The organism is Acinetobacter sp. 809848, from assembly GCF_000581275.1.
Lineage (GTDB): Bacteria > Pseudomonadota > Gammaproteobacteria > Pseudomonadales > Moraxellaceae > Acinetobacter > Acinetobacter pittii.
The window spans coordinates 1-50708 of sequence record NZ_JEXG01000029.1; the positions used below are offsets into that span (position 1 = coordinate 1).

Consider the following 50708-nt stretch of genomic DNA (forward strand, 5'->3'; position numbering starts at 1 on the left):
TCATCTACGCTATTGGCACTTAACAGCTGAACCATTGCTCCATCAATTGCAAATAGAAACATGTGGGCATCTTTTATTGAAGCGGTAGTTTTGACAGTAAGAAGCAGCTTATAAAGCTCATTTATAAACCAGTTTCTATAATCAACAACCACTCGATAAGCCGTTGCATAACACTTTTCAATTTCAAAAATTGCTTTAAATGGTAAACGGTAAAATCCTTCTAAATTGGCATGTAAAAAGTAAATTTGCTTGAGTTTATCGAACACCATAAATTCGCTGTATGAATTGATAATTGAAAGGACTTTTACTTTGAGCGCATCCGTTTGAAAGGTTAAACACATCTCGATCAGTCGTGCTTTTGAATGAAAGATGTTATAGAAAGTCGCTTTGGGGATTTTGGCTTCAGCAATAATTCGGTCAACCCCGACCTTGTTAAATCCATCTTGATTAAATAAATCTTTTGCTGTGTGCAGCACTCGTAGTGCTCTAAATGAAGATTCTAAATTGTTCATATATACCGCTTAAAATAATTTTTTGTTGTATATAAAAGAGATAGAAATGCCGTTACTCTTAAATTGAGTGCTAAAAACAGGCATGTAAAAGCCGCACAATAATGGTGTGCTCGCCTACCTCGGTTTTATTGTTGCTATGTTTTAGTCGTAACGATGTTTAGGCATAAAAACCTAGGGTCGGTTAAACCGATTTATAGACTGCTTAAGCGGTATGGCTAGAGAGAGTTTGGCAAAGGCCAAAAATTGAGAAGAATTAGTACGCATAGCGGACTCCTAGATGAAATAGAAGTTCTACCAGATCACTGCTAAATGATTATGGTGGCAGAACGAAGAAGGGTTAGCAGACCAGTCATCTAGGAACTGGCACGCCCGAAGGCGTCCCTCCTCCGTCCTACCGCTACGAAGGGGGACGAACGAGTTCACCACCAAAAAATTACTTTTTTGATGTTCTAGATGAAAACGGTCTGCTAAAACCGACTGGCAATGTAGGCCAGCCCGCAAAGGATAGTATCCGCTTTTGTTGTCGTCAAGCGTGGGAAATGACATTTGTTTTAAAATAGATCCTTAAAAAGAAAGAAATTAGCCATCGGAAATGGGCTTATATATTCATAGAAAAATAAGGATATACCTTTCTTGCTTTATTAATTTAGTAACTACATAGCAAAACTATAGATTAGCTCTAGAGATGACTTATATATTTAATTTTAAGCATTAATCTTTGCAACATAATTAGAATAATAAATAAAATGGGATATGCTAAAAAAACTAGCCCTTGTTAGAGCTTCAATAAAATTATTTTTTTGTTCGCATCTCCCAGAATTTATCGCCCTCAAAATTAACATAGTCAGTTATAAAATATTCAAAGTTGACTGAACAATACCAATCTGAGCGATTATCAAAAGGTAAAGCGATAAGTACAACGCCATAATCCTTACTTTCAGGATCACACCTTAACAATAACAAATCTGAATCACCATAAAACTCACCAATTATCAAATCCCCCTTAGTGAAGTCTTTAGGCCTTAACTCTCTATAATATTTATTAGATGACTGTAACTCATCAATACTAAATATTCTCGCTCCCCATTGCCCATATTCCTCATCCTTGAATAAATCAGCCCCATTACTAACTAAGAGGAACTCCTTAAACTCTGTGGGTAATTGCAAATCGATATCATCAAATCTATCTGGTGAAATACCATTATTCAAAATACAACGAAACTGAAAAAAAGTTTTTTCTCCTCTATGAACAGCGTGCTTTAGTTCTTTACTCCAAAGAATCTCTATTTTTCTTAATGCTTCATTCACATTTTTCTCCAAAAAGAATTAAATTCTTGTTAAGGGTGTCCCTAAATTCTTCACAAGAATTTTTTGATCGCTTTTTAAGGCATCAACATTTTTAGCTGCCTTTAAATCCACACGTATTGATAATTCAATTAAAGCAGATGTTCTGTCATCCATAGTGGATGACAGAACATTCAACAGCTATATTCGCTGCTATATATTTCTTGTACAGAATAAAAATAAGGGGCTTCATCCCCTTATTTTTATCAATAAAAGTCTTTTTATATAAATATTACTTAGCTTTAAACAAGTTAAAAATTGGGTTAGAAATTTCTTGAGATTCACTCAAGTCATTACACCAATAATCCATGAAAGTGACTTTAACAAAAAACCGCTCAAATACAATTACTTTAATTGCTATACGAAACAAATTAAACTCTTGTGGATCGATTTGGTCTAAATAAACTTCTGAATGCCCCTCAAAATGATCAACTTTACTTTCTACATTTGACCATTCTGATTGCGCTAATGGGTAATTACTAGCTAATACTTGAAGTATGGATTCAGCATACTTCTGACGGCTCATTGTTTCTTGCTCTGGTCGATCCCACGCTCCAATAAATAGTTCCTTTTCTATAGGAGAGTCATATCCATCGGGTTTATAAAAAAACTCTATTTCACTTACCTCACCATGACTATAAACATCCTCAACACCATAACCAAGCGCTATAGGATCAAACATGCGTAATAACCATGCTTGAGACAATTGAACAATCCATTGATCGGTACCAAATTCCTTTATTCCCTTCAAATATGTATAAATATTTTCCGGCGGCACTTCTGCTTGCATATAAGCATCTGATATTAAATTAAAATGAGGCACACGGAAGACATCAGTATAATTAGTCTGCAAAGGAATATTAATTACATTATGTTCAGATAAGCCTTTTAAAACTCTATAATCCGTGTTTATTACATAAGCCTTTTCTGGTGACCAAAAGGCATCAGTACCCAAATGATGTTTAACTATTTCACGCTGTTCATCCACATGTTCTGTTTTTTCAAATATATCTTGTACTTGCTCAGTTAATTGAATGTAAACAGCATCATCTGATAACTTTTCTACTTTATACGCGGGGGTAGACAATAAACACTCTAAGCCAAATAAATCGACATAAGGTTTACCAAATACCGTTCCCCAATACATATCTGGTAACCAATGTTTTAGTTCATAGGAAAAAGGTGTTACCCCACGCCATCCTTCTTTAATTCCTAACTGTGGTTCCGAATGCCGATTTGCATCAATAATTGCTAAGTCCGCATTAAATTGTAAGGTAGTAGTTTTCAGATAATTTATCAATTTATGCTGATCAATTTGAGTAAACTCTGAGGTAAGATATTCCTCACTATGCGTCTCTCCATGCAGTGAAGGCCAAAAACTTCCTTGATAACGGGGCTTTTTTAAACGTTGGCACAATAATCGATCAGCAGCTCCCCCTCTGTCATTAGGAATCAGTTTTTCTATTATATCAGGTGAAAATGGGATTTTTAATGGTTCCCAAAAACCATACTTTTCTGGAAGCATTTCTGGAAAGGAATTACAGTAGTGGTGTATCCGTTTAAAAAATTCTTGGGGATCTCTCAACATATTTGGAGTAAAAATTTTGCTATAAATAGGACGCTTAAACTTCATTTGATAATTTCCTAATATGAGTGGAGAGTATTTTTGATAGGATCAAATCTTTGAATTGTCCCCTTATTAGATAAAATACTATTCTTCACTGTTTCAGATATCTTTGTATTCATATTTACTACTAAAGTAACTGGTTTTCCTGTTGCCCCATACCCCCTGAGTTGCTGGGTATCTGTAAGATATTGGACATTCTTGAACTCAACTAATGTCCCACCATTACCGAATGCATCTGGAATAATATTAATCTGTCCATCTCTCTCAGTTTTTATGGTAATCATTTGTCGATCGGTATTTCGCTTTACCCCCAATTTACTTGCAGCACTCATTTCAAATTCTTTACCGTTTAATCGGTTTCTGGTAACTACGTCTTTTTTTACTTGTAAAACTTTTAAAGTATAAGCTTGATCTACTTTTAATTTATCCAATTCAGCTTGAGCAAGCTTTAATGATTCAGCCTTCCCCGGTTTTAAATCTGTTCCAATAATAAGGTCAAAAGCTGCTAAAGCTCTATCAAAAGGAGTACTGGCAGGACCAAAAACAGTTACCAAATCATCAGCTATTCCAACAAGCTCACTTACGCCTTGATCTTTAAGTTTTTGTACAAAAACCTTTGAATCGACTATACCCTTATTTGCTTTCTTAATATCACCATAAATTTCAGCTGCTTTTACTAATAGCTTACCTGTGGTAGTTGCTAATCTAACTAAGGAGTTATTCTGAATCGCAGTATCAGCACTGTTCGCAGCAGTGTTTACATCATAACCAGTATATGCTGCAACCGTTCCAGAAACTAATTTACCTATATTCCGGATTTTTAGTTTTTCTGCATCAGTATATTCAATACCATTGGCTGGTTCTGGCATTAACCCTGCAACTATTTCACCTACACCGGCACCAATCGCACCTGCCTCACAACTAGACTTCGTTGCAGCAGCAGCAGCACATCCAACAGCGGCATGAGCAATTTTATGAATTGTATATTCAAATATATTCGGATCGACTTTATCTAAACTCGTTCCAATCTGACTAGCCAACTCTCCTTGTAAGGCCCCTGCTAGACCTGCTAGTAATGCAACTTGTAAATTATCGCCAAGATTCCCACCATTAATGGCAGTTTGTACTAAGGTGGATCCTACAGAAGTGGTAAAATTATTTACTAAACGATCTGATAGGAGAGTACTGTCAGGCTTTAAATTTAGGGCAGTACCAACTTGACTCAATAAACCAGCTGTTACCACAGATGCAGCCAAATTTTTAATGGAATCTTTACTTCCCATCTCTTTTAGGGTTTTACCAATATCCCCACCATTATTAATCAGGCCAACACTTGCCTGAGCAGCCAGACTCGTGACTGCTGCATTTGCCATTACCCCTAATGTTGACGGAACAATTGCGCCTGCCGCTGTTGTAGTCACACCAGCCGTACCCAGCATGCTCGCGCCAAGCCCCACTGTTGTACCACTTGCAGCTGTTCCACCCGCAGCTCCAGCCGCCGCTGCTGTACCAGTACCCATTGTCGCAATAGTGACTATGATGACAATTAAGGCCGCTCCGGCTCCAGTTAAACCTTGTGATTTATAATCCCAATCCTTTTGGGTAAGGAGAACCTGCTGCCAATCTACATCATTACGATTGACTAAATCTTTAAGATAAGTATTTCCAGGCTGATTCGCCAACTTTAATATTTCATCCCGAAGCACTTTTTTATTGGCATCTTTTTCGCTAATTGGAACTTGTACACTCAATCCACCCGCTGCTTTAAATATAGGTGGAGTTGGTCCATTAAAACTTGGAAGTTTGGCTGTTTCTGTAATGGAGCCTTTATCTTGCATCGATTGCCAAACAACCGAATTCTTTTCCTTTTTAATAGTGTTATTAATACTGGTGACACTTGGCTCTAAAAATATTTTACCACCGGATTCAATTGTCGCTTCTTTCAGATAATTAAACTCTGTACCGGCTAAATGGGTATCAAATCCTGACTTGGTCCCAATATATGATGCAGTTAATGTGGAAGGAATTTGGGTAACCACCTGATAACTACTGTTGGTTTTTGAAGTATTATATTTAATCCCTAATATTGAAGACTTCTTATTAACCTCCAACTGATTCTTGGAAATTTCGTTCACTGTATTAAAGTATAAATCCCCACCTGAACGGATAAATAAATCTCCACCTTCTGCTATAAACTGTCCTGAATAGATATCGATCTTATGATTTTTATTTAATTCTTTACTCTCGATATAGATATTCTTGCCACTAATATCGACTGAAGCAGGTCGTGTTGATTCATTCTCAGAAAAGGTCGTAATCGTTTTCTTTTTTAAACCACCCCATGACTTCTTCTTTTCAATTGATGTTGACCGATCATAACTTTGCTCAAGCGCCACATCAAATAGTATATTTTTATTCGATTCAATCTTAACATCCCCCTCAGAAGAGCTAATACCTACTGCTTGAAGAATCAGATTGCTTCCTTCCTGTGCTCCTGTAGTTTTTATATTGACTCCACGCTTCCCTTCCACAAGGGTCGGTGTAAGTAATGAGATCGCCTGATAGTTTTGATCCGTTTCATTGCCACGATCATAAAAATCATTATGGGCTGCAAGAATAACACCCGCATTCATGCTCATGGGTTGGCTATTCTTATCTAATGCCGTCGAGGTATAGATTTTCTCTCCAATACCTTGAGCTTCAATATTGACTTGACCATCAATAGCCAGAATATCCGCCCCCGTAATCATAATGCCTTTTCCAGAGACAATATTAACTTTCCCTGTTTCAGACCTTAAAAGACTCCCTGCGTGTTCAGCTCCGTTGGTTCCTAGACTTAAGAAGTTAATCTGTTTTGTAATATCATTAATTTCTTCTGTGTATTGTGCAACAAGTTTCTTTTGGGCCGCATTCAATACACCTAATCTATTAATTTCTTGTATTTTATTTTCGTAATACAACCTCTGTTTGGACAAATAATCAGAATGTTTTGAATACGTAGAATTATTAAAAGTATTTTTTACCCCTTCAATTTTGATGTCTCCATCAGGTGCTACAATTTTGAGGTCTTTCATGTTTCTTATTACAGTACCCTGAATTTCAACCCCTTTATTTCCTTCTAGGTGACTCCCCCCCATATTGTTGGTTAATCTGAATACTGTTTCGGAGAAATGACCATTGGCTCCACCATAACCTAATAAAGTTAACTTTCCATTTTTTGAAATAAGTTCATAATCTCCTGCAGCACCGAGCTTATGGATTTTGGGATCCAATGTTAAAGCCCCATTTGTCTGAATTGTAAGATCACCCTCTAAATTTTTTAGGGCAGGATCATTTGTGAGAACAGAACTATCCATTGCATTAAAAGTTAAGGTACCAGCAGAAGGACTGATTAAGTTATTAGCTTCTAGTGAAATCGCTCCGCCAGTATAAGTTGTCCGATTGGCGATATGATCCATACCCACCATAGATAAAATACCATTCGCTTTTAAGTTAACAGAACTCGAAGAATCCCAAACAACTGGAGTTGCTGTTGAACCATACTTACTATTGAAGTAAATGTTCTTTTTACTACTCACCGCCATGTGTTTATCAGCATTCGCTTCTATATTTTGTAAAGTCAAATGATCTTTGGCAGAAAGCTCAGTATTCCCTTTAGAATTTAATTCGCTATTTGATAATGTCGTTTTTCCCTCGCTATTAATAGATAAACCACCAACAGAGGTTGTTAAAGTGGTGTTATCAATGACGACATCTGCTTTCTTATTCTGAATCTGTAAAGATTGTCCCTGTAAAATATTCTTTCTAATATCATCATATCCATGATCACCTCTAATTGTCACATCGGTATTCGCTTGTAAAGAAATACCATTACCTGCAATCAGTTGAATATCTCCCTGTTCAGCAGTGATACGGGTAGATTTTAATTGTACATTCCCATCTCCAATTGACCCTAATATAACCCCTTTATTACCATTGATGAAGGTCATATCAGTTGTTGCGCCGTCTTGATCTGCCCAAGGAGCTGGTTCTATTTCTTGCAGTGAATTTAAAACTAGATTTTTATTCGCAAGAATCGAAGTTTTGCCTGCATTGGAATTGGCTTTGAGGCTATTGACAGTAATCCCACCAGTTAAAGCTGAAATGTTGATATCATTCTGAGCATTTAATACATTATTTAGAAATAAATCAGTTGTTTCTGCGATCAGATTAATATCTTTTTGAGAGGTGAGATTAGTATTTAATGTTAATTGACCTGCTTGCAATTGGATACTATCTTTGCTAGAGACCCCTTGAGCTGAAATACTTAAATTATTCTCGGCATCCAATGCAACTTTCCCTGTAATCTGGGGTAGAACTTTTGTTGCATTGTTCCAGACCAAATTTCGTCCACTATGAGCATTAATATTCTTGACTCGTGTTGCAGAATTTTCAAGTGCAAATCCAAGATTCTGTAAATTTACATCTCCTGAACTATATAAGTTTAAATCTTTACCCCCATAAATAGTCCCACCTCGGATATCAATTAAACCATCTGTATTTGAAGAATCTGCTTGTAGGTTTATTGAACCCAAGGATGCCTGTATCTGATTTTCGTTCAGTGAGAGCTTACCTTTTCCAGATACATTCAAATTTTGTGCTGCTATTAATTTTGCACCTTGTGCTGCAACCACATCTTTTTGTGACTGAATATAAGCAGAACCACGATTACTGGTGATGCCTGCGTTAGTTGCCAGATTGATGTTCGCTGCATCAACATATACATCCCCACTCTGTGCATCATTAAAAATTCGGCTATTCGCTGCTAAATTTAAATTACCTTTAGTATTGATCATTAAAGGAGAAGAAGCCAAGCTACCATTATTAATAATAATTTCTTTGGCATTTACATTCAGGTTATTACCTGAATCAATATTGAGCATGCTATTACTATTAATACTCCCTGATGAGTTGATATCTGCAACTGCACCAGTGCCCGTTGTCTGTATGTTCACTAAACCTTGGGTTTTACTGGTTGAACTGATTGTACCATTATGCTCAATTTTCCCTGCACTGGTAATTACCAGATTGTTGACTGCCTGAAGAGTCCCTGCATTGGTAACGCCCAAGCCCTTTTCTGTCCCCATCAAATAGATGTTATTGGCATACATCCCGCCCAGTGCTTTCACGTCCACAGCTAATGTCGGTGCAGTCCCTATTCCTGTTTTAGCCATAACATTCTGTAAATCTGCACCGATAGTATTCGCCCCTGCAATCACCTGAATATCATTTTTGGCTCGGAGTTCTGCACTAAGTTCTAATGCACGAGCATAAAGGTCTACATAATTTACATCGTTATTATTTCCCCCTAATCCAAACTTAGAGTTAGGATTTGCTGAAACCGTAATTCTCCCTTGATCAACTGTGAACTGTTTAATACTACCATCGGCATTTAATTGAGGTTTACCCGTAGTAAAAATTGCCTTATTGGCATTAATAAAGCCACCGCCTTTAATGTTAATACCAGACGGGTTGGCAATAATCACATCTGCCATTTGCCCTGCGACTTCTAAGTTACCTTCAAATCTTGAAGCAGCTGTTGAATTTACCTCATTTAAAATAACTCGCGCTTCACCAGTCGCTAAAAATGGGTTTGCCCCTACGGCCCCTACTGTTTTGGTGGTTGCTCCTGTTCGACTGTTATTTAAAACAGCACCTTCAGCCAATACATCAAACTGTTTATAGATATTGTGGGAAATACCATTTTTGGGAGTCTGAATGTTAACCACTGGAACTGTTGTACCTGCTGAGTTCTTACCAGCACCAATGACTGCTCTATTAGCAGCATTTGCTGCACTATCTGCGACAATAGCAGCATAGACAGGAGCAAATGGTACTAATAAGCTAATACTTGCTACTAATGCCTTGACATGCCACAGTTGATGAAATGATTTTTCTTGTCCTGATGATTGTCCCGAACGCTCTATTTCTGAGGAGGTAGATTGTCCTGCCGCCTTGCTCTGGCTTCTAACATTCTCCGCAACAGCCATAAACATGTTACGAGCTTTGTTAAAAACAATTCGATAAAGATTTTTATTCATAAGTCAGTTTTCTCTAATTAAAATTAATTTTGTTTCTTAAGGAAACTTAATAAAAAGCATTTAGGCTAAATCCAAATATCCAGTCTTTTTTTATACTCTGCGGAGCGATTAGGCCTCGCCCTGTAAAGGCATCAATATAAAAATGGTTCAGATAACTTCGTAGACCTACGACACTCCCCATTAGATGGCGCTGCCCAGCAATACTGTTCTTACCGTTAACCCAGCCCTGATCTACGGCAACATACATTTGTGTATTTGGAATTTTTGTATTTACGCTGATTTCCTGTTGTAAATACTGTCCGTTATCGCCTGATAGCATCAGTTCACCATCAAAACCTCGAACGCTATAACGACCACCGATATAAAAACGATCATTAGGTACTAAAACTCGTGGAGCATATTGTCCACGCCAGTTCAAACGGTATTGAGCAGGCGTATCTAAAAGCAAAAATGGCATTTGAAAACGTAAATCGGCACTCCATATTGGTGCACGGGAATACCCTTCTGATGGTAATGGATTTTTATCAATGTCCTTAATTTGTTCTTCTGGTGCTAACAACGCATCAAATGCGCCTGTGCCATGCCGATAATCCAAACCCGCATCTAATACAGCATCACCCAGATATTGGCGATGTTGTATCCCTGCATTCCAGCCTGAAGTTTTTCTACGTTGTACTTCGATTTCAATATCATCAATAAAGTTTGAATTTTGCTTATGGTAGAGCTTGCCATAGAGGCTAGTTTTATGCTGTCCACTTCGGCTAAGTACACGAGATACATTCAAATTACCCTGCTGACTTAAGCCGTGATAACGTAGTACACCATTTGCACCCAATACATTTTGCTCGTATTGATAACGGCTATAGCTAGTACTGAAATCATAATTTCCTAACGGAAGCTGATAACTTACAAAGTAGTTTTTATTTAAGTCTCGATTTAAGTTATCTAATGAATGACTAAAATTAAAAGAAAAATAATCACTTAAATAGAATGGATTATTAATATTGAGTCCAAGACTACCTATATAACGACCTGTATCTTTACTTCCTGAATTATCCAGACCAAAATTTAAATTGATTTTTGATTGTGGCTGTAACTTAATAATCAGATCACTATACCCTTTAGCTTCCTGAACAGACTCATTTGACGGCACAATTTGTATATCTACCGTATAAGCTCGTTTTAAGTTTTCGAGACCCTGATCAAGTTGTTGTAGATTAAGGACATCGCCTTCTTTAAATGGTAAAGATGCTTTAAGTTGTAATAAAGAGAGTTGCTCACCTTCAACGATGATCTTACGTAAACGCCCAATCTGCACACCAAGTCGCAAAGAACCTTGCTGAATATCTTGAGGATCAACAGTAACCTGACTGGTAATAAAACCCTTCTTAATCAATTCATTTTGGGCGAAATTAACGAGGTTACGTAAGCTTTGCGTACCGATACACTTGCCAATAATCTTCTGCGGATGATTCCAGATTGCCCGAAGCATAAAGTGAAATTTATAGTGTTCAGGGTCCTGTAACGTCTTTCTATCAAAATCAATATTCTTGACCTTAACGCATGGCTCTTCCGAAACGACTATAGTTTTAAAATCCTGCAATTGGGTAGTGACAGGTTTAGGTGCAAGCTGAGTGATTTGCTCTTCTAATTGTTGATTAAGCTCTTTTAAACGTTGTTCCTGACGTATACGATCTGGTAAAGAAATATCATCGATGGCGTATGCATGTGTAGCTACCCCATACAAAAGAAAAAAAGCGTGAGTAAAAAAAATTTTGTTTTGCATAAAATGTTATTTTTAATTTACCAAATGGATAAAAAATCAAACAAAAACTACATGAATCATTCACAATCAACAATAAATGTCATAAAAAATTCATAATTGAAACATTTTGGAAATTTTTTAAATATTTTTAATTTTTATTAATGTATACCTATAGTTTAAATATTTAGGAAACAATAGTTGTTCATTAAAATTAATTTCCATCTTCTTTTATAAAGCTATAAATTCAATTCTTTTCATATTTTTAGAATTATTTTCATTTACTAGGCCAATTTTTATTATTAAAAAAAAGAAGATTTAATAGGAGTTAAGCACTCTAAAACCACTCAACTCCTTAGAAATGCTTAATCAATCCATCAACTTTTTACGGCGATACAACCCACAATTCCCAGAAAATAACGCCGCCAACAAACAAGTAATAATCGCATAAGTCGCAACATTCATTCCAAATAGCTCAACAGCTAAAATAATAGATGTTAACGGTGCCTTACTTGCTCCAGAAAACAGACTTACCAAACCTAAGCCTGCAAGCAATGAAATTGGTAGGTCTAAAATCGCCCCTAAAGCATTCCCTAATGTCGCACCTACATAAAACAATGGCGTAATTTCACCACCTTTAAAGCCTGAACCTAAAGTGATGGCTGTAAAAATAGTCTTGTTAAAAAAGTCGTAAAACTCAATCGGTACATAAAAAGATGAAATGATTTTATCTGTACCCAAACCGTTGTATTGCTGATGCGCAGTGAACAACGTAAGTAGCATAATGACAATACCACCCACCATGGTTCTTAAAGGCAAATACCGAACGTATTTATAAAAGACGTCACTCGCAAAATGGATGGCCGCAATAAAGAAACGTGCGACTAGGCCAAAGATCAGACCTGCCACAATTAAGTTCATGAGCGTGCCAAAATGAATGGCGGGAAACTCACTAATCACATAAAAAATATGCGGATGAACAATATCAAATAGCTCAGGAATGGCCGATGCAATCAGAGCCGACACAAAACATGGAAAAATAGCTGAATATCTTAAATTACCTAAAGCAGTAATTTCTAAACCATAGATTGCACCCGCTAGAGGCAAGCCAAACACCCCTGCAAAGCCTGCACCAATACTGGCGATTAAACAGATTTTTCGGTTATCTTCCGAGACTTTTAATATATGGCTTAAGTGGTCAATTAAGGCACCTGAAAGCTGAACCGCTGGGGCCTCACGCCCTGCCGAACCACCGAATAACTGCGTTAAAATTGAAGTAATAAAAATGATGGGGCTCATTCGTTTTGGAATAAACGACTTAGGCTGGTGAATTTCATCAATCAGTAAATGAGTTCCCCGCTCAATCGGTGATCCATATTTTTTAATGAGATAACCAATACCAAAACCTACAAAAGGTAAAAAGTAGATGAGCCAGTGATGCAGACTTCGAACTTTATTCGAAATATCAAAAGCGACAAAAATTAAAGTCGATGCCAACCCCGCTACGACTCCAATCACGATCGAGATGACGAGCCAATAGACACTGTATTTTAGAATTTGATCATATTCAGATGAAGGTAGAATTTTCATTCGCTTTCTTCAATTCGCCTTTGAGTGAGTGCCAAATTCTCAAATTGTTTTTATGCTGCCAGCTCATTAAGTGAGAAATGCTTAAACTGGGCTAAAAATTAAAGCCCGCATAAGCGAGCTTTCAATACAGTGATTAATTTTCATATCACTAAACTGTGAGGAATATCTCATAATTAGTGCTAATTTTCAAGCTGAAAATGGTTAACGAGTACTGCGAAAAATAACGAACTAAGTGAATAAATAAGCATTCGATTTGACCCAGTTAAACTGATGCTTAAGTGAGCCAAATCATTTATTCAAAACTTAATTAATACTCGCAATCACAGTTTCTGCATGACAGGTCGCGCCCTTCTCTGCGCCAATCTGAATAACACCACTGCGGTGTGCCAGTACCTGCACTTCCATTTTCATGGCCTCCATAATCGCAACCACTTGGCCTTCGGTGACTTGCTCACCATTTTCGACTTTCCAAGTGCTAATCACACCATTAATTGGGGCAAGTAAATGCTCGGCACTCACTTCTGGCTCGGTTGTTTGGGCTGGAGCTGCGGTTGCTGGACCTTGTGCAAACATCCCCGCAGGTAAACCTAAACGGTGTAACTTACCATCAATTTCAATGTAGCTCAGTAACATCGATTGTTGATGGTTTGGAATGCCACGTTTAGTTGGCTTTAATTCTTGTTTAAAGTCATTTTCAATCCAGCGCGTGTGTACATTAAATTCATCTGTAAAGTCAGGTTCATTAAGTACCGCGCGGTGAAAATCTAAAACCGAAGCTACGCCTTCAATTTTAAATTGTTTTAAAGCACGTTTAGCGCGAGCAATTGCAACTTCGCGGGTTGGACCAGTCACAATTAGCTTTGCCATAAGTGAATCAAAGTGACTCGACACCAATGACTCAGTTCGAACACCTGTGTCGACTCGTACACCGTTACCAAACGGCGCTTCAAATAAACTCAATACACCAAAGGCCGGAATAAAACCACGCGCTGGGTCTTCGGCATTAATACGAAACTCAATGGCATGGCCTTGTGCTTTTGGAGTTTCTTTAATAGAAAGCGCTTCACCTTGTGCAACACGAATTTGTTCCACCACCAAATCGACTTTCGACGTTTCTTCGGTAACAGGATGCTCAACTTGCAAGCGTGTGTTTACTTCTAAGAATGAAAGCTTGCCGTCACAACTGAGTAAATATTCAACTGTACCTGCACCCACATAGTTTGCAGCCTGACAAATATTTTTTGCCGAGGTTAAAATTTGTTGGTAAATCTCATCGCTAATAAATGGCGCGGGCGCTTCTTCGACTAACTTTTGGTTACGGCGTTGCAACGAGCAATCACGTGTACCAAGTACCACAATATTGTTATGTTGGTCTGCTATCACCTGCGCTTCTACATGACGCGGTTTATCTAAATATTGCTCGACAAAACATTCACCACGGCCAAAGGCAGCTTTTGCTTCACGTACTGCCGACTCATAAAGCTCTTTGACTTCTTCGAGTTTCCACGCGACTTTTAAGCCGCGGCCACCGCCACCAAATGCAGCTTTAATGGCAATTGGTAAACCATATTGTTTGGCAAACTCTAAAGCTTCATCTGCATTATTGAGTGGATCTTGCGTACCCTGAACCAACGGCGCACCAACCGAAGCTGCAATTTTACGTGCTTCGATTTTATCGCCTAGTTTTTCAATGGCACTTGGTGATGGCCCGACCCATTTTAAACCTGCATCAATCACAGCTTGAGCAAACTCAGCACGCTCAGATAAAAAGCCGTAACCCGGATGCACCATAGTCGCTTTTGATTTCTTTGCAACTTCAATAATCGCAGGAATATTTAGGTAAGTCTCGCTGGCAGTCGCACCAGTCAAGCCCCATGCTTCATCTGCAAGTTCGACATGCATGCTGCCAATATCATCATCTGCATATAACGCGACTGATGAAATTCCCATATCACGGCAAGCATGGATAATACGAACGGCAATTTCACCACGGTTAGCAATCAATAATTTTTCTGTATTCATCATTCATTCTCAAAATCTGTAAATTCGGCAATTTTTTTAAATTTGATGCGGCAACCTGCTGGAATCTGTGCCACCAAATCCCAATGGTGTTTAGCAACAGAACCAATGACCGGATATCCGCCCGTTAAAGGATGATCATTCATAAACAAAACAGGCTGACCACTCGGTGGAATCTGCAAAGCACCAATACATGTGCCTTCACTTTCCAACTCGTAGGTAATTTTGCGAGTTAGAGGCTGTGCACCTGAAAGTCTTAGCCCGACTCGGTTGCTTTCATTGGTCACGAGCCATTCTTGCTGACAGAGCATTTCAATACTGTCTTGTTCAAACCAGTCTGTACGTGGCCCCATCACAATATCTAGCTCAACGACTTCGCCAGTTTTTGGTAAGTCGGTTTTACCTACTTCATTTACGCTAATGTTGGTTGCCTTTACCTGCCCTTGGTAAATGGTATCTCCAAGCTTTAAAGGTTCTGGACCTAACACTGCCAAGCTGTCAAACGAGGCACTATTGAGTACTGGTTCAACGTCTATACCACCACGAACTGCCAAATAATTTCTTAAACCTGCTGTTGGTGGCTGAATTTGGAATTCATCGCCTTCATCCAAATCAATCGGTTGATAGCTTACAAAGTCTATAGTTTGCCCATCTGCAAATTTCACACGAATGGTTGAGATGGCCCCAGCCACCGCAATAACACCCGCATGCTGCATTTTGGCTTTTAGGCCGCCATTTAAAACTTCAATGACAGGTGTGTCGGTTGGGTTCCCGACAATACGGTTAGCACTGTGCATGGCAGACAAGTCCATTGCACCCGCTACACCAACACCAATATTGGTCTGGTTTAAGCGCCCTTCATCTTGAATGAGCATTTGTAAACTTGGCGCAGTGATTTTAAACAGTGGCACCGATTGTTTCGGCTCAACCTTAGGCGTAATTTGCTGCGGTACAGTCACTGTCGTTGGGTTATGCGTCACATCTTCAAAATGTACGGTCATACCCGGTAAAAGTAGTGCTGGATTTTTACGCTCTAAATCCCACATTTTTTCTGATGTTGTCCCGATCAGCTGCCAACCACCCGGACTGTCTTTTGGGTAAATACCAGAGTATTTTCCAGCCAAGCCCAAAGAACCTGACGGTATTTTTTTACGAGGAACCGTTAAGCGTGGAATATCGGTAAAAGGCTTATCGGGGCTGCTCATATACGCAAAGCCCGGCGCAAAACCAATAAAAGCCACATTCCACACACTTTGGTGATGTTTTCTAACCACATCGGCAACAGATAAACCTTGCAGCTCGGCAACCTGAGCAAGGTCTTCGCCGTTATAGCAAATCGGCACAATTACTTCTTGGCCGCTACGCACAAATCCAGAATCAATTTTGAGACTCTGAATTGAAGCAACTAGCGTTTTAAAGTTGGTTTCGATCTCGTTAAAAAAAACCAAAATTGTTTTTGCAGCAGGGACTAAGTCTTTAATTCCATTCAATTGCGTATTTTGCAATTTATTGTACAACGCCAAAGTTTCCTCTAAGCTCGCCAGCTCAATTAGAAAACAATCGGCGTTTACCGATAAAAAACGCATTTGCTTATCCTTTTAATTCTTCTTTAGTCCAGTTAGCCAATCCAAGCACGGTCAGGAATGTCGGTAATAAACATGTGACCCGGTGCATGACTAATCGCAAAAGGAATTTTTGAGTTCATGACTGCCGCTTGCGGTGTTACCCCACATGCCCAAAATACTGGAATTTCACCCGCTTCAATGCGAGAAGCATCACCAAAATCTGGCTTATTTACATCTAAAATTCCTAAGCTTTCAGGGTGCCCAATATGTACAGGTGCGCCGTGTACACTCGGCATACGTGCTGTAATTTTTACCGCTTCACTAATTTGATGCGATGGAATTGGTCGCATGGAAACCACCATATTTCCTGAAATACGCCCTGCTGGTTCGCACTTTATATTGCTCAGATACATCGGTACATTGGTGTCGTCATGAATATGGCGAACTTCAATACCCGCTTCTTGCAAAGCTGTTTCAAACGAAAAGCTACAACCAATTAAGAAAGTCACCAAATCAGGATGAGCATTATAAATCTCTCTTGCATCGGTCACTTCATCGACCATTTCGCCATCTTTCCAAATGCGATAACGTGGGAAGTCGGTTCGAATGTCTGAGTCTGCCGCAAGCTTAGTTGCATAGATGCCTTCTTCGAGCACATCAAGCACTGGGCAGCTTTGCGGGTTACGGTGTGCATAGAGTAAAAAGTCATACGCCCACTCTTTTGGCACCGAAATCATGTTGACCTGCGTCATGCCCGCAGCCATGCCTGCTGTCGGTTTATCAAAGCCAGCACGGATTTTTAAACGCGCATCTAATGCGGCTTCAAGCTGAGCTGGGTCGACTTTAATATCCTTATACATGGTGCTCATCCTTATGCTTTATTTACAAATGGGCGGATTTCAATATTGTTTTTTACAAGCTCAGCTTTAATGGCTGCCGACATCTCTAGCGCACCGTCAGTGTCGCCGTGTAGGCAAATGGTGTCGGCTTGAATTGGGGTAAATACGCCGTCAATTGACTCAACTCCACCATTTTTGAGCATAGACACCACACGGCTTGCAACAAATGCCGAGTCGTGTAAAACCGCACCTTCTAGACGGCGGGAAACCAATGAACCATCGCTGTTATAAGCACGGTCAGCAAATGCTTCTGATACAACTTTTAAACCCGCTGCTCGTGCCTGTTCGACTAAGTTAGAACCTGCCAAAGCCACTAAAACCAGTTCAGGGTTATACATTTTAATGGCATCAATCACGGCTGCTGCCTGAGCTTGGTCATGTGCAATGGTGTTATAAAGCGCGCCATGTGGTTTAACGTATTGCACTTTTGAGCCTGCCACTTTAGCCAAACCATCGAGTGCAGAAATTTGGTAAAGCACATCGGCAATCAATTCGTCACGTGACAAATCCATATTACGGCGGCCAAAGCCTACAAGGTCTGGATAAGACACGTGAGCGCCAATGGTCACACCAAGCTCAACGGCTTTACGAACCGTTTTTAAAATGCCGAGTGGGTCGCCAGCATGGAAGCCACAAGCAATATTGGCACTGGTCACGACAGGTAAAATCTGGTCATCATTACCCATTTTCCATGAGCCAAAGCTTTCACCCAAATCACTATTTAAATCTACAAACATGGCATTATTCCTTTATCACTTCACGCAGTCTGGCTTAAAGCTTGGTCAAATAGTTAAACACAGTCGTAAACGACATGTAGCCCATCCACCACGTTAACAGACATGTTAACCCACCCAAAATAAGCAACCATTTTGGATAGTTATAATTACCCATCAAATCTTTACGGCACGCGGCAACATACACAAAAATTGTAAGGCCAATTGGCAACACCAAACCGTTAAAACCGCCTACAAAAATAAGTAGACCTGCCGGAGTTGCACCCAATAACACATAGAGCAATAAAGCCAATGCAATAAAGGTAATGGTCGTATAGTTGGTTTGTTTTGGTTTTAAGTTCTTTTTAAATGCAGTAAAGAATGACACCGAAGTATATGCTGCGCCAATGGTGCTACTAATCCCGGCTGCCCAGAAAATTAAGCCGAATAATTTAAAACCAAATGTACCCGCTGCATATTGGAATGCTTGAGCTGCAGGATTGGCGTCATGGCTGGCTAAATCAATCGTTGCACCGCTCACCACCACACCTAAAAAAGCCAAGAACAGCACATAGCGCATGATGCCGACTACAACAATGCCCTTGGTCGCAGCTTTAGCAACTTCATCAATATTTTCAGGGCCAACAGCGCCTTTATCGAGTAAACGGTGTGCTCCCGCGTAACAGATATAGCCACCAACCGTACCGCCAACAATGGTGGTAATAATGGCAAAGTCGATCTGATCTGGCGCAAAGGTTTGATGTACAGCTTGCCCAACAGGAGGCATCACAATGACAGCAACGATAATAATCAGGAGGATTTTAAGCAATCCCAACACGATCATGCTTTTATCCATGGCAAGCGTTGCTTTTCTTGAGGCAAAAATCAAAATGGCTAATGCACCACTTAAAATACCGCCCCACTTTGTGTCTAGGCCAAAAAGCGCATTTAAACCTAAAGCTGCACCGGCAATGTTACCGACACTAAAGAAAAACCCGCCTAAAATCACCAGAAACGCCAGTAAATAACCACTACCCGGTAATGCTTTATTGGCAATATCTGATGCACGCATTTGAGTAAGTGTCACCACACGCCAAATGTTTTGTTGAACCACATAATCAATCAGAATGGAAACTAAAATGGCAAAGCCAAATGCCGCGCCTAACTTGACTGTAAATACAGCAGTTTGGGTTAAAAATCCGGGCCCCATTGCAGAGGTCGCCATCATAAAGATCGAGGCCACAATGGCCCATTGGCGATCAGATAAAAAAGAAGATTTCAGTAAAGACATATTAATGCGTTCCTCATCCATTTGAGCTTAACAACGCTATTTTCAAGTTGAACCAAGAACACCATTTTTTGTCCCAAACGATATTCTTTAATCCTTTAAAATGACAAAGATTCCCTGCTCCCCAATCAACACAATCGGTGATCAAATCTTGTGTCTAAAATAAAAACATAGCTAATCCCTACGGACAATAAGACTTTTTACATAAAATTAAAAATTCAAATATTTGATTTTTAATAATTTATTAATTATTAGAAGATCAGGATAAGCTTTACTTATTGAAGTTAATAAGCTGCCTTTATTGTTTTACATACAAAACAGCTTATTTTTTTATTTGCTCATTGAGTCTTTTCATAGCGCATTCAGATACTTTAACCGCGACTTCGGTCAATTTCTCTTTTAAGGCAACATCATTTCCTTGAATGTAAATCGAGGTGAAATGAAAGGTTTTTAACTGAATAGGCGTATTTAATATTTCTAGTCGCCCATCAGTAATTTCTTTTAACGCCGTTAAGGTCGGCACCACCGCAATACCTAAGCCCTGCTCGGCTAAACGCAACAGCGTTGCCAATGAATAACTGGTAATTGAAAGTGGTTCATCAATCCCTTGCTCTTTCATTCGTGCTTTCAATTCTTTATAGGGATAGGTAATTTTTGGATAAGTTAAAATGGTATGTGACATTAATGTTTTAAAAGACATTTGAGCAACTCCACCTTTAAATGAAGGTGAAGCTAAGAAACTGAGTTCAAAGTCACACAAAGCTTGTTCAATACACTCAAAAGCTAAAGTTGGCCCAAGTAAAAAAGCCATGTCTAAGTCACCTGTCCGAACACCTTCTTGTAAGTTAGGCGTAAGGTCCACTACAATTTCTACTGAAATTTTGGGGAACTCTTGCTGAACCTTTTCGATATATTCAACCAACCATGTATAAACAATAGTTTCGGAAACTCCCAAACGAATGGTGCCAGTCAGGTGCTGATTTTCAGTCAGTTCAGCCACCAGATCGGTCTCTAGTCGCATAAATTTTTCGGCGTACTTAAATAAAGTTAAACCTTTGTGTGTTGGTTTAAGCTGCCGATAACTTCGATCTAAAACTTTAAAGCCTAATTCATTTTCAAGAGATGTGATTTTTTGAGAGACCGCAGGCTGGGTGGTTTGTAATTTAGTCGCGGCCTTATTGAAGCTCTTTAAAGTCACAACCCAATAAAATGCTTCAAGATTCTTTAAATTCACGTGTCATCCTGTCTTAAAAAACTCCTTTACTTTTATAGTATGGGAGTTGTTAGCGTAATTAGGCTAGCAATAAATAAATTTTTAAATAAAATTAGCCATCAAAACTTTTAAATGCCTTAGAAAGCTGACTAATTGTTTTGATCTGTTTTGAATAACGGCGGCATGAGCGGCACGCCAATAAATGCAGTTGTAAACCACTTTGCTCACGTAATAACAATGGTCTATCTTGCTTTTCAGACAACAGTTGAGTGGCTTGTCGACATGTCAGCATGAACAATCCTCCTTCAATAACCATTTATTTTCTAAACATTCACGTAGTCGGGTACGACTCCGATACATCAACACATTAAAGTTTGAGATAGATAATTCCAACTTGCTACAAATCTCATTAGAACTCAGCTCTATCACCTCTCTCATCATAAAAACTTGAGCATATTTGGCAGGTAAATGATTTAAACAAGCTTCAAAAATTATCCAGAAATCTGCCTGCTCCATCATCTCTTCAGGGCTTTGCCACGCTTGAGGCGCTTCATATTTGTGCCAATGTCCAGAAGCATCAAACAGTGCATCAATACTCAGTTCACTTTCCTCATCTTTAAATAATTCAGTCATTGCGACCAAGCGTGACTTTTGCCGAATCACATCAATAATTTTATTTTTTAAAATGGCAAATACCCATGTTTTAAACGCAGCACGTCCTTTAAATGAATCTAAATGCTGGAAAGCACTCGTTAATGCCTCTTGCACCACATCTTCAGCTTGAGGAAGAGAAGAAAGCTGTAAAAAAGCAAATTTTATCATTTGCTGTCTTAAGTCTTGTAAAAAGGCTGGATTATGCAGCTGATCCCCTATTTCTTCATGATCTGATGCCACGGCTGAAGTCATCCTTATACCTCTTTAAAATCATGGGGAGTTTGAATCAATCGCATTCGAGTTAAAAGTGCGTTTAGTTCTTGAATTTGCAGATAAATATCATGTTCAGACAAATCAGTGAGTACAGATTGAATGAGTGTATGAATATCTTGGTCAGTTAACTTTACATTTTGAGTCAACTGTTCAATTACCATAGCAAACAAAGGCGAAAGCTGTTCAATACATACTTTGTCTTGTTCATCTCGCCAGACCATAATTACTCCATGCATAGGCTCGACTTGTTCTGGAGTCATTAAAGTTGTCCACGTATAAACGGGATATTGATAAACCAATACCCATACCTTCGTGGTTAACTGCCAATCACAGTTTTCCTGCAAGACTACTTTTTCAATTTCAACAGTGTCTAAATACAACTCAAGCCATTCAAACTGCAACAACTCAGCCAACCACGGATATTCTTGCAATATCGGGTGCTGCTGATTTGTCAAATATTCTCTAAATTCCAGAGAAATATCATTATACAAAGGTGAGCGACACTGGGCTTTTTGAAAAAATTCCGAGAGTAATTGTTGCCACTTTAACTCTGGCAACATCGCACGAGCCACGGGATAAACTAAATCAATAAATGAACAGACATTATTAAAAAGTAAATCTCGATAAATATGCATTCGTTCGGCAGGAAGAGCTTGAGGTAATTCTAAATCAGGATCTCTAATCCAGTCACAAAACTGTTGTTGCATGGTTTGGAAGGATATTTGATTTTCCTTCATAGCCACTCTCCTGTTGTTGAATTATTTTAATTTTGGCTAGCTCCTCTTCTAGCTCTTGCCATGATGGAATATTAAAGTCGCGCTCAAGTAAAGTTGCTTTCACACCACACACTTGATAGGTATATCTCAATAGTTCCCATACGCGATCACAAACTTCTGCGCCATGCGTATCAATTAATAAATTTTTCTGAACTTTTTCATGTCCAGCAATATGTAAATAACGGATTCTTTCTTTTGGCATGTCCCGAATAAATGCAAATGCATCACTGCCATGATTAATACTGTTGACATAGACATTATTTACATCCAGAAGCAAATCACAGTCTGCATATTGAAGAACTTCACGAATAAATTCCGCTTCACTCATTTGGGCATTGGGCATTAAATAAGTAGAAACATTCTCTATGACTAATCTTCTTCCTAAAATATCTTGAACACGTAAAATACGTTCAGCGACATATTTAACAGCCGCTTCGGTCATGGGGATTGGCAACAAATCATATAGATAGCCCCCATCATTTGTATAACTTAAATGTTCAGAATAAATAGAGACATCATATTGTTCTAAAAAGCTTTTTATTTTTCCGATAAATTCAAGATTGAGTGGATGAGGACCGCCAATAGACAATGACAGGCCGTGACAAATTAATGGGGCTTTTTCAACACACTGTGCGAGTAATTTCGCATGTCGACCACCAAAACCTAGCCAGTTTTCAGGAGCAACTTCGATAAAATCGGGACATGCTTTTGCATCTAAAAACGAATCTATAAAATCACGCCTTAAACCCAGCCCTACGCCTGACAAATCCATCATGGTGATTTCTCCTTTTGGAAACGATGCCGACACTTACCAGAAGGCCGACATCATCCATGATCAGATCGTTTACTTAGCGCCGCACTTACCGTCAGTGACTTTTTTATCTGCACCGCACTTGCCGTCCGCTGCTTTTTTGGTTGCTCCACATTTACCATCAGCTGCTTTTTTATCTGCACCACATTTTGCTTCGGCAGACTTTTCGTGGTTTTTCATTTTGTTAGCACCGCATTTTGCTTCACCGCATTTTCCATCTGCTGCTTTGGTTGCATGTGCTTCGGTTGTTGTATGGGTTGCTGCTACCGCCACTTGTGTAGCGCCAGCAACTGAAAGTGCTAATAATGCCGCCACTGAAGTCATTGAATTGAGCTTGTTCATGTTAGTATTCCTTTAAAGATAAATTCTCGGTTTGTACATTTGTACGTATAGTTAGACGGACCAAATCCTTTTTTATTACACCGTAAATAAAATTTTTTTTATGTAAGAAATACAGTTTTTATCCGACTAATTAATATTCAATCGCATCGGATGTGAAATTATCATGAAGAATTTTATTTATGGCTTATCTCAATATTATCAAAAACTGGGCAAAACTCTACAACATGCGGACGGCATCGCAGCTCTGGCTCTTCGATTATATTTAGTTCCTATATTTTGGATGGCTGGCACAAATAAATTAATGCACTTTAATGACATTGTAGAATGGTTTGGCAACTCAGATGGAGGTTTAGGACTTCCCTTTCCATATTTAATGGCATTACTTGCAACAACGGCTGAATTAGCAGGTGCAATACTATTAACATTTGGCCTTTTTACTCGCTTAATTAGTATTCCACTCATGATTACCATGTTGGTTGCCATATTTACGGTCCATCTACCGAACGGATGGCAAGCCATTGCTGATCCGAATGCGCCCTTTGCAAACATGCAGGTCTTGGCCTCAGCAGAAAAGTTAGAGAAAGCTCGTGAAATATTACAAACCTACGGCAATTACGACTGGCTCACGTCTAGTGGTTCGTTTGTAATTTTAAATAATGGAATTGAGTTTGCCGCTACGTATTTAGTCATGCTTCTCGCACTGCTTGTTCTTGGAGGCGGTCGTTATTTCAGTTTAGATTATTGGATTAAAAAGAAGCTGCTCTAATTACTCATTACGCCAAGAATCCTACTGACAGCAACATAGGGCATCTTTTTCTTATTGTGTGCCATGTCTGGTTCATGACACACAATCAATATTGAGGCAATTTGGTCAAACCAGAAGCCTGTATGAAGTTATCGAATTCTCACAAAAATAATATCTAGGTCTTTTTTGGGTACAAACTTAGTCTTGGTCATTTGAAATTGAGTTGGACTAATTTTTTTAACTGGCCCATCCCAACAAAATGAAACCAGTTCGTCTTTATCGCGCTCAATGGTGAGCTTAAAGCTTTCAATTGGTTTTGCCCAATTTGCACCCGTCGTCAAAATATAGCCCAAAGCACTAAACGGCGAATTTTCTGCACTGGCTTTTTTTAAGCCCTGCTTAAATTGTTTATCCATACAAAATTGCTGGTTATATTCATCTGGATAGAGAGCTACAGCGCCACCGACCAAAGGTTTGTATTCATGATGAATCTTAGTCAAACCATTTGCTTTAAAGGTCTGCTTCCAACTATAGATCACTTGAGATGACCACGGAATCACATCATCTTTTTTAAATTTGGCTAAAATTTTCTGTATTTGCGGCTTATTACATTGTTTTAGCTTGTCTACATAATATTCATAATCATAGTTAGTGCGAGTCCACGGATTTAGCATCTCTTTTTCACTAAAACCGCACTGTTTAAACTCATCCGTAGCATCAATCAGGGGAGATTTTTCATCTTTTTGAATAAAAGTTCTGACATGTATCTCGGGTTTTATATTTTTACCATCCACCACAATTTTAAAACTTTTTAAAAGCTGTTCGGTGTGAGCAAAATCAGACTCAAAAAAATTATCAATGCGCGGTAACGGAAATAAGATGGTTTCCGTTACGTCTTTATTACTTAAGTTTTTATAAAGATAGTCGACCTTAATCAGTTTTTTACTGATGAATAGATCTTCGCTTTGCATGGCAATCTGCGAGTTTTTGAGATATTGAATCCCCCCCGTACCCACGTAACCCGTAGAGTCGTTGGCTAGACCATAGGTAGATAACGAAGCTAAAACAGCAAAGGTTAATACAAACGTTTTCATTTTAAAGCGCTCTGTCATTTTCTAATTATAAAATATCGATCTGGAATAAAGCATAACTGTTTAAGCACAGATGCGGTTAGTTTTTTAGTAATGACTCATATATCGCTTTAAATCTAAAAACTTTAATGAAAACTTAGTTTTTGTCTCGTCATCTTTTTAGGCACACTAATTTTTCCAATAAAATTGGTTAACCATAAAATACATTCATCACGATGTTCAAAGTGAGGCATCAAACTGAGGTCAATTTTTATATCTCTATCTGCCAAAGGCAAACTCAAGCAATATTCAAAGTCAATCGACTTATATTTTAACTTCAGATCTTTTTCTTGGGCCTGTTTTTTGATTTCCGCCATGATGCGGTTAAGGTTAACAATCAAATTATTGGAAACTTGATTATTTTCATAGACACGTTCATAGACGTTTTCAGCAACGTCAATGTATTTTATAAGCTCTGCATTTTCATTCATATCGTTCACTTTCTCTTTTTTTTAAAGATTATGAACAGCTAAATGTTTAATTGCGTTACTTGGCACATGGCTTATGTGAAAAATGTATATTTTTCTTTATCAAAGAATATAATTAAAGTATTGTTATTTATAAAAAATAGCCAGATATTTGCACATTTATACACATTTAATATTCTTTTAAATTAGAATTTCAACATAAGAAAAATTAAGTTATGAGCAATTTTTTAAACAAAAAAAACCGCCCCAGAAGGCGGTCGCTGAGTTTAAACCAGCAGTATATAGAAGCAAGGTGGACGTTCGCTTCTATATTCTTTTATGAAGGAGTTTTATTGGTTTTCATAAAATCCTCAGATTTAAAATAATTGATAATCATGTCTGCATGCTCTTCTTTTGGAGGAGCAACAGTTACAGGAAACGAATCTTTCGACATCTTAAAACCTGGTGGTAAAAAGTGCGAAATTGGTGGCAATTTAGGCTTTCCCCCTTCTGTGATTCGCTCAATAAGACCAGCTAACCAAAGAAGATATTCACCTTCATTTGCGAACTTTGGCATGACACTCAAATCAATTTTAACTTTGCATTCACTTAACGGTTTCGTTAAATTTTCTTCAAAGTCTATATAGTTGAACTTGAGCTTAAACTCAGTTCCCTTGATGGCTTTTCGGATCTGACTAATTAAACAGTTAAGGTTCTGAGTAATGTCATCAGTGAATAAGCCATCTTTTTTTATATTTTTATAAACCTTTTCGGCTACAGCTAGATACTTTGGCATTAACCTCTCTCCGTCCTATTGTTATAAAGTTCTGATCTATGAATGTCTTATGTATTTGATTATGCTTAAACGCGTGTAATTAAAGGTAACCTTATTAGACTTGTTTGTAAGTAGTTGGCGTTTTATGTAAATCGCACCAATAAAATACCGAAAAAAATTATGGTTTTGATAACTCATCCGCAAAAATGCATGGTTGAATAGAGATAATTAGAAACATTTATTTTCATATCATTTTTACCATTTGGTAAAATTAATATGTTTTCATTTGCTTATCTCGTCTTACCAGCCCTAAAACAGCTCGACGCACTCGTATTTCTTCTTCAGAAAAAGGTAAATGTTCGATGAGCTCGTAAATTGAGAGAGAATTATTTTCGATCAAGAAGCAGTCTTGCTCTGTTGTCCAATTAGTCGTAGCCGATTCAGTTTGTTTTAAATAGCGTTTCATATTTCCTAGCAGACTTAATTACACATATTAAAAGCCTGCCTTTAGGCAAGCTTATATTTCAGATTTTGAATTGATCATTATTATAGCAGTCTATAAATGGTATGTTCAGTTAATATTGTAGATGCCCTAATTAAACATTATAAAAAAAGCCCACTCACTGTGGGCTTCTTAATGGTTATTGTGCGGCATTTACCCCAACAATAAACTGACTACAATTAGAACCTTCAGATGCATTACCTAATTGCTTTTCAGAGAATTTAAATTTAGAGGCAACTGACTCGTAATCATTTTTAAGGGTTTGGCCAGTTAACTCTCCAAGCTCTTTGACTTGTTCTGGTTGTAAGATGCCATGTTCAACTGCTTGATTTACCATGACACAGGCTGTGGTCATCGCGTCATAACGCGCAGCAGTTTTAGAGTAACCTAGAGCACCGATTACACCACCAATAATTAAGCCAATAATCACCGCTAAAGTTACGTGCATTTTATTCATTTTTTAAATACCTAAAAAATCTAACTAAACTAAAAAGGAACACTTCAAAAGATTGTGTTCAAGCCCAATTAGGATAGTCGCGTTTATAGGTTATAAAAAGTTAGATTCTGTCACATTTTTTGATAGGTTAAGTGAAATGTGTTTTATCAATTCAAAAGAAAAATATCAGACCTTCCTAGTTCTCTTTCGTTTTTTGCTTGATACCTCTAAAGGAATAGCCACCTTACCTGTACCTAACCCGCGAAAAAAATAATTAATGATGTATAAGAATAAAAGACCAAAATAAAAAATAGGAAAAATGCTAAAGGCAGTACTTATGATTTCCCAAAACATAACCCCGACTCTATAGTTATAACAGAATGATATGAGTCCACCTCTACGTCTAGGCCTTTGCTGAGTAATATCATCCTCAATAAAGTGAAAAATTCCCATGACAAAACACCCAGCAAATGTACTTGAGACTAAAGTCTTTTTAATTAGAGGCTTTTCTAGCCAAGGGTATTTTTTTGAAGATTCAAATTCGGCTTTGAAAAAGAATTTATAAATTTCTTCTTGATAAGCTTTATTAACCCCATATTTTTTAATAAAAAAAGAGCAGATAACACAACCAACAAAGAACATGACTATAGTTATGTAAAGGCTATAAAGAATCGTAAAAAACGGTAATGGGCCTTTCGTACCAACAGTCACATGCATAGTTTGTGTGATGTATTGATATAGCTCGTACTGCCATTCGTTTTTAGGATGAGTAGGAAATACAAATAAAGGAATAATAAAAAGAATAGAGCATAAGGCTATATTTCCTCTATTTTCTTTACTTTTCCGTGCAAGCGTAGAAAGAAAATTTTTAGAAGCCATATCTATATTTTACAATTTGGAATCATGTGTTTAGCTTTATAAAACTCATCAAAAGCCTTCATATCATTTAACCATGGAGAGATAGTTTCCAGATTACGTTTATTAATTTTTTTTGATGCCAATAGCCTTGGTGAAGAATAATTTTTCTGCTGAATTTTTTGATTATATTGTTGTACAAACATAAGCTTTAAGCATAATCCTCGAATGCCCTTATTACCAAAATATGAATACTCAGAATATTTATTTAAGACATCTTTCATTTCTTTGTATTCACCATTCCAAACATAAAATGAGCTTAAACCATTCAAATCGTTAATATATATCTCATCATTAATAGGGTTTAACTCTAGCCCTTCTTTTAAAATAATACTGTTTATTTCCACTTCATCAGATAAGTCCATCCAAAAAAAAGAAGCCATGACTTCTTCTGAAAATCTTATTCTGGCTTGCTCTGTATCCTTAGGATATACAATAAAAAAATAATACAATCCTAGAAAAATAATAAAACCTAATATAATAGAAAGTAATCTCCAAAAATTAGTACCTTTTATAATATTCATAACAAGCCATTAATTTTATTTAATATCTTGTGAACGCACTTTACTTTATGTTTTAGATGAAATCAAAAGAAGAGAGAGAAAATTTCTTTGAATGAAATATATGCTCACCTTTTTAAATTTCTTTGTTTGTGCCCTTTCCTGTTTAAAAGAGCACTTTTTTTAAATACTTTATTAAGATATTTCTAAGTCATTAAGGTAAAAATGGCTTTGTTAGAAGCACAAATCCGACAGATAAAAAAGCATTATCATGATGAGAAATTTGGTTGCCATAACTTGCGTTTAATTGAACAAAATCTTTATAGACAATGTATCGAAAACCTGTTTGATAAAAGGCATCATTTCGGTCATTACCATATATTTCGGCAGTGAACGTTAATGGGTTAGCAAGTTGTGTTTCGGTTCCAATTCCCCACGTGGTTTGATTTTTATGTGTGGTATTTTCACGTAACCATCCCATATTGGCATGGATTAAAAATTTATCATCCAAAGTAGAAAGACTTAAAGGAACATTAAACGTCCAATCTTTGTTTGAAGAATCCTTAGTATTGATTTGAGTGCCAAAAGAAAAGCCGATTCCCCAATCATTCGTTTCTAAAGGCTTTAATAAGGTCTTACCTTGTAGAGTTGCATAACTGACATGCTCAGTATCATCATTTACTCTCCCCATCCCTACAGCAAATTCAAAATTGCCACCAAAATTACAGGCTGGTGTTGCCCAATATTCTTTGCTGTCAGAGTTATGCTGTGCCCATGTTTCTAGCTGACAAGTTTTTGGAGAAACAAGAGCGGCATCGTCAACAACCATAGGTCGTCCACTATAGCTTGCATTAGATAATGCGAATAAACAGAAACTAGAAATAAGTGAGCGTTTCTTTAAAGTAAATAACACTGGCATCACTCCCATAAGTCATGGAGCACATGCAAGTACTGCAACCCAACATGATTAGATCATGGGTTAATAATAGAAATGAAAAGATGAAAATAAAAAACCTCTTCTTGCATCCACAAAAAGAGGTCTGTCAGGACTTCAGTGGATACTTAGACTATTACCGATCGACTACTGTCACTCGAGCAAGTACTCACATTGAAGCTCCTAAAAATTAGTTGGGCGGATTCTAAAATTACCATTGTTAAATATCAAGTTAAAATTTCATGACAATCTAAGCCATAGAAAACTGCTTATTTTTGCTCGGTAAGATGCTGAGTTACCGCATTAAAAAATAAACTTTTTTCATTATCAAGCTCAGCAGAAGGCATCGCGGTTTCCCATGTGCTCCACTGCATCATAACAATCTTGTCTTTAGGGTTAATGGCTAACATCTGCCCAAAAATACCCAGTCCCCAGAAAGTTTCATCAGAATTTTGTGTGCTTAATGGCGAACCTTTTTTGGCATGTGAATTCCACCATTGAAAACCATATATTCCTTTTGGATAGTTTTCTGAGATAGAGCCTTTCGCTTGATTCCATTTAGTCGCTTGGGCTATCCAACCATCGGGTAACATCTTGTCGCCATTAGAAACACGCCCTTCATTCAATATAAATTGTCCGAAACGCGCATAATCACGTAACGTTGCATTAAACCCATGTCCACCCATGTCAACTTGATTACGGGTATAGGACTGCCAAACACCTTCTCGCTTCATGCCTACCCGCTTCCAGACATTATCTTCTAGGTATTTAGCAATATTTTCATGCGTTGCTGCTTCTAAGACTTTACCCACCAGATATGCCCCACCTGTGCTATATGACCATACCGTTCCTGGCTCATATTTCGCTTTCAGGTTTTTCACATTTTTATAGACACAAGCATCTGGATCGTTAGCTGCCTCACAATAGGTCATTTTTGCAAAATCTGAATTTGGATCTTTATAATTTTCATTCCACTCAACACCCGAAGTGTGTTGCAAAAGTTGTTTTAAGGAGACTTTTTCCCAAGCCGTTCCTTTCAAATCTGGTAAATATTGAATGATTGGATCATCTACCGATTTGATTTTGCCTTGGTGAATAGCGACTCCAATTAATGTTGCCACAATAGACTTTGCCACTGAACGAGAAGTCCATAGAGTCGTTTCATTGTTGCCTTGTCCGTAATATTCATAAGCAATTTTTCCATCTTTTAATACAATCAGACCTGCAACACTTTGATTTTTTAAGTAATCATTTAAATTATAATTTTTACCATCTACTGAGTAATGGATATCTTTATTTTTAATGCTGTTCTTTAGTTTTGGAAGTGCCAGTATATTTTTCTTATCGGGGTGAAAAACACTGCCATCATAACTACGGAATGTATTTCGAAAGCCCACCACCCTTTGTTGTTGTGTCCATGTCAACATATCATGTGGGTCAGGTAATTTTTTATCCACGATCGTTGGACAGTCCTTTAGTTCCAACTGCTGACAGCTATATTCAGCACAAGCGACACTACTGACGAATAGACCAGTGAACAGTAAGCTAATTCTTGTAATCTTCATCTCTTTTTTCCCTTAGTAGAGCTTAATTTGAGTGACTAAACCGACAATCACATTGCTATTGAAGGCTTTTCCTGTAGAGCGGTAGTAGTTATCTGGATTCCAGATGTATTGTACGAATGGGCTTAGAGTTAGGCGTTTGTAATTAATATCGGTATCTAAAGAAAGAAAAGAGGTTGTTTTATTATTATTACCATTAATTTTCTCTGTCATTAAAACATAATCATCATTAAGTTGAGACTGACCGAACTTCACGCCTAAATGATTCTTTCCTTGATTAATTTTATAGCTTAATCCTAATTCCCAATAATTTTTATAAGGCTGATTTTTCTCATCAATATATGAGTAAGCACCAAATACCGTTGGAATATTCTGATTATTAAAATCATGGTTAAACCTAAAATTCAAACCATCTGTACCATTATATTTTTCTTGAGTATAGGCATTACAATATTCGGAATTATTATAAAAATATAATAACTCTGCTTTAGTGTTTTTATCTTTATATCCCACACCATATACTTGGGTGTAACCTAGTTGATGGTGAAAGGAAAAATCTAATCCTTTTTTCTTGTAGACATAATCATCTGTGTTGACCTCAAAAACCCCTGCATGCATATAGATATGGTCTGATAAATTATATTTGGCATAACCGCCCCAATACGCATAGTTAGTCGGCAATGAACCCATTGCGCCTTTAATTGGGTCAGTACACAACAGGATATTTTGACAATTGTTATAGAGGAAATATCGTCTTAGATTGGTACGCCCAACGGACGTATAGAGTTTTTTATCATTCCAATACTTATCCCAAGTCAGCAAACTGAGTTGGGATGAAGCCAAATCATTGGCAGCAATTGCTCCACCGACATAACTTCCTACTCCTCCAAACCAATTGTTTGAAGTATTTAGCTGTGCATCATCATTTAAACCATTAAACACATATTGTGCTTTTAAAACCCCAAAGTCATGACTTTCATTCGCCAATTTAATTTCAGTATTTAAAAACAAACCTGCTGAATTAGTAAAATTGTCATCTACAGCACTTTCTTGGCTATACATCGCTAAATCAATAAAATTAGCTGTGAACTTGAAATTGTCTTTTAGGCTCAATTCTGCATTTGCACTCATACTATATAAAAGCATGAGTGTACCTATACATCCTTGTTTAGATATATACATAGAATCCTTTCCTTTAAATATAATTAATTATTTTCCTAGTTTTATATTTTCATAATTAAAAACTTGGCATAATAATTATTTCTAGCTCAATTTAATATTTACTAACTCTGATAATTTTTGCATATCCTCCGCCACAAATTAATAAATTATATTTAATAAATATCGATAATTTTTGGCTTACTTATTTATTTCAGTCCCATTTGATAAATCTGATTTCAACATATTTATATTGGTTTGACTTGTGTGCGAATGACATGAATTTTGTCTAAAAATGACATACTATTTTTTAATACTTAGACTATTAGATAATCGAACAAGCTTATTATTAATTTTTAAATATCAAAAACTTAAACCACAAATCATTATAGTTATATCTTTTAATTCAAATAAATAAAGGCTTGAATTAGATCAATTCAAGCCTCTTTGGTTTCAGACAAGGGATAAATATATTGTTAACTTAAAATATCTTTCTAAAAAAGCTTCTACTTATTTTAAAAACTCTTTCACAGTTTCTTGCATACTTGTCGTTGCACGGCCAATGAGCTGATGCAGATCTTTGCTATCACTATATAAACCGTCTTTAGATACGCCTTCATCCGAATCTGCCAATATATGAGCAAACCCTTCTGGTACACCAACCTGCACTAAAAGTGCTTTATATTCTGCTTCAGGTAAATCTTGATAAGTTATATCTTTTTGAGTGATTTCGCTTGTCCATTTTGCAACATCATCAAGCGTATAACTTGTATCACCTGCCAATTCATAAATCTTATTTTCATGCCCGTCTTGCGTTAATACCACAGCGGCCGCAGTTGCATAATCTAAGCGTGAAGCAGAAGAAATTTTACCGTGATGAGTTGCCCCAAAAATTTTGCCATGCTCAACCGCCTGTTTAAGACCCATTGCATAATTTTCGTTGTACCAGTTATTACGTAATAACGTATAGGGAATATTTGATGCTTTTAAATATTGTTCAGTTTCAACATGTTCTTGTGCAAGTAAAAGCGGTGTTACATCTGCTTTTAATAAACTTGTGTAAGCAATAAATTTTACATGTGCGAGTTTTGCTGCATTAATAATATTTTGGTGTTGTACCGTACGTTGACCAATTTCATTTGATGAAATTAATAAAAGCTTATCAATACCTTGTAGTTGCTCTGAAAGTTTTTCTACGTCATGAACATAATCAAAAGGACGAACTTCTACCCCTTTTGAACTTAAATCTAAAGCTTTTTCTGGATTACGGACTAATGCCACAATATTTTTTGCTTCGGTCCGTTCAAGTAATTGAGAAATAACGAATTGACCAAGTTGACCTGTTGCACCAGTAACTGCAATACGCATGGTGATCTCCATCTGATGTAATTGAAATATTTCAATCATCGTAGTATCTTCACTTACTAAAAGTAAGTACTTACCTAAAAGTAAGTTCAGCATTAAATGTAAACTTTTGTAATGCAGGTAATGAGCAATGAAAGGTCTAGTTTTTGCAGCAAATTGTCCATCTAGAAAAATTTTATTAACACTAACAAGCCGTTGGAGCGTTTTAATTTTAGTTGCATTACGTGATCAGCGTTTGCGCTTTAATGAATTAAAAAAATTAATTGATGGGATTAGTGAAAAAATGCTGGCACAAACCTTAAAGTTACTCGAGCAAGATGGTTTTATTTATCGTCAGGATTATGCTGAAGTGCCCCCTCGAGTAGATTATCAATTAACAGACTTTGGCCGAGAAGCTTCCGATAGACTTTTTGATTTAACGGATTGGCTTGAAAATAATATATCTCAGTTATTAGAACAGCAGCCTCGTTCAGACTTAGTTTTATAAGCAAATCTCTGCATATTTAAATTTGCTTCACGATTGATATATCTTCATCTAACTTTGATCAACAAACTTAGAGTCCGTACTCCTTTACCCAAACCCCAGCAAAAAACACTCAAGCACTCTTTCCCGCTCGATTGTCACATCTGAGCTTAAAAGCTGGATAATTGCGCCCTCAATCATATATAAAAATAGCTTGGCATCCTGAAAGGTAGCATCTGTTTTGAGTTTTATAAGCTGGCTATAGATTTCATTAAGTAGCCATGTGCGATATCTCACCGCGGTGATATAGGCTTTTGGATAGGTCAGTTTCGTTTCAAAAATGGCTTTAAATAAAAGGTAGTACATCCCTTCTAAATCGGTGTGGAGGTAATAAAGTTTCTTGAGTTTATCCTTCACGCTTGTGTTCTGGTCGTACCCAACAATTGAAACTACTTTTTCTTTTAAACGTTCTTTTTGCACAATTAGACAGATTTCAATAAACCGCTCTTTAGAATGAAAAAAGTTATAAAAAGTTGCTTTGGTCACTTCACATTCTTTCACGATTCGGTCGACTCCAACCGTATGGAATCCGTGGTGGTGAAATAAATCAATCGACTTATTGATGACTTGAATAGCACGTGTTGAGAGAACTAAATTTGGCATAGTCTTACCGTTATCAAATTATTGTTGTATATAAATGAGATATAAAATCGGCCATCTTTTTTGGGAGAAAAAAGGCACAGCAAAGCCCGTAAGACTGTGCTTGGCACATCTCAAGTTTTATTGTTGATTAAGTTTTTAGACGAAGTAATTTAAAGCCTGAAAACCTTACGGCGATCAAACTGCTTTACATGTTTAAGTTGTGTCGTTATAGCTTTTGGCAAAGGCTGCCAAGAAATAATGGATGTGCAAAGCCAACTCCTTTTTATTGGGAGTTCTGCCGGACATTAAAATTATGGTGGCAGAACGGAAGAGGGTTCGCGGACTGGTTTCGACTCCAGCACACCCGAAGGTGTCCCTCTCCCGTCCTACCGCTACGGGAGGGAACGAGGAGATGCTCACACAAGACTATTCCTCAGAAGAAATAATCCTGATGTGGTCGAAAAAAGCGGTCCGCGACGACCGACTGGCAATGTGGCCAGCAGGCGAAGAATAATATTCAGTCCTCTTTCAGTCAAGCACACAAAATGACATTTGTTTTAAAATAGATCATTAAAAAGTAAGGATAAATAATTAAAATTTATTGTTAAATTGGGGTTTATAAAACGCTTATCAATCAAAGTTCTAACGAGGTCTTAAAAGATACAACTTGCAAAAAATTATCTATGATAATATTTTAGAGTAATTACTCTAAAATGAGAGCTAATCATGAAAACTAAAAGAATTGGTTCATATCACTGGATGCAAGCTACAAATGGTCAGCTCAGCTTCAAAGAGAAAGTTAAGTTAATTCAAAAAATTATGCTGCCAAGTGTTATGGCCTCTATAAAAATAAATTACTTTCGGTTCAAAACTTTAGATGATTTTGATATTGATCAGATCGTGATACCAGATACTCAAATGGTTAAAGTCGCGCTTGATGAGCTCGAAGCTAAAGCAAGTATATCTATTTATAATCATTCATGGCGCACCTATTTCTGGGGCGCTGCTTTAGGCAATATACAAAAACAGCAATTTGATGATGAGTCACTTTTAATAGCCTCACTTTTTCATGATATTGGCTTAACTGAGCAACATATTCATAGTAAAGGTTGTAACTGTTTTACTTATGAGAGTGCTAAACAATTTGAGCTAAAGGCTAAAGAACATAGCTTTGATGAGAAGAAAAGTGGAGTTATTAAAGATGCTATCTGCTTACATATGAACGGTTATATAGATCACTCTGACCCAGCAGAAATTACGCTATTACAGCAAGGTGCATCCTGTGATGTGATTAGTGACGGTCTATATAGACTTCCCGTCTCTTTTAGAAATGAAATTTTAGAAAAATATCCTAGAAAACAATTTAATAAAGAATTTATTGAGCTTGTTAATTTAGAAACTAAGAATGTAACAAATTCTCGAACTAGTTTATTAAGTAGTCTTGGTTTACCGCTCATGATTAAGTCAAATTTATATAAAGAGTAAATTTAATTAGAGCTATTAATCGTACAAAACCTATTAAGACTCAGCTTGAAATTTCAGTTAACAACTGTTTAATAGTGCTTCGTCTGACTATGTCTTACTATAGCTGAAAGATATAAGCATGAAGGCCTCTGTTGCAATGAATGACTCAGTGAAGTGGTTAGAAACTTTAAATAAAATTACTGGTATTGCTCAAACAGGTTTACATTATTCAAAAGATGTTTATGACAAAGAACGTTATGAACAACTCTTAGGGCACATTGAGTATTTATTAGAATTAAAAGAAATCAAAACAGAAAATTTTATTAATAACGTGCTCCAAGATGTAGGTTATGCGACTCCGAAACTAGATGTTAGAGCAGTTGTTTTTAAAGAAAATAAATTATTATTAGCAAAAGAAATTGGAGACGGGAAATGGTCTGTTCCGGGTGGATGGGCTGACGTAGGTTACTCAGCATCGGAAAATGCTGAAAAAGAAGTTATAGAAGAGACAGGTCTACGAGTTAAGGCGATTAAGTTATTGGCTTTAACAGATAGAACTAAGCACCCACATCCTCCAATGTTTTTACATGTGTATAAGGCTTTCTTCTGGTGTGAAATTATTGATGGTGAACTGACACCAAGTATTGAAACACCCGAAGTTGGATTCTTTGGTAGAGATGAGTTACCACCTATTTCTACAGCACGTGTAACAGAAGAACAAATACAACAATTCTTTGATTATTTAGAGTCAGTACCAGACGTTACTAAGTTTGATTAATTAAACTTAATGTAAGGCAGATCTCTTATATTTAGAGTTCTGCTGTTAAATTAAGATTGTTAATTATACTTTTGCCTATTTTTTGAAATGGGATAATAGTTTTAAAAAGTCATTTAAAGGCATGGGGCAGCCCCACAAATATCCTTGAAACTCAGTACATCCATTATTTTTAAAAGCACTAAATTGTTCAGGCGTTTCGATGCCTTCTACCAACACTCGGAGGTTCAGATCTAATCCAATTTTAATAATGCCTGTGACTAATTTATTACTGCGTTTATCATCCAATGCTGCCTGTACAAAGCTACGATCAATTTTGATTTGGCTGATGGGCATTTTTTGTAGATAGCTTAAAGATGAATAACCTGTACCAAAATCATCAAGAGAAAGCTGAACTCCTTGTTTAGATAAGAACTGCATTTTTTCGATCATGCTTACACAATTCGTTAAAGCAATATTTTCAGTAATTTCTAATATGAGACGAGATGGATTGACCTCATATTTCTGAATCATCCCAATTACAGTTTGCTCAAAGTTTGGTTGCATAAAGTGATCAGCACTAATATTAATTGAAAGTGTAAGATCTTTGGTCTCAGCTTTTTTACTCCACTTTTGTAAAACTTTGCAGGCTTGAGCCAATACCCATTCCCCGATCTCTGGCATTAACCCAAAACTTTGTGCCGATGGAATAAAATCTTTTGTGGGAATATATCCTAAAACAGGATGATGCCATCTTAATAAAGCTTCCGCACCAATTAGCGCTTCAGAAGCATTAATTTGCGGTTGATAAAAAAGCTCAAACTGTTCTTTTGCAAGTGCTAAGCGTAAGTCTTGCACCATAGTGCTTTCGGTTTGTATCTCTAATTGCATGGTGTAAATTGAAATACAGATCATGAGCGTAGCGACACAAGTTGCAATCCATCCCCCATGGTCACGAATATCTTCCGGTAAAGGTATGGCGCTCTCAAGATTAAAAGAGCTGCCACTAAAAAATATAAAGCATCCAATCGACAAAAGAATTAAAGCAGCTTGTAAAAAGCTTGGATTTCTACGGTAATTCAAATATCCCAATATCGCCCCAGCGGGTAAAAACAATTGAGCCACTTGCGGACGGTCACTTGTAGCGACATCAAAAAATAAGCAAAAAATGACTGGAAAAACAAGCAGAACGACTTGAGATAAAAGAATACCCGCTGAAATGCGGTTTATATAAATGAGAAAAAGGCTAAATATAGAGATCAGTGTAAAAATGATATCCATACCCACAATTAACCACATTTTTGCAAATATAAAATATGTGGTCCAAAACAAACAAAAAATAATGCAAATAAAGATATTGGCTTTTGCGGCGATTGTAAGCTGCTGATCCTTTACGGTACGGTAATTTTTTTTGCGTTTTTTAAAGTAAGACGAAGCTATCATAAATAAATCAACCGTAAAATATTTCTTCATAAACCCCAAGCTTGATCAGTGATATACCCTGTCAATTTTCACCAATAAAACCTCATGTTTTATTTATTTTTATATGACTCATCTTGAGGTGGGTGTTGTTTTAATTGTGGTGGCACAGTCCGGTTGTTTAATTGAATAATTTTGTTTTTCAATCACCTTATAATTTTAAAGGATCATCCCCTAACGATACATGTGTCTGCGACTAAGGTACAGGCCCTAAATAGCGAAAAATTAGAGCATAAGAATTTTTAGAATATAGAGCCCTCTTTGTTGATATTAATAATAATTATCATTACTATTTAAGAATAATTTAACTGTGTGTTTAATTGCGCTACTCATTGCCAATTTGTGGACTCCGCCGCTATGAACTTCAATGTAGAGAAACAGGTATGGTTTAGCCAAATTTACCGTTCTCAGCAAACTACGCTTTTATCATGGTTTAAACACAAAATTCAGCACCATCATCAATCTGAAGACCTGAGTCAGGAAGTGTTTTATCGTGCTTTAAAAAGTGGATATTGTTTTCAAAAAATTAAGGAACCACAGGCATGGCTTATGGGGATCGCCAAGCATGTCATGATTGACTATTGGCGCCGTCAGCATATTGAAAACTTATATCTAGACGCCCTACAGCATCTTCCAGAAGAATATTATCCCTCTGCTGAACATGAACTTTATATTCAAGAAACCCTATATCAAGTTCATTTAATATTAGAAAAACTACCTACCCGCACGGCTCAGGTCTTTTTGATGTCTCAACTAGACGGCATGACTTATCGAGAAATTAGTGAAAAAATGAATATTTCTGAAGCTACTGTGAAAAGAGATATGAAACAAGCTTTTTTAGCTTGTATAGACCTTTATAATTAACCCTTTTCAACGCGCTCAAATTTCTACTGTATGTCAGCTATTAATAAAACTCCTCCTCATGTTTTAGATGCAGCCGCAGACTGGTTGGTACTTCTACATTCGGGTGAAATGACAGCATTACAGCAACAACAATTTGAGCAGTGGAAAGCCGAAAAAAAAGAACACCAGCTAGCACTCCAGCAAATGGAAAAATTTAGCCACGGTTTATCAAACCTCGCAGGTAACTTCCCTTCCAAAGCTTTAGTTCAGTCTAATCAAAAATTTAATCTTGCTGCAAAACGCAATATGCTGTTGAGCCTTTCAGGTTTAGTCATCGTTGGCTTGTCTGCCTATTTCATACCTTGGGAAAAATGGCAGTCGGACTATCACACCAAAGTGGGTGAAATTAAAAAAGTATCGTTAAAGGATGGTTCTCAACTGATTATGGCAAGTGATTGCTATGTCGATGTAAATTTCACGCAAGAGAAACGTCAGATAAAGCTGATTGATGGAGAAATTTATATTGAAACGGCAAAGGATGCTCAACATCGGCCATTTATTGTCGAAACCAAGAATGGTTCAGTAGAAGCCTTAGGTACTCAATTTACGGTTCGTCAAGAAAATAGCGAACAAACCAAAGTCAAAGTCTATAAACATGCGGTAGCCATTGAACCAGAGAACTCGTCTAAACGCCAAATATTAAAACAAGGTCAACGTGCTTTTTTTGATGAAAAATATATATCAAAAGCTCTTCCTCTCGATAACGATCAGCCCTATTGGACCCAACAACTTTTGGTTGTAGATCAATGGCCACTTCAAAAAGTGCTGGATGAACTATTTCGTTATAAAAAAGGAACTTACCATCTCGCCCCCGAATTAAAAAATATAAAAATTTCTGGGGTATTTTCTCTAAAGAACCCTGAGCAAAGCTTAGAAACTTTGGCCTATAGTCATCAACTTGAGCTGACCTATTACAGTCCCTATTTGTTAAATATTAAAAAAAGATAAAAAATGTGACCCTTTTTTTGATCTGGTTCGACTTATAGAGAAATACACTCCCTGTCGAGAAGACCACATGAAGGATTATCAAGCAAAAAGTAAATTGGCTTTGGCTATACGTGCAGTGCTATGGAGTACGCCATGGGTGGTCACGGCGCTTACCTCAACGTCTATTTACGCTGCACAAACTTACAGTATTTCAATTCGCCAGAGCACGCTTGATCAGGCCATTAAGCAACTGGCAATTCAAACAGGCACAACCATTAGCTACGATAATGCCAGTCTTTCAAAAACAAAAAGCAAAGCGCTTCAAGGGAATTACGCTGTTGAAGATGCTTTAAGTCTGTTATTACAAAGTCACCCATTTGAAGCCGTTAAAGTAAACAATGGTGGTTACAGCATCCGAGTGAAGGCTCCACCCGCTCCAATTGAACCCAAAGTTTTCCAGTTAGAAGCCATTAAAACAAAAGCAAATAATAACAATGAATTTGATACGGCAGGCAGTGAAACAGGTACGGCTCATTTAGCAACAATTCATGTTAATGCTGATCATGGCGAAAATTTAACAACCGAAGGTTCTGGCTTATATACAGCGAAAGCGACCACCGCCTCTACTGGCTTGGCATTAAGTTTGAAAGAAACACCTCAACTGGTCAGTGTAATCACCAATCAACAAATGAAAGATCAGAACCTCACCCAATTAACCGATGTTGTGAGTCAGGCAGCAGGTCTTTCTATTAAACAAGGCGGCAACATTGGCAGTGATAACTCACCTATTTACGCTCGTGGCAAAGAAGTGGATAGCTATTTACTCGATGGCGTAAAGCTCATGAGTTCATATGCAAGTATTTTCCAGAGTCAGGACATGGCTTTATTTGACCGTGTCGAAGTCGTGCGAGGTGCAAATGGCTTAATGACAGGTGCTGGCAGTGCAAGCGCAAGTATTAATCTGGTCCGAAAAAAACCATTACAGGACTTTAAGGCTTCGGTGAGTGCTGACATTGGTTCATGGGGTTCTTATCGTACCGATATTGATGTTTCCACACCTCTTAATGAATCAGGAAGTATTCGTGGTCGTACTCTTTTTGCCTATCAAAAGTCAGACTCTTATATCGACCGCTACAACGAAGAACGTAAAGTGGCTTATGCCGTATTAGAAGCTGATTTAACTGAACAAACCAAAGCAAGTTTGGGTGCAAGTTACCAACAACTCGATTTGACTGGTGTCGCTAGAGGTGGTTTACCAAGCTTTTATACAGATGGCACACCGATTAACTGGTCCCGTTCAGATTCAGCGGCGGCGAGTTGGACGGGTTCAGACCGTTCAACGACATCTTACTTTGCTGATATTGAACACCAGTTTAATGACCGCTGGAAATTAAAAGGTATGGTGTCTAGAACCATTACAGATTCGGATGAAATTGTAGGTTATACCTTCTCAAGTAAAGGGATTGATAAAGCTACTGGTAGCGGGGCAATGTTGTATGCAACCCGTTGGGATTATCGCCCTACTCAAGACTTATTCAATTTAACCTTAAACGGTTCATTTGATTTGTTTAATCAAACTCATGACGTGGTGTTAGGCACAACTTACACAAAAAGCAAAAATAAACGTCCAACCTATTCGGGCTGGAATAACGGAATGACATGGGATGGAACTCTAAAAAATATTTTTGCTTGGGATGGCAGTACACCTAACCGCCCCGAAACAAAAATAGATGGTTGGTACAGTGGCGATGATCGTAGCCAATCTATTTTTGGTGCTGTTCGTCTTAAAGCAACCGACAATCTTGCAGTCATTTTAGGCACTCGAATTGAAGACTGGGAGCGCGTAACTGGCAACCATTCAGATGCTGATAATAAGACCACCTACACAACACAAGAAGAAAGTGGCAAGGTGATTCCTTATGTGGGCATTACCTATGATTTCACTGACAACTGGACTGCGTATGCAAGCTACACCAATATTTTTTCACCACAAGATAAGAAAGCTGTTACAGGCGAATACATAGACCCATTAATAGGTAATAGTACCGAGCTGGGTATTAAGGGTGAGTTTTTTGATAATCAATTAAATGTTGGCGCTGCTATTTATCAAACTAAAGAGGACAATACAGCGATTGCATTAGCAGATGTATTTGCTCCAGATGGTTCACAAGCCTATCGAACAGAATCTGGCACCAAAAGTCGCGGCTTTGAAATTGAAGCGACAGGTAAGTTGACTGATTTATGGCAAGTTTCCACAAGCTTTAGCCGTAACTTATCAAAAGATAGCCAAGACAACCGATTAAATACCGGTGTGCCAAATAACACAGTCAAACTGTTTACCACCTATACCCTGCCTTATCTTGATGAAGCCCTGACCATTGGTGGCGGTGTTCGTTGGCAAAGCGAAATCTATGAAAAAAATGCGGTCTCTGCAACAGGTAGATTTACTCAAGAAAGTTACGCTTTAGTCGACTTAATGGCACGTTATAAGGTCAACAATAATCTAATGCTCAACTTTAATGTTAATAACTTATTTAATGAGAAATACCATTTAGGCACCACAAATAGCTATTACGGCGCTCCGACTAATTTTCGAGTGGGTGTTAAATATGAGTGGTAAATAAATTACTCGACCTTTAAAGACCTTACTTCAGAGGCAAATAATGTTCTTCTGAAGTAAGTTTAAGCTGGCGTAATAAATTGCAAGGGAATATTTTTTAGCTAAGCTCAGGCTATAATATTAGACATGCTCTATTATTTTATTTAATTCTCCTATGAAGAATGCGTTTTCTGACAGCAAACAAATTAGACAAGTGTCTAGTTTCCCTGAACTTGTAAATACAAAGTTTCAAGGAGAGACAAATGCGATTTGCTGGCACAGAAATTTGGTTGGCGACTTTAAAGAGATTGTGAGTAAACTTCATTTAAAAGAAAATATTACAGAAGTTTCTGTTGAAGACCTTTTAGCGCTACAACTTTCAGAAAAAGGCAATCTGGCAAGAAAAACTATTTTAGAAGATATCGAGCAGTTAACTGATTTCGGCGCATCGCCAGTACTTAACTTACTTAAACATTATGAACGCGATGAAGAGCTAGGCTTCATTTCAACAGATGTATATTCATTTCATGTTGATCGCTCTCCAATTGAAACCGATACATTCTTATGTACCTATCACGGCGCTGCCAGTGATATTGTGCCCAATAATCAGGTTGAACAAAAAGTTTTAATTCCCGAAATTAGAGAAAAGCTCAAAGAATTACATGATGGCCCAGAAGCTGAATTTGAAGCATTTTTGGCAGAGTATTTTTTTGATTTGCATTATCAGCCTAAACCCGCTGCCCAACCTGTAAATTTAGGCACGGGACATATTTGGCGTTTAGCAGTAGATCATCCAACTCAAAAGGTTTTACCTTGTGTTCACCGAGCACCTGTTGAAAAAGATGGCGAGTATCGATTGCTGTTGATTTGTTAAATATATTGCCACTCCATGACGGGAATGGCTTGAAATCATTTTTATCCAAGAAAAACTGGCTTAACTAATCTCTTAAGATATTCCGAAAACGGATCAAATAAATTCGGATATCTACCAAAGCAAAAATAATGAAAAATATGATTTAAAGTAGTTGACCCTCACGTAACGTAAGCCCCTAGCATAAAACACGCCTAAGGAAGAAGGAGCTAAAAAGATGCTGTTAAAAGTTGGTGAATTGGCTAAGCAAACAGGACTTACTGTCCGTGCTCTTCATCACTATGACGATATCGGTTTACTTCAGCCTTCGGTCCGTTCCGATGCTGGTTATCGACTATACACCCGTAAAGACATTACTCGTTTGCATCAGATTCAAGCATTACGAGGACTGGGAATGTCGTTAGCCGAAATCCATACGGTTCTTGAAGACCCCAATCTTGCACTTTTACCAATTATTGATCAGCAGATTCAAGCAATTGATCAAAGGCTGACAGAGCAAAAGAAATTGCGAAATCAGCTCAGCAAACTTAAATCTCAGATCATAAGTGGTGAAGAGCTTGGTTTGGAGGATTGGCTAAAAACACTGGAGCTTATAGCGATGTTTGAAAAATACTTTACAAAAGAAGAGCTTGAAAAACTGACTTTCTTACAAGCAGGCACTAAAAGCCACCAAGAATGGCAAGAGTTAACTCAAGCAGCAAATGCACTATTTAATGCTGGCGAACCATCTAATAGTGAAGCAGCTCAAGACTTGGCTCGAAAGTGGATGAAAACTCTTGAGCACAATACGCGAGCTAACCCAAAATGGTTAGTTAAACTAAATGCTATAAACTCAGCCGAGCCTGAATTTCAGGAAAAATTAGGCGTAACGCCAGAAGTTGTTGAGTTTTTACTTAAAGCTTTTTCTGAGAGTAAGCTGTGTATTTTTGCCCGTTATTTATCTGATGATGAGTTTACTTTTTTAAAAGAAAATTACATTCGTGAGATGAAAAAATGGCCTCAATTATTGGTCGATATTGAAAAATTGATTGATGCCGAGGTCACACCTGATAGTGATGGAGCGAAGCATTTGGCACAACAATGGCTCTCTATGCTACAAGGCTATGCTGGCAAAAACCCAAGTACTCAAGAAAAAATCCGTACAGCAATGCAAAATGAACCAAGCCTTGCTGACGGTACTTGGCTCAAACCAGTGACCCTACAATTTCTGGAAAAAGCAGTAGCAGCACTAATGCGTGGTGCTTAGTTCTATCAAAGCAGCTGGCTACACCATAATCTGGTGTAGCTTTTTAAAATACTCTACTCACTCCTAAAAACAGGTTTTTTTATAAATTAGTTTTGATATTTATGATTATTTTGGTTTTCACGATTAATATATAACATTCACACGAACCCAATCTTCATACTTGGTTGCCTGAACATTCGTAGTTGATATGATGGCCCCGTGAATAGGAATATTTTCTTTCATTCCTGTCGCAATTCGTGAACGAACTTTATCTGCCGCCCCTCCCCAAATTTGAGTGTGGCCCGCATCTTGATACAGTACATATGCAACAGATGCTGGGCTGGCAGTAGATTTAAGTTCAAAGTTATTGTCTGAGGTTACAGCCAATTGATAGGGTGTATTTTTGCTGCATTGCACAGTTACATCCGTTCTTGCAGTAGGAACTGGTTGAGCACGTTCAACCGAACCAAAATCTAAGTTTCCTTGTGTGGAAACTTCACAAGTTTCTAGAATGGTTAAACTGACCCTCAATGATGTAGATGCATTTCCAGCATCTGCACTATTTATTGTCAACATTCCCATCAGAGAAAATAAAGCATGTCTAATGACTTTCATTTCTTCTCTCCTTAACTTTTTGTTCTAATGTCTATTCATCTTTATATTGTGTTTTTTCTGTTCCTATTAAAGAAACAGCTTTCAGGATTGTTTAGTTATAAGACTTAATATTGCACAGTGTCAATCTATACTAATCACATGATTTGCATATTATTTTTATAATTTGTGATGAGTTACACGCAATCTAACTAATTTAAAAAGTAGTGGATGTTTTTTATTTCTCCTAAGCGTAAATTTTGTCATTATTTATCAAACTGTATGCAGTTTAATCACTCCACTACTTCTAAAAATTATCAGTAATTTATAATCTGCTTTTAAATCTTGCTTAATCATTCTGTCCATTCTCGCAATTGCATAAAAAAATCGATCAAAATAATATCCAAACAAATAGATTATAACTTTACATATTGTTTAGCTTATCGATTCAATACTAAGAAAATTGTGAAGTTAAATTTAAAATGAATAATTCTGGCCTTTAAAACCCTTTATTTTTAATTCGAGAAACCATTGATATGAAAAAATATTTATTATTAATTTTATTCAGCCTTTATTCGGTTCATTCATTTGCTTCGGACAAATTACATGGCAGTGTTTGGAAAACCATTGATGACACAACCAATCAACCTAGAGCGCTGGTAAGATTTAACCAAGATAAAAATGGCAACCTCTCTGCAAACATCGAAAAAATACTTGTTCCAAGTGAAGCTAACAAATGTACGATGTGTGAAGGTACCTACAAAAATAAATCTTTGATTGGCTTAACCATCGTGAAAAATTTAAAAAGTGTCGGTCACAATAAATATGACAAAGGATCTATCCTCGACCCACAGTCAGATAAGACCTATCGCTTTAGCCTAACAGTATCACCAGATGGTGAAAAACTTACTGCGCGTGGATACATTGGTATCTCTGCGATTGGCCGGAATCAAACGTGGTATCGAGTTAAATAAGCTTTAAGCAAAGGCTGTAACCTCGACATTTTATAGTCTTTATATTTTAAAGATTACATTTGTAGAGGTTACACAGTCCAATTAGGTTATAAATAGAAAGTATCTTTTTTAAAGAACTTATCACTTATAAAAATATTAAATTTAAATATTAAAGTAATATTCAAATTACCCACCCACTCTACAATTTTCTAAAGAATCAATTTTTCACTAATGGTTTAGCATTACCTATTTAGTTTATCTTTAATACAGGATATTAACTAAAGATTTCCTATTCTTTAATAGCTGAATCAAGGAGATCATATATTGCACTTTTCAAATTTTCACTATTATTTCTAGCAAAATATCGCAATAAATTAGAATCATTATCTAGACCTATATCTTCCCTCATAAGTAAAATTAAGTCTTTGTTTAAAGATTCTAGATTTTCTATTTGTTTAAAGCTTTCTTTCATCAATTTTTTTCTAAGTTCAAAAATAATTAAAAATAAATCTAAGTTTTCATCTATAAGATTATCCAAGTAAATACTTTTTTCTTTAAGTTTTTTAATTATTTCTTGATGTAATAGCTCATCTTTATCATTTATACCATTGAGTAAATTTTTTAACTCATCAACCTCTGCCTGAATTTTTTGTTGTTGAGCATTTTGGTTTTCATATTTAACCTCTTTATCTGAATAAGCAAAAATATTCTTCATAATAAATGCATGTAAATTAATATAATTTTCTTCAATTTCAAAAATTTTCAAAACTATCTTGCTTTCAGCCACCAACTTTATTTTATTTATGGATGATGAAAGAATACTTATACTTTCATGTTTATTTCTACTTTCTGGCTCATTAATAATTCTAACTAAAAATGTATGAACTTGAGATAGATGTTCAAAATAATCTAAATAAAGAGTTTTCTTTAGTTCGAGCTTAATTTTTAAATCATTTTGTTTTTCATCACTTTTGATCTTTTCGGAAGCAATTTTATAATTTGATCTACTATTTAGATATGCTCCAAGCAGTGTTCCCGATACTGCAATCAAAGTTATAACTATTGTTAATATTTGCTGATTCATAATGCTTAAATAAATTAAAATACTTAATTTACTTTAATAAAAAATAAGTGGAAAATCTATAACTTAGCATCTATAGCTTTAATTATATAAGCATAAAGTTACAGGCCAATTACCTATTAATAGCATTACCCATCCGAGCAATGGCGAACTAAACATCAAAATATAAAGTAGCCAATGTGGTGCATGGGTAATAAACTGCCAGCGTGGTACAGTCGGTGGCAATGGTAGAATTAGGTAATAGATTCGATTTATTAATCTTATGATGACCAATAATAAGATTGTGACTCCTAAGGGACAGTGGATATTGATTAATCACGGACGCCTAGTGATTGAGGTTGTCATTCCCACGCCAATAGCCAAAATCGCTACCGCCATAAACCAATGCAGTATTCGGGCAGTCAAAATAAATATGACAAGGGATCCTATTCTCGACCCTCAGTCAGACAAGACCTATCGCTTTAGCCTAACAGTATCACCAGATGGCGAAAAACTTACTGCTCGTGGATATATTGGTATCTCTGCAATTGGTCGAAATCAAACGTGGTATCGAGTTAAATAGCTCATGAACTAGCAGTAACCAACTCTTTGTAGCTACTCACCGATCATAATTACAATCAATATGTGCATGATGCATGTAATAGTTTTTTATGATCGGTACTTAGCTTGAATAATCAGCATAATAATGACGAGTAGCGAAGGTATTGCAGCAATCACAAATAAATGAGTAATAACCAGAAATTGAGAAAGATACCCACCAAATAACGGCCCAATGACCGAACCCAAACGGGCAATTCCGATACTCCAGCCCACTCCTGTAGTACGAAGTGAAACTGGGTAATAACTGGCAGACAGTGCATTAATGGCAGGTTGCCCACCAACAATGGCAAAGCCAGCAATAAAAATGATAATAAATAATAAAACGATATGGCTAACCGCATAGCCAATTAAAGCAACACTCATCACTGCAACCAAAAAAACAGGAATTAATACTTTATAAAATCCTGTCTTATCGATTTTAAGGCCCATCACCACACTACCAATCGTACCACCTAATTGTAGAGTGGAACCGATCATCAATGCCTGATTTAGTGAGAGTCCTGATTCTTTGGCCAAAGTCGGTAACCAGTTTGCCAGAAAATATAGACTGATCATATTTAAAATACTAATGATCCAGATGGAATAGGTAAAAAACGCGCGCTGATTTTTAAATAACTCAAGCGGCGACTTTTTAACCTCAACTTCAGTGTTATTAATAATTTTTATTTCTGAATTGAATGTTAATGTGGGATAAAACTTCTTTAACCAAAATAAAATCTTAGGAGTATTTTTATTATCTTCACTCAAAAAATATAAAGATTCTGGCATCTTAAAGTATGTGATAAAGAAAATAATTAAAGGAACAATACCGCCAAAATAGAAAATCGCCTGCCAGCCTCCCCAAGGAACTAATAAGGCGGATATACCGCCCCCTAACATTGCCCCTACCGTATAGCCACAAGAAATGACCATCATGGTAAAAATACGAGATTTGAATGGAACAATTTCGGAGCTATAAGCCATAACATTTGGCATGATCCCTCCTAAAAAAATTCCTGTAACAAAGCGGATTGCAGTCAATTGCTCAATATTGCCTACATGTGGTGTCACCAGCATCAATACCGAAAACATAAAAGTCGAGATCAGTAAAATGGGACGGCGGCCAAACCGATCAGAGAGTGAACTTAATAAAAATGATCCGACAAACAAACCAAATAAGCTGGCGCTAAACACAATTCCTAGCATGGATTTTTGAACGCCCCATTCTTCTATAATCATTGGAGCTGCGTAAGCCATAGACTGGATGTCATAGCCATCCATAATCATTAGTAATAAACAGGTGATCAGAATAAATTTTTGATAGCGTCCAATTTTCTGCTGATTGATCAAATCACTTAATGCAACTTCTTTCATGGTATTCCCTTCTCCATGACATGCTTTAAATTAATTCATTTTAATTATGCAATACGTAATCAATTTACGATTAACGTAAAATAAAATAGCAATAATATGCCAATAAAGTCAAAATATTATTTTTTTACAATATAAACAAAAAGTTAGATCGGATGATTTGATTCTATCGGAGTAATGAACTCACCTTATTGCACGGGGTCTATGGTCTGCTCATCTAACAAAAAACAAGCAAACCATACTTCCTATTATTTAAATTATTTTTAGATTCAAGCAGATGATTTAAAAAACAATCGAGAATCTTTTCCCTCTCAGCCGCCTGATCTGAGCTAAATAATTCCCCTCAATCAGCATTCTTCTTTTCAGCAGAAGATCCATTACTTGATGGTTTAGAAGAGCCCAAAGCCATACTTGAGAATACACCATCGCGATAAATCCATGCATGTAATAACGCAGCAGACAGATGACCAATAACCACAGCAAATAATAACCAAGCCAAAATTCCGTGTAGAGTACGGAACCAAGCGTAAAGCGTAGAGTTAGTAGGTGCTATAGGTGGAAGGTCCCAACCAGGAAATAAAGTTACAGGCCAGTTACCTGCCGATAGCGTTGCCCATCCGAGCAATGGCAAACTAAACATCAAAATATAAAGCAGCCAATGTGATGCATGGGCCATAAACGCCTGCCAGCGCGGTACAGTCGGCGGCAAAGGGGGAATTGGAAAATAGAGTCGATTTATTAATCTAATGATGACCAATAATAAGATTGCGATTCCTAAAGGACGATGGATATCGATTAACCACGGACGCCAAGTGATTGAGGTTGTCATTCCCACACCAATAAATAGCATGGCCAAAATCGCTACTGCCATAAGCCAATGTAGTATTCGAGCAGTCAAATTAAAATGAC

Annotated in this window: 44 protein-coding genes and 2 pseudogenes; 11 read left to right on the forward strand and 35 right to left on the reverse strand. The window is 37.1% G+C overall.

Annotation, left to right across the window (positions count from 1 at the left end; translation table 11 throughout):
• The 17 genes from J536_RS18395 to J536_RS18475 all read right to left on the reverse strand — a co-directional run.
• Positions 1-512: TetR/AcrR family transcriptional regulator (locus tag J536_RS18395; protein WP_032063559.1), on the reverse strand; the 512-nt coding region annotated here is incomplete at its 3' end.
• 792 nt (positions 513-1304) lie between these two features.
• The gene (locus tag J536_RS18400; RefSeq protein ID WP_005070062.1) at positions 1305-1820 is read right to left on the reverse strand and encodes an SMI1/KNR4 family protein; all 516 of its coding nucleotides are present in this window, start codon (positions 1818-1820) and stop codon (positions 1305-1307) included.
• Between the two features lie 268 nt (positions 1821-2088).
• Positions 2089-3489 (reverse strand): hypothetical protein, encoded by a 1401-nt coding sequence (locus tag J536_RS18405; RefSeq protein ID WP_005070065.1) that lies wholly within the window; start codon positions 3487-3489, stop codon positions 2089-2091.
• Positions 3490-3500: 11 nt separating this feature from the next.
• Positions 3501-9563, reverse strand: coding sequence for a DUF637 domain-containing protein (locus J536_RS18410; protein WP_032063561.1), 6063 nt, complete (start codon positions 9561-9563; stop codon positions 3501-3503).
• Between the two features lie 46 nt (positions 9564-9609).
• Positions 9610-11349, reverse strand: coding sequence for a ShlB/FhaC/HecB family hemolysin secretion/activation protein (locus tag J536_RS18415; protein WP_032063563.1), 1740 nt, complete (start codon positions 11347-11349; stop codon positions 9610-9612).
• A gap of 345 nt (positions 11350-11694) precedes the next feature.
• Positions 11695-12915, reverse strand: coding sequence for a chloride channel protein (locus J536_RS18420; protein ID WP_032063565.1), 1221 nt, complete (start codon positions 12913-12915; stop codon positions 11695-11697).
• A 303-nt stretch (positions 12916-13218) separates the two neighbouring features.
• On the reverse strand, positions 13219-14937 hold the full coding sequence (locus tag J536_RS18425) for an acetyl/propionyl/methylcrotonyl-CoA carboxylase subunit alpha (protein ID WP_032056507.1): 1719 nt from the start codon (positions 14935-14937) through the stop codon (positions 13219-13221).
• Positions 14937-16520 carry an urea amidolyase family protein gene (locus J536_RS18430; protein ID WP_032056509.1) on the reverse strand — a complete coding sequence of 528 codons (1584 nt, stop codon included), beginning with the start codon at positions 16518-16520 and terminating at the stop codon, positions 14937-14939. The genes J536_RS18425 and J536_RS18430 overlap by 1 nt, the downstream gene beginning before the upstream one ends.
• 32 nt (positions 16521-16552) lie before the next feature.
• On the reverse strand, positions 16553-17368 hold the full coding sequence (locus J536_RS18435) for a putative hydro-lyase (RefSeq protein ID WP_080776972.1): 816 nt from the start codon (positions 17366-17368) through the stop codon (positions 16553-16555).
• Between the two features lie 2 nt (positions 17369-17370).
• On the reverse strand, positions 17371-18135 hold the full coding sequence (locus J536_RS18440; RefSeq protein WP_000496072.1) for a LamB/YcsF family protein: 765 nt from the start codon (positions 18133-18135) through the stop codon (positions 17371-17373).
• A 34-nt stretch (positions 18136-18169) separates the two neighbouring features.
• The gene (locus J536_RS18445; RefSeq protein WP_079377711.1) at positions 18170-19423 is read right to left on the reverse strand and encodes an NRAMP family divalent metal transporter; all 1254 of its coding nucleotides are present in this window, start codon (positions 19421-19423) and stop codon (positions 18170-18172) included.
• Positions 19424-19721: 298 nt separating this feature from the next.
• The gene (gene mumR, locus J536_RS18450) at positions 19722-20633 is read right to left on the reverse strand and encodes a LysR family transcriptional regulator MumR (RefSeq protein ID WP_014206319.1); all 912 of its coding nucleotides are present in this window, start codon (positions 20631-20633) and stop codon (positions 19722-19724) included.
• Positions 20634-20724: 91 nt separating this feature from the next.
• Positions 20725-20904 (reverse strand): zf-HC2 domain-containing protein, encoded by a 180-nt coding sequence (locus tag J536_RS18455; RefSeq protein WP_002163210.1) that lies wholly within the window; start codon positions 20902-20904, stop codon positions 20725-20727.
• On the reverse strand, positions 20898-21518 hold the full coding sequence (locus tag J536_RS18460; protein WP_032056514.1) for an RNA polymerase factor sigma-70: 621 nt from the start codon (positions 21516-21518) through the stop codon (positions 20898-20900). The genes J536_RS18455 and J536_RS18460 overlap by 7 nt, the downstream gene beginning before the upstream one ends.
• Positions 21519-21520: 2 nt before the next feature.
• Complete coding sequence (locus J536_RS18465; RefSeq protein WP_032063567.1) at positions 21521-22276, reverse strand: DNA-binding domain-containing protein; 756 nt, start codon at positions 22274-22276, stop codon at positions 21521-21523.
• Positions 22227-23090 carry a DUF692 domain-containing protein gene (locus tag J536_RS18470; protein ID WP_032056518.1) on the reverse strand — a complete coding sequence of 288 codons (864 nt, stop codon included), beginning with the start codon at positions 23088-23090 and terminating at the stop codon, positions 22227-22229. Before J536_RS18470 ends, J536_RS18465 begins: the two co-directional genes overlap by 50 nt.
• 69 nt (positions 23091-23159) lie before the next feature.
• Entirely contained in the window at positions 23160-23468 is a 309-nt protein-coding gene (locus tag J536_RS18475) for a hypothetical protein (protein ID WP_032056520.1), read from the reverse strand.
• 163 nt (positions 23469-23631) lie between these two features.
• On the opposite strand from J536_RS18475, the gene J536_RS18480 reads away from it, so the two are divergent.
• Positions 23632-24234: a DoxX family protein gene (locus J536_RS18480; protein ID WP_032038324.1), complete on the forward strand. Its 603-nt coding sequence runs from the start codon at positions 23632-23634 to the stop codon at positions 24232-24234.
• Between the two features lie 128 nt (positions 24235-24362).
• On the opposite strand, the gene J536_RS18485 is transcribed toward J536_RS18480, so the two are convergent.
• The 11 genes from J536_RS18485 to J536_RS18530 form a co-directional block, all read right to left on the reverse strand.
• Complete coding sequence (locus J536_RS18485; protein WP_032063569.1) at positions 24363-25307, reverse strand: DUF4424 family protein; 945 nt, start codon at positions 25305-25307, stop codon at positions 24363-24365.
• Between the two features lie 122 nt (positions 25308-25429).
• Entirely contained in the window at positions 25430-25774 is a 345-nt protein-coding gene (locus J536_RS18490) for a hypothetical protein (RefSeq protein ID WP_019767862.1), read from the reverse strand.
• A gap of 313 nt (positions 25775-26087) precedes the next feature.
• Positions 26088-26546 carry a hypothetical protein gene (locus J536_RS18495; RefSeq protein WP_032063571.1) on the reverse strand — a complete coding sequence of 153 codons (459 nt, stop codon included), beginning with the start codon at positions 26544-26546 and terminating at the stop codon, positions 26088-26090.
• 250 nt (positions 26547-26796) lie between these two features.
• Positions 26797-26991, reverse strand: a complete 195-nt coding sequence (locus tag J536_RS18500) for a hypothetical protein (protein ID WP_032003275.1) — start codon at positions 26989-26991, stop codon at positions 26797-26799.
• A 175-nt stretch (positions 26992-27166) separates the two neighbouring features.
• Complete coding sequence (locus J536_RS18505; protein WP_032063572.1) at positions 27167-27484, reverse strand: hypothetical protein; 318 nt, start codon at positions 27482-27484, stop codon at positions 27167-27169.
• Between the two features lie 165 nt (positions 27485-27649).
• Positions 27650-28342: a hypothetical protein gene (locus J536_RS18510; protein WP_032063573.1), complete on the reverse strand. Its 693-nt coding sequence runs from the start codon at positions 28340-28342 to the stop codon at positions 27650-27652.
• Between the two features lie 2 nt (positions 28343-28344).
• On the reverse strand, positions 28345-28902 hold the full coding sequence (locus J536_RS0104655) for a hypothetical protein (RefSeq protein ID WP_032063575.1): 558 nt from the start codon (positions 28900-28902) through the stop codon (positions 28345-28347).
• A 190-nt stretch (positions 28903-29092) separates the two neighbouring features.
• On the reverse strand, positions 29093-29797 hold the full coding sequence (locus J536_RS18515; RefSeq protein ID WP_032063576.1) for a hypothetical protein: 705 nt from the start codon (positions 29795-29797) through the stop codon (positions 29093-29095).
• 284 nt (positions 29798-30081) lie between these two features.
• Positions 30082-31377, reverse strand: coding sequence for a serine hydrolase domain-containing protein (locus J536_RS18520; protein WP_032063578.1), 1296 nt, complete (start codon positions 31375-31377; stop codon positions 30082-30084).
• Positions 31378-31389: 12 nt separating this feature from the next.
• Complete coding sequence (locus J536_RS18525) at positions 31390-32556, reverse strand: carbohydrate porin (RefSeq protein ID WP_032063579.1); 1167 nt, start codon at positions 32554-32556, stop codon at positions 31390-31392.
• 486 nt (positions 32557-33042) lie between these two features.
• Positions 33043-33900 carry an SDR family oxidoreductase gene (locus J536_RS18530; RefSeq protein ID WP_032063580.1) on the reverse strand — a complete coding sequence of 286 codons (858 nt, stop codon included), beginning with the start codon at positions 33898-33900 and terminating at the stop codon, positions 33043-33045.
• 127 nt (positions 33901-34027) lie between these two features.
• On the opposite strand from J536_RS18530, the gene J536_RS18535 reads away from it, so the two are divergent.
• Positions 34028-34384, forward strand: a complete 357-nt coding sequence (locus tag J536_RS18535) for a winged helix-turn-helix transcriptional regulator (RefSeq protein ID WP_032056524.1) — start codon at positions 34028-34030, stop codon at positions 34382-34384.
• 84 nt (positions 34385-34468) lie between these two features.
• On the opposite strand, the gene J536_RS18540 is transcribed toward J536_RS18535, so the two are convergent.
• The gene (locus J536_RS18540; protein ID WP_032063581.1) at positions 34469-35023 is read right to left on the reverse strand and encodes a TetR/AcrR family transcriptional regulator; all 555 of its coding nucleotides are present in this window, start codon (positions 35021-35023) and stop codon (positions 34469-34471) included.
• A gap of 705 nt (positions 35024-35728) precedes the next feature.
• On the opposite strand from J536_RS18540, the gene J536_RS18550 reads away from it, so the two are divergent.
• Positions 35729-36487, forward strand: coding sequence for an HD domain-containing protein (locus tag J536_RS18550; RefSeq protein ID WP_032063582.1), 759 nt, complete (start codon positions 35729-35731; stop codon positions 36485-36487).
• Positions 36488-36623: 136 nt separating this feature from the next.
• Positions 36624-37244: an NUDIX hydrolase gene (locus J536_RS18555; protein WP_032063584.1), complete on the forward strand. Its 621-nt coding sequence runs from the start codon at positions 36624-36626 to the stop codon at positions 37242-37244.
• A 75-nt stretch (positions 37245-37319) separates the two neighbouring features.
• On the opposite strand, the gene J536_RS18560 is transcribed toward J536_RS18555, so the two are convergent.
• Positions 37320-38693 (reverse strand): putative bifunctional diguanylate cyclase/phosphodiesterase, encoded by a 1374-nt coding sequence (locus J536_RS18560; protein ID WP_032063585.1) that lies wholly within the window; start codon positions 38691-38693, stop codon positions 37320-37322.
• A 363-nt stretch (positions 38694-39056) separates the two neighbouring features.
• Here J536_RS18560 and J536_RS18565 point away from each other — a divergent pair, with 363 nt between their 5' ends.
• The 5 genes from J536_RS18565 to J536_RS18585 all read left to right on the forward strand — a co-directional run bounded on the left by J536_RS18565 (position 39057) and on the right by J536_RS18585 (position 45245).
• On the forward strand, positions 39057-39563 hold the full coding sequence (locus J536_RS18565; protein ID WP_032063587.1) for a sigma-70 family RNA polymerase sigma factor: 507 nt from the start codon (positions 39057-39059) through the stop codon (positions 39561-39563).
• A gap of 30 nt (positions 39564-39593) precedes the next feature.
• Positions 39594-40550, forward strand: coding sequence for a FecR domain-containing protein (locus tag J536_RS18570; protein ID WP_032063588.1), 957 nt, complete (start codon positions 39594-39596; stop codon positions 40548-40550).
• A 67-nt stretch (positions 40551-40617) separates the two neighbouring features.
• The gene (locus J536_RS26235) at positions 40618-43149 is read left to right on the forward strand and encodes a TonB-dependent siderophore receptor (protein ID WP_032063589.1); all 2532 of its coding nucleotides are present in this window, start codon (positions 40618-40620) and stop codon (positions 43147-43149) included.
• A gap of 154 nt (positions 43150-43303) precedes the next feature.
• Positions 43304-44002, forward strand: coding sequence for a DUF1826 domain-containing protein (locus tag J536_RS18580; RefSeq protein WP_032038354.1), 699 nt, complete (start codon positions 43304-43306; stop codon positions 44000-44002).
• A 214-nt stretch (positions 44003-44216) separates the two neighbouring features.
• The gene (locus J536_RS18585) at positions 44217-45245 is read left to right on the forward strand and encodes a MerR family transcriptional regulator (RefSeq protein ID WP_005070125.1); all 1029 of its coding nucleotides are present in this window, start codon (positions 44217-44219) and stop codon (positions 45243-45245) included.
• Between the two features lie 123 nt (positions 45246-45368).
• On the opposite strand, the gene J536_RS18590 is transcribed toward J536_RS18585, so the two are convergent.
• Complete coding sequence (locus J536_RS18590; RefSeq protein ID WP_005070127.1) at positions 45369-45839, reverse strand: spore coat U domain-containing protein; 471 nt, start codon at positions 45837-45839, stop codon at positions 45369-45371.
• A 512-nt stretch (positions 45840-46351) separates the two neighbouring features.
• Here J536_RS18590 and J536_RS18595 point away from each other — a divergent pair.
• Complete coding sequence (locus J536_RS18595) at positions 46352-46789, forward strand: DUF2147 domain-containing protein (protein WP_005070129.1); 438 nt, start codon at positions 46352-46354, stop codon at positions 46787-46789.
• A 268-nt stretch (positions 46790-47057) separates the two neighbouring features.
• Here the strand turns inward: J536_RS18595 and J536_RS18600 are convergent, their stop codons facing one another.
• On the reverse strand, positions 47058-47852 hold the full coding sequence (locus J536_RS18600) for a hypothetical protein (RefSeq protein WP_032063590.1): 795 nt from the start codon (positions 47850-47852) through the stop codon (positions 47058-47060).
• Positions 47853-47945: 93 nt separating this feature from the next.
• A pseudogene (locus tag J536_RS26240) lies at positions 47946-48263 on the reverse strand (cytochrome b); the annotation flags it as partial.
• On the opposite strand from J536_RS26240, the pseudogene J536_RS25750 reads away from it, so the two are divergent.
• Positions 48243-48411, forward strand: a pseudogene (locus tag J536_RS25750) (DUF2147 domain-containing protein); the annotation flags it as partial. The pseudogenes J536_RS26240 and J536_RS25750 sit on opposite strands and share 21 nt — an antisense overlap.
• Positions 48412-48497: 86 nt before the next feature.
• Here J536_RS25750 and J536_RS18610 read toward each other — a convergent pair.
• Complete coding sequence (locus J536_RS18610; RefSeq protein WP_032063591.1) at positions 48498-49802, reverse strand: MFS transporter; 1305 nt, start codon at positions 49800-49802, stop codon at positions 48498-48500.
• 340 nt (positions 49803-50142) lie between these two features.
• Positions 50143-50708: cytochrome b (locus J536_RS18615; protein WP_068791393.1), on the reverse strand; the 566-nt coding region annotated here is incomplete at its 5' end.

Coding starts and splice junctions, on each gene's coding strand:
- J536_RS18405 (WP_005070065.1), bottom strand. CDS start 3,489: ATGAAGTTTAAGCGTCCTATTTATAGCAAAATTTTTACTCCAAATATG.
- J536_RS18410 (WP_032063561.1), bottom strand. CDS start 9,563: ATGAATAAAAATCTTTATCGAATTGTTTTTAACAAAGCTCGTAACATG.
- J536_RS18415 (WP_032063563.1), bottom strand. CDS start 11,349: ATGCAAAACAAAATTTTTTTTACTCACGCTTTTTTTCTTTTGTATGGG.
- J536_RS18420 (WP_032063565.1), bottom strand. CDS start 12,915: ATGAAAATTCTACCTTCATCTGAATATGATCAAATTCTAAAATACAGT.
- J536_RS18425 (WP_032056507.1), bottom strand. CDS start 14,937: ATGAATACAGAAAAATTATTGATTGCTAACCGTGGTGAAATTGCCGTT.
- J536_RS18430 (WP_032056509.1), bottom strand. CDS start 16,520: ATGCGTTTTTTATCGGTAAACGCCGATTGTTTTCTAATTGAGCTGGCG.
- J536_RS18435 (WP_080776972.1), bottom strand. CDS start 17,368: ATGAGCACCATGTATAAGGATATTAAAGTCGACCCAGCTCAGCTTGAA.
- J536_RS18440 (WP_000496072.1), bottom strand. CDS start 18,135: ATGTTTGTAGATTTAAATAGTGATTTGGGTGAAAGCTTTGGCTCATGG.
- J536_RS18445 (WP_079377711.1), bottom strand. CDS start 19,423: ATGGATGAGGAACGCATTAATATGTCTTTACTGAAATCTTCTTTTTTA.
- J536_RS18455 (WP_002163210.1), bottom strand. CDS start 20,904: ATGCTGACATGTCGACAAGCCACTCAACTGTTGTCTGAAAAGCAAGAT.
- J536_RS18460 (WP_032056514.1), bottom strand. CDS start 21,518: ATGACTTCAGCCGTGGCATCAGATCATGAAGAAATAGGGGATCAGCTG.
- J536_RS18465 (WP_032063567.1), bottom strand. CDS start 22,276: ATGAAGGAAAATCAAATATCCTTCCAAACCATGCAACAACAGTTTTGT.
- J536_RS18470 (WP_032056518.1), bottom strand. CDS start 23,090: ATGATGGATTTGTCAGGCGTAGGGCTGGGTTTAAGGCGTGATTTTATA.
- J536_RS18475 (WP_032056520.1), bottom strand. CDS start 23,468: ATGAACAAGCTCAATTCAATGACTTCAGTGGCGGCATTATTAGCACTT.
- J536_RS18480 (WP_032038324.1), top strand. CDS start 23,632: ATGAAGAATTTTATTTATGGCTTATCTCAATATTATCAAAAACTGGGC.
- J536_RS18485 (WP_032063569.1), bottom strand. CDS start 25,307: ATGAAAACGTTTGTATTAACCTTTGCTGTTTTAGCTTCGTTATCTACC.
- J536_RS18490 (WP_019767862.1), bottom strand. CDS start 25,774: ATGAATGAAAATGCAGAGCTTATAAAATACATTGACGTTGCTGAAAAC.
- J536_RS18495 (WP_032063571.1), bottom strand. CDS start 26,546: ATGCCAAAGTATCTAGCTGTAGCCGAAAAGGTTTATAAAAATATAAAA.
- J536_RS18500 (WP_032003275.1), bottom strand. CDS start 26,991: ATGAAACGCTATTTAAAACAAACTGAATCGGCTACGACTAATTGGACA.
- J536_RS18505 (WP_032063572.1), bottom strand. CDS start 27,484: ATGAATAAAATGCACGTAACTTTAGCGGTGATTATTGGCTTAATTATT.
- J536_RS18510 (WP_032063573.1), bottom strand. CDS start 28,342: ATGGCTTCTAAAAATTTTCTTTCTACGCTTGCACGGAAAAGTAAAGAA.
- J536_RS0104655 (WP_032063575.1), bottom strand. CDS start 28,902: ATGAATATTATAAAAGGTACTAATTTTTGGAGATTACTTTCTATTATA.
- J536_RS18515 (WP_032063576.1), bottom strand. CDS start 29,797: ATGCCAGTGTTATTTACTTTAAAGAAACGCTCACTTATTTCTAGTTTC.
- J536_RS18520 (WP_032063578.1), bottom strand. CDS start 31,377: ATGAAGATTACAAGAATTAGCTTACTGTTCACTGGTCTATTCGTCAGT.
- J536_RS18525 (WP_032063579.1), bottom strand. CDS start 32,556: ATGTATATATCTAAACAAGGATGTATAGGTACACTCATGCTTTTATAT.
- J536_RS18530 (WP_032063580.1), bottom strand. CDS start 33,900: ATGCGTATTGCAGTTACTGGTGCAACAGGTCAACTTGGTCAATTCGTT.
- J536_RS18535 (WP_032056524.1), top strand. CDS start 34,028: ATGAAAGGTCTAGTTTTTGCAGCAAATTGTCCATCTAGAAAAATTTTA.
- J536_RS18540 (WP_032063581.1), bottom strand. CDS start 35,023: ATGCCAAATTTAGTTCTCTCAACACGTGCTATTCAAGTCATCAATAAG.
- J536_RS18550 (WP_032063582.1), top strand. CDS start 35,729: ATGAAAACTAAAAGAATTGGTTCATATCACTGGATGCAAGCTACAAAT.
- J536_RS18555 (WP_032063584.1), top strand. CDS start 36,624: ATGAATGACTCAGTGAAGTGGTTAGAAACTTTAAATAAAATTACTGGT.
- J536_RS18560 (WP_032063585.1), bottom strand. CDS start 38,693: ATGAAGAAATATTTTACGGTTGATTTATTTATGATAGCTTCGTCTTAC.
- J536_RS18565 (WP_032063587.1), top strand. CDS start 39,057: ATGAACTTCAATGTAGAGAAACAGGTATGGTTTAGCCAAATTTACCGT.
- J536_RS18570 (WP_032063588.1), top strand. CDS start 39,594: ATGTCAGCTATTAATAAAACTCCTCCTCATGTTTTAGATGCAGCCGCA.
- J536_RS26235 (WP_032063589.1), top strand. CDS start 40,618: ATGAAGGATTATCAAGCAAAAAGTAAATTGGCTTTGGCTATACGTGCA.
- J536_RS18580 (WP_032038354.1), top strand. CDS start 43,304: ATGAAGAATGCGTTTTCTGACAGCAAACAAATTAGACAAGTGTCTAGT.
- J536_RS18585 (WP_005070125.1), top strand. CDS start 44,217: ATGCTGTTAAAAGTTGGTGAATTGGCTAAGCAAACAGGACTTACTGTC.
- J536_RS18590 (WP_005070127.1), bottom strand. CDS start 45,839: ATGAAAGTCATTAGACATGCTTTATTTTCTCTGATGGGAATGTTGACA.
- J536_RS18595 (WP_005070129.1), top strand. CDS start 46,352: ATGAAAAAATATTTATTATTAATTTTATTCAGCCTTTATTCGGTTCAT.
- J536_RS18600 (WP_032063590.1), bottom strand. CDS start 47,852: ATGAATCAGCAAATATTAACAATAGTTATAACTTTGATTGCAGTATCG.
- J536_RS18610 (WP_032063591.1), bottom strand. CDS start 49,802: ATGAAAGAAGTTGCATTAAGTGATTTGATCAATCAGCAGAAAATTGGA.